General features: G+C 66.4%; 38 protein-coding genes and 1 tRNA gene (2 of these 39 running past the window's edge). 19 read left to right on the forward strand and 20 right to left on the reverse strand.

Annotated features, from left to right (window positions below):
• Both E5A73_RS05410 and E5A73_RS05415 read left to right on the forward strand, forming a co-directional pair.
• On the forward strand, positions 1 to 34 hold the 3' end of the coding sequence (locus E5A73_RS05410) for a RidA family protein (protein WP_135962778.1). Its footprint begins 434 nt before the window's first position; 34 of the gene's 468 nt are visible here — the last part of the coding sequence; its start codon lies beyond the left edge, outside the window; it ends in the stop codon at positions 32 to 34.
• 188 nt (positions 35 to 222) lie between these two features.
• On the forward strand, positions 223 to 981 hold the full coding sequence (locus E5A73_RS05415) for a TorF family putative porin (RefSeq protein WP_135962779.1): 759 nt from the start codon (positions 223 to 225) through the stop codon (positions 979 to 981).
• An 83-nt stretch (positions 982 to 1,064) separates the two neighbouring features.
• Here E5A73_RS05415 and E5A73_RS05420 read toward each other — a convergent pair whose 3' ends face one another.
• The 7 genes from E5A73_RS05420 to E5A73_RS05450 form a co-directional block, all read right to left on the reverse strand.
• Positions 1,065 to 1,481 (reverse strand): DUF3035 domain-containing protein, encoded by a 417-nt coding sequence (locus E5A73_RS05420; protein ID WP_135962780.1) that lies wholly within the window; start codon positions 1,479 to 1,481, stop codon positions 1,065 to 1,067.
• On the reverse strand, positions 1,474 to 1,992 hold the full coding sequence (gene lspA / locus E5A73_RS05425; protein WP_135963139.1) for a signal peptidase II: 519 nt from the start codon (positions 1,990 to 1,992) through the stop codon (positions 1,474 to 1,476). Before lspA ends, E5A73_RS05420 begins: the two co-directional genes overlap by 8 nt.
• Positions 1,992 to 4,964: an isoleucine--tRNA ligase gene (locus tag E5A73_RS05430; RefSeq protein ID WP_135962781.1), complete on the reverse strand. Its 2,973-nt coding sequence runs from the start codon at positions 4,962 to 4,964 to the stop codon at positions 1,992 to 1,994. The genes lspA and E5A73_RS05430 overlap by 1 nt, the downstream gene beginning before the upstream one ends.
• Positions 4,965 to 5,403: 439 nt before the next feature.
• Positions 5,404 to 6,327, reverse strand: coding sequence for a bifunctional riboflavin kinase/FAD synthetase (locus E5A73_RS05435; RefSeq protein ID WP_135962782.1), 924 nt, complete (start codon positions 6,325 to 6,327; stop codon positions 5,404 to 5,406).
• Positions 6,328 to 6,487: 160 nt separating this feature from the next.
• On the reverse strand, positions 6,488 to 7,654 hold the full coding sequence (locus E5A73_RS05440; protein ID WP_135962783.1) for a dipeptidase: 1,167 nt from the start codon (positions 7,652 to 7,654) through the stop codon (positions 6,488 to 6,490).
• On the reverse strand, positions 7,651 to 8,127 hold the full coding sequence (locus tag E5A73_RS05445; protein WP_135962784.1) for a dihydrofolate reductase: 477 nt from the start codon (positions 8,125 to 8,127) through the stop codon (positions 7,651 to 7,653). Before E5A73_RS05445 ends, E5A73_RS05440 begins: the two co-directional genes overlap by 4 nt.
• A 4-nt stretch (positions 8,128 to 8,131) precedes the next feature.
• Positions 8,132 to 9,046 carry a glutaminyl-peptide cyclotransferase gene (locus tag E5A73_RS05450; RefSeq protein ID WP_338112848.1) on the reverse strand — a complete coding sequence of 305 codons (915 nt, stop codon included), beginning with the start codon at positions 9,044 to 9,046 and terminating at the stop codon, positions 8,132 to 8,134.
• 43 nt (positions 9,047 to 9,089) lie between these two features.
• Here E5A73_RS05450 and E5A73_RS05455 point away from each other — a divergent pair, with 43 nt between their 5' ends.
• From E5A73_RS05455 to E5A73_RS05510, 12 genes are all read left to right on the forward strand, one after another.
• Positions 9,090 to 9,572 carry an RNA polymerase sigma factor gene (locus E5A73_RS05455; RefSeq protein WP_168355812.1) on the forward strand — a complete coding sequence of 161 codons (483 nt, stop codon included), beginning with the start codon at positions 9,090 to 9,092 and terminating at the stop codon, positions 9,570 to 9,572.
• The gene (locus E5A73_RS05460; RefSeq protein ID WP_168355813.1) at positions 9,569 to 10,552 is read left to right on the forward strand and encodes a FecR family protein; all 984 of its coding nucleotides are present in this window, start codon (positions 9,569 to 9,571) and stop codon (positions 10,550 to 10,552) included. Before E5A73_RS05455 ends, E5A73_RS05460 begins: the two co-directional genes overlap by 4 nt.
• Before the next feature lie 395 nt (positions 10,553 to 10,947).
• Positions 10,948 to 12,573: a ShlB/FhaC/HecB family hemolysin secretion/activation protein gene (locus E5A73_RS05465; RefSeq protein WP_135962788.1), complete on the forward strand. Its 1,626-nt coding sequence runs from the start codon at positions 10,948 to 10,950 to the stop codon at positions 12,571 to 12,573.
• Positions 12,574 to 12,605: 32 nt separating this feature from the next.
• Positions 12,606 to 14,429: a DUF2341 domain-containing protein gene (locus E5A73_RS05470; protein WP_135962789.1), complete on the forward strand. Its 1,824-nt coding sequence runs from the start codon at positions 12,606 to 12,608 to the stop codon at positions 14,427 to 14,429.
• A gap of 9 nt (positions 14,430 to 14,438) precedes the next feature.
• The gene (locus E5A73_RS05475) at positions 14,439 to 14,852 is read left to right on the forward strand and encodes an ExbD/TolR family protein (protein WP_135962790.1); all 414 of its coding nucleotides are present in this window, start codon (positions 14,439 to 14,441) and stop codon (positions 14,850 to 14,852) included.
• A gap of 3 nt (positions 14,853 to 14,855) precedes the next feature.
• The gene (locus E5A73_RS05480; RefSeq protein WP_135962791.1) at positions 14,856 to 15,557 is read left to right on the forward strand and encodes a hypothetical protein; all 702 of its coding nucleotides are present in this window, start codon (positions 14,856 to 14,858) and stop codon (positions 15,555 to 15,557) included.
• A 29-nt stretch (positions 15,558 to 15,586) separates the two neighbouring features.
• Entirely contained in the window at positions 15,587 to 17,125 is a 1,539-nt protein-coding gene (locus tag E5A73_RS05485) for a putative porin (protein WP_135962792.1), read from the forward strand.
• Positions 17,126 to 17,134: 9 nt separating this feature from the next.
• Complete coding sequence (locus E5A73_RS05490) at positions 17,135 to 17,593, forward strand: hypothetical protein (protein WP_135962793.1); 459 nt, start codon at positions 17,135 to 17,137, stop codon at positions 17,591 to 17,593.
• Between the two features lie 32 nt (positions 17,594 to 17,625).
• Positions 17,626 to 30,039 carry a filamentous haemagglutinin family protein gene (locus tag E5A73_RS05495; RefSeq protein WP_168355814.1) on the forward strand — a complete coding sequence of 4,138 codons (12,414 nt, stop codon included), beginning with the start codon at positions 17,626 to 17,628 and terminating at the stop codon, positions 30,037 to 30,039.
• 69 nt (positions 30,040 to 30,108) lie between these two features.
• On the forward strand, positions 30,109 to 30,885 hold the full coding sequence (locus E5A73_RS05500) for a SapC family protein (RefSeq protein ID WP_168355815.1): 777 nt from the start codon (positions 30,109 to 30,111) through the stop codon (positions 30,883 to 30,885).
• Positions 30,886 to 30,914: 29 nt separating this feature from the next.
• A complete protein-coding gene (locus tag E5A73_RS05505) occupies positions 30,915 to 31,469 on the forward strand; it encodes an OmpH/Skp family outer membrane protein (protein WP_240700044.1) in 555 nt (184 codons plus the stop codon).
• A 464-nt stretch (positions 31,470 to 31,933) separates the two neighbouring features.
• A complete protein-coding gene (locus E5A73_RS05510; protein WP_135962797.1) occupies positions 31,934 to 36,676 on the forward strand; it encodes an autotransporter domain-containing protein in 4,743 nt (1,580 codons plus the stop codon).
• A gap of 148 nt (positions 36,677 to 36,824) precedes the next feature.
• Here E5A73_RS05510 and E5A73_RS05515 read toward each other — a convergent pair.
• Positions 36,825 to 36,900, reverse strand: a tRNA-Lys gene (locus tag E5A73_RS05515).
• 95 nt (positions 36,901 to 36,995) lie between these two features.
• On the opposite strand from E5A73_RS05515, the gene xth reads away from it, so the two are divergent.
• On the forward strand, positions 36,996 to 37,769 hold the full coding sequence (gene xth / locus E5A73_RS05520; protein ID WP_135962798.1) for an exodeoxyribonuclease III: 774 nt from the start codon (positions 36,996 to 36,998) through the stop codon (positions 37,767 to 37,769).
• Between the two features lie 49 nt (positions 37,770 to 37,818).
• On the opposite strand, the gene E5A73_RS05525 is transcribed toward xth, so the two are convergent.
• Genes E5A73_RS05525 through E5A73_RS21215 form a run of 3 tightly spaced genes read right to left on the reverse strand, consistent with a single transcriptional unit; the run spans position 37,819 to position 40,978 of the window.
• Complete coding sequence (locus E5A73_RS05525; protein ID WP_135962799.1) at positions 37,819 to 38,598, reverse strand: SDR family NAD(P)-dependent oxidoreductase; 780 nt, start codon at positions 38,596 to 38,598, stop codon at positions 37,819 to 37,821.
• Positions 38,595 to 39,809 (reverse strand): SGNH/GDSL hydrolase family protein, encoded by a 1,215-nt coding sequence (locus E5A73_RS21210; protein ID WP_168355816.1) that lies wholly within the window; start codon positions 39,807 to 39,809, stop codon positions 38,595 to 38,597. Before E5A73_RS21210 ends, E5A73_RS05525 begins: the two co-directional genes overlap by 4 nt.
• Positions 39,806 to 40,978, reverse strand: a complete 1,173-nt coding sequence (locus E5A73_RS21215; protein WP_168355817.1) for an MFS transporter — start codon at positions 40,976 to 40,978, stop codon at positions 39,806 to 39,808. The genes E5A73_RS21210 and E5A73_RS21215 overlap by 4 nt, the downstream gene beginning before the upstream one ends.
• 78 nt (positions 40,979 to 41,056) lie before the next feature.
• On the opposite strand from E5A73_RS21215, the gene E5A73_RS05535 reads away from it, so the two are divergent.
• Positions 41,057 to 41,962 (forward strand): LysR family transcriptional regulator, encoded by a 906-nt coding sequence (locus E5A73_RS05535; RefSeq protein WP_135962800.1) that lies wholly within the window; start codon positions 41,057 to 41,059, stop codon positions 41,960 to 41,962.
• 54 nt (positions 41,963 to 42,016) lie between these two features.
• Complete coding sequence (locus tag E5A73_RS05540; RefSeq protein ID WP_135962801.1) at positions 42,017 to 42,376, forward strand: hypothetical protein; 360 nt, start codon at positions 42,017 to 42,019, stop codon at positions 42,374 to 42,376.
• A gap of 66 nt (positions 42,377 to 42,442) precedes the next feature.
• Here the strand turns inward: E5A73_RS05540 and E5A73_RS05545 are convergent, their stop codons facing one another.
• The 6 genes from E5A73_RS05545 to E5A73_RS05570 all read right to left on the reverse strand — a co-directional run bounded on the left by E5A73_RS05545 (position 42,443) and on the right by E5A73_RS05570 (position 53,126).
• On the reverse strand, positions 42,443 to 42,862 hold the full coding sequence (locus E5A73_RS05545; RefSeq protein WP_240700045.1) for a hypothetical protein: 420 nt from the start codon (positions 42,860 to 42,862) through the stop codon (positions 42,443 to 42,445).
• 126 nt (positions 42,863 to 42,988) lie between these two features.
• A complete protein-coding gene (locus tag E5A73_RS05550; protein WP_240700046.1) occupies positions 42,989 to 44,608 on the reverse strand; it encodes a DUF5597 domain-containing protein in 1,620 nt (539 codons plus the stop codon).
• 26 nt (positions 44,609 to 44,634) lie between these two features.
• Complete coding sequence (locus E5A73_RS05555) at positions 44,635 to 46,959, reverse strand: glycoside hydrolase family 31 protein (RefSeq protein WP_135962803.1); 2,325 nt, start codon at positions 46,957 to 46,959, stop codon at positions 44,635 to 44,637.
• Positions 46,960 to 46,999: 40 nt separating this feature from the next.
• Positions 47,000 to 48,538: a tryptophan halogenase family protein gene (locus tag E5A73_RS05560; protein WP_206366391.1), complete on the reverse strand. Its 1,539-nt coding sequence runs from the start codon at positions 48,536 to 48,538 to the stop codon at positions 47,000 to 47,002.
• Entirely contained in the window at positions 48,535 to 50,097 is a 1,563-nt protein-coding gene (locus tag E5A73_RS05565) for a tryptophan halogenase family protein (RefSeq protein WP_135962804.1), read from the reverse strand. The genes E5A73_RS05560 and E5A73_RS05565 overlap by 4 nt, the downstream gene beginning before the upstream one ends.
• A gap of 59 nt (positions 50,098 to 50,156) precedes the next feature.
• Positions 50,157 to 53,126: a TonB-dependent receptor gene (locus E5A73_RS05570; RefSeq protein WP_168355818.1), complete on the reverse strand. Its 2,970-nt coding sequence runs from the start codon at positions 53,124 to 53,126 to the stop codon at positions 50,157 to 50,159.
• Positions 53,127 to 53,586: 460 nt separating this feature from the next.
• Here E5A73_RS05570 and E5A73_RS05575 point away from each other — a divergent pair, with 460 nt between their 5' ends.
• Positions 53,587 to 54,651 carry a sensor histidine kinase gene (locus E5A73_RS05575; RefSeq protein ID WP_168355819.1) on the forward strand — a complete coding sequence of 355 codons (1,065 nt, stop codon included), beginning with the start codon at positions 53,587 to 53,589 and terminating at the stop codon, positions 54,649 to 54,651.
• Positions 54,635 to 55,435, forward strand: a complete 801-nt coding sequence (locus E5A73_RS05580) for a LytR/AlgR family response regulator transcription factor (RefSeq protein ID WP_206366392.1) — start codon at positions 54,635 to 54,637, stop codon at positions 55,433 to 55,435. The genes E5A73_RS05575 and E5A73_RS05580 overlap by 17 nt, the downstream gene beginning before the upstream one ends.
• 9 nt (positions 55,436 to 55,444) lie before the next feature.
• Here E5A73_RS05580 and trmB read toward each other — a convergent pair whose 3' ends face one another.
• From trmB to E5A73_RS05595, 3 genes are all read right to left on the reverse strand, one after another.
• The gene (trmB, locus tag E5A73_RS05585) at positions 55,445 to 56,125 is read right to left on the reverse strand and encodes a tRNA (guanine(46)-N(7))-methyltransferase TrmB (RefSeq protein ID WP_135962808.1); all 681 of its coding nucleotides are present in this window, start codon (positions 56,123 to 56,125) and stop codon (positions 55,445 to 55,447) included.
• A 34-nt stretch (positions 56,126 to 56,159) separates the two neighbouring features.
• Positions 56,160 to 57,011, reverse strand: a complete 852-nt coding sequence (locus tag E5A73_RS05590; RefSeq protein ID WP_168355820.1) for an EAL domain-containing protein — start codon at positions 57,009 to 57,011, stop codon at positions 56,160 to 56,162.
• A gap of 221 nt (positions 57,012 to 57,232) precedes the next feature.
• Positions 57,233 to 57,671, reverse strand: the 3' portion of a protein-coding gene (locus tag E5A73_RS05595; RefSeq protein ID WP_168355821.1) for an EAL domain-containing protein. The gene runs 281 nt beyond the window's last position; the window shows 439 of its 720 coding nt (coding positions 282-720); its start codon lies off the right edge, out of view — the gene reads right to left on this strand; its stop codon occupies positions 57,233 to 57,235.

Genomic DNA, 57,671 nt, shown 5'->3' on the forward strand with positions numbered 1-57,671 from the left:
CGAAGTCGACGCAGTGGTGGCGATCCGCAGCTGATCGCTGTTGCGGCTCAGCCACAGTTCGTCACGAACGAGCAACAATTCAGCAAATAATGTTGTGCAGCGCAGCGCGTTGCGGCACTAATCTTGTGCCGAAGTAAGCACGCGCATGGCTTTTTGAGCTGGAGACGCAGGCGACGCCGGCAGCAGGCGGGGACCCTTTGACGTGGATAAGAAAGGGATTCCATGCGCTATTCTATGATCAGCCTCGGCGCGCTCATGCTCGCCACCACCGCGCCAGCCATGGCGCAGGACGCGAGCGAGACCGAACCGGCGAGCCCCATCACCGTCACCAGCGCGGTGACGCTGACCTCGGACTATCGCTTCCGCGGGCTCAGCCAGTCGAACAAGAAAGTGGCGGTGCAGAGCACAGTCAACGTCAACCACGAATCGGGCCTCTATGTCGGCACTTGGGTGTCGACGATCGACGACGAGGTTTCGCTGCCGGGTTACGGCGATGTCGAAGTCGATCTTTACGGCGGCTATACCAAGACGCTCGGCAACGGCGTCGGCTTCGATGTCGGCGCGCTTTATTATTACTATCCGGACGGCGCCAAGGGCCTCAAGACCGATTTCTTCGAGCCCTATGCCTCGGTGATGTACACGGTTGGGCCGGTGACTGCCAAGGTCGGCGCCAATTACGCGTGGAGCGGACAATCGGGCCTGGCCGACAATGACAGCCTGTACCTCCGCGGCGATCTGACCGTCGCCGTTCCGAACACGCCGGTCAGCGTCATCGGCCATATCGGACGCACCGACGGCCAGTTGGGCGTGCTCGCGGTGGACAGCAAATATACCGACTGGTCGCTCGGTGCCGAAATCGCGCAGAAGTTCGTCAAGCTCGGCGTGCAATATGTCGATACCGACATCACCAACGACTCGGGCTATGCCGATTCGATCGGTGCCGATCCGCGGGCGGTCTTCTACATGACGCTCAGCTTCTAACAGGTCGCCTTCCGGACGGCACGAAAAGGCCGGCCCGCTCACCGAGAGCGGGCCGGCCTTTTTCGTAGCGCGCGTAACCGCGCTTACTTGGGCGTCGTGCTCGCGCGCGCGGTCTGGCCGTCGCCTTCGGGCGCGGCGATGATGTCGCGGGTGGTGCTGCCCTTGTCGACGACATTGGTGGTCGGGCTGCCGGCAGTGCTGCGCGCGCCGGGCTCGGCAAGGGTGCGGCCGGCGGCGTCGAGCGTGGCATTCTCCGAAGCGCTGCGCGCCTGCGAGCCGCCGTACAAGGCATCGAGCGCCTGCGCCGAAGGCGAAGTGTCCTGCGGGCGCGGCGCGCCGGGCCGCGGCGGGACCAGCGCGAAATCGGGCGGGATCACCAGGGGGGCCGCGCGGGCGACGGCGAATTCGTCGGGACGCGCGCGATCGTACCCGTTCTTGCCGCAGGCGGAGAGCGAGCCGACGAGCGCGATGCCCGTAGCGATCAGAACCAACTTACGCATTGACTTCATTCTCCACAGGAGCAGGCGTCCCGGCCTGCGTATCGCGCACGAACAAGGCGCGGATCAACAGGATCAGCACGCCGATGGTAATCGCCGCATCGGCTACATTGAAGACCAAAAAAGGGCGCCACGTGCCGAAATGCAAATCGGCGAAGTCGACGACATAGCCCAATCGGGTACGATCGAGGATATTGCCCAGCGCGCCGCCGAGCACCAGCCCCAATGCGATCACGTCGGGCCGCTTCTTCTCGCGCAGCATCCACCAGAGCACGCCCGCGGCGATCGCGCCGGTGAGCAGCACCAGCAGCCAGCGCATCGTCGCGCCGCTCGCGGGCAACAGCCCCAGCGACACGCCGACATTCTTGACGAAGCGCAGGTCGAAGATCGGCAGGACGGTCAGCGACATGTCCTGGACGTTGAGCCCGAGCGGGCCGGTCACATAATATTTCATGCCCTGATCGACCAGGAACACCGCGGCCGCGACGAGCAGCCCGAGCAAACGCAGATTCATCACTTCACCACCCCGGCGCAGCGGTCGCACAGCGCGCCGTCCTCGACAATCTCGGGAAGATGCCGCCAGCATCGGCCGCATTTGAGGCGTTCGGTGGGCGTAACCGTGACGTCCGCGCCCTGTTCGACCTTCGAGACGATGAACAGCTCGGCCAGATCGGCGCCCGAAGCGGGCAGATCGGGCACGGTCACTTCGGCCTCTAGGCTCGAACGCACCTTCTTCTCGCGGCGATAGGGCTCGATCGCCTCGGTCACCGTCTGGCGCAGCGCGCGGATCGCGCTCCAGTCGGCGGTCGTCGCGGCACCCTCGGGGAGTACCGGCCAGTCGAGCAGGTGCACCGAACCGTCCTCGCTCGGGAAGCGCGCCTGCCACACTTCCTCGGCAGTGAAGCTGAGGATCGGCGCGGCGTAGCGCACCAATGCGTGGAACAGCGTGTCGAGCATCGTGCGATAAGCGCGCCGCTTCGGGTCTGACGGGGCGTCGCAATAGAGCGAGTCCTTGCGGATATCGAAGAAGAAGGCCGAGAGGTCTTCGTTGGCGAAATCGGTGAGCGCGCGCGAATAGCGGTTGAACTCGAAATCGTTCGCCGCCGCCTTGAGCTCGGCATCGAGCTCGGCGAGCTTGGCGAGGATGTAGCGTTCGAGCTCGGGCATCTCGGCCACGGCGACCCTCTCGCTCTCCTCAAAGCCTTCGAGCGCGCCGAGCAGATAGCGGAAGGTGTTGCGCAGCTTGCGATAGGTGTCGCCGGTGCCGGCGAGGACTTCCTTGCCGATGCGGACGTCCTCGAAATAATCGGTCTGCGCGACCCACAGGCGGAGGATGTCGGCGCCGCTCTCGCCGATGATCTTGAGCGGATCGACGACGTTGCCGAGGCTCTTGCTCATCTTGCGGCCATTGCCGTCGAGCGCGAAGCCGTGGGTGAGCACTGCCTTGTACGGCGCCTGGCCGCGGGTGCCGCAGCTTTCGAGCAGCGACGACTGGAACCAGCCGCGATGCTGGTCCGAGCCTTCGAGATACAAATCGGCGCGGGCGTCCTGGCCGTAGCGCGCTTCCATGACGAAGGCGTGCGTCGAGCCGCTGTCGAACCACACGTCGAGGATGTCGGTGATCACTTCGTAATCGGCGAGGGTGTATTTCTCACCGAGCAATGCCTGATGATCGGCCTGGAACCAGGCGTCGGCGCCGCCGGTGGTGAAGGCCTGGAGGATGCGGGCGTTTACCTCGGGGTCGCGGAGATAGTCGCCGGTTGCGCGGTTGACGTAGAGCGCGATCGGCACGCCCCAGGCGCGCTGGCGGCTGATCACCCAATCGGGACGGCCCTCGACCATCGAGCGGATGCGGTTGCGCGAACGCTCGGGGACCCAGCGGGTGGTTTCGATCGCGTCGAGGGCGATGGCGCGGAGGGTGGCGCCGTTATTCCCCTCTCCCGTCGGGAGAGGGGCAAGCTGCGCAGCAGCGCGGGGTGAGGGCAGGCGCGATTCGCTGCCCTCACCTTCCCACTCGGCTTCGCCGAGCGGGCCCCTTCCTCTCCCGATGGGAGAGGAGAGTGGCGGCGCGCTTTGCGCGCCGATCTCGACAGTGCGATCCGCCCCCGGCAGATCGCCGGTCGCGCTCCGATCCATCGGGATGAACCATTGCGGGGTGGCGCGGAAGATGATCTTGGCCTTGCTCCGCCAGCTGTGCGGATAGCTGTGCGCGAAGTCGTCCGAGGCGGCGAGCAATGCGCCGGCTTCGCGCAGATCGGTGCAGATCGGGCCGTCCGAGGCGACGAACTTCTTGTTGATCACCGAACCCTGGCCGCCGAGCCACAGCCAGTCGGGCCGGTACATCCCCGCGCCGTCGACTGCGAATACCGGATCGATGCCGTGCGCCTTGCAGAGCAGGAAATCGTCCTCGCCATGGTCGGGCGCCATATGGACGAGGCCGGTACCGGCGTCGGTGGTGACGAAGTCGCCGGCGAGGAACGGGCGTGGCTTCGCGAAGAAGCCGCCGAGATGGTGCATGGGGTGGCGGGCGATTGCGCCGGAGAGATCGGAGCCTTTTACCTCCCCTTCCGGGATCAGACTGCTTCCGATTCTGGCTGCGACTGATTCCCAAAGCTCGGTTGCGACAAGGATACGCTGATCGCGCAGAGGCGAGCTGTCCCGGCCATCGCGCGGTTCTCCAACGCGGCAGACTCGATATGAAACCTCCGGCCCATAGGCGAGCGCCTGGTTCACCGGGATCGTCCAAGGCGTGGTCGTCCAGATCACCGCATGCGCGCCGACCAGCTCGGGCGCGTTGGGCGCCTCCGTGATCTCGAACGCCACGTCGATCTGCGTCGATACGACGTCCTCATATTCGACTTCGGCCTCGGCCAACGCGGTCTTCTCTACGGGCGACCACATCACCGGCTTGGCGCCGCGATAGACCTGGCCGCTCTCGGCGAACTTGAGCAGCTCGCCGACGATGATCGCCTCGCTCTGATAGTTCATCGTCAGATACGGCGTGTCCCAGTCGCCCATGATGCCGAGCCGCTCGAACTGGCCGCGCTGCACGCCGACCCATTTCTCGGCATAGGCCCGGCATTCGGCGCGGAAGGCGACGGGGTCGACTTCGTCCTTGTTGAGCTTCTTGGCGCGGTACGCTTCCTCGACCTTCCACTCGATCGGCAGGCCGTGGCAGTCCCAGCCGGGGACGTAGGGCGCGTCCTTGCCGAGCAGGGTCTGGCTGCGCACGACGATGTCCTTGAGGATCTTGTTCATCGCATGGCCCATGTGAATGTCGCCATTCGCATAGGGTGGGCCGTCGTGGAGCAGGAAGCGCTCGCGCCCGGCGCGGGCCTCGCGCAGCTTGCCGTAGAGCCCGATCTTCGCCCAGCGCTCGAGGATCGCCGGTTCCTTGGCGGCAAGCCCGGCTTTCATCGGGAAATCGGTCTTCGGCAGGAAGACGGTGTCGCGCCAGTCGCGCGGGGAGTCGGGGGTGTCGGTCATTTGGCGGCGGGGATTAGCTGGTGTGGAGCGATCGGGGAAGCGGCTTTGCTTGTCCGTGCCGCTGTGCGGTTGACTCGGTTGACTCGAAAATGGGTTTTTTGCGGGCTGCCCCTCCGCGATGGCATGGGTTCGCGCCTGCGACGCGGCAGGTTCGCGGCACGGACGCGGCACCCACGCGCCGGCGACGCGCGGCAGCGGTGCGTTGACGGAGAGCGGCGGAGAGAGTCGGTTGCATCGACCAGAATAGATCAGACGAAATCCTACATTGGAAGGGGGGCCGCGGCCAACGCCGTCCCGCCTCGCACCGCGCTTCTTCGTCATCCCCGCGAAAGCGGGGATCCGTCTCCACCACGCGCCGCGAATACCACGGTGGTCGTCATGGCAAGTCCAGGATGGATCCCCGCTTTCGCGGGGATGACGGTTGGGGAGAGGGGGCGCGTCAGCGCAGCAGTGTGCGCGCCTTCGCGGCATCCGCGTCCATCTGGACCTTGAGCGCGTCCATCGAATCGAACTTCGCCTCGGGGCGGAGATAGTCGATCAGCGAGACTTCGATGACTTGATCGTAGAGGTCGCCCTGGAAATCGAAGAAATAGCTTTCGAGCAATTCCTCGGGCGGGTCGATGCTCGGGCGGATGCCGAGATTGGCGACGCCGTCGAGCACCCGCCCGTCGGGGAGGCGTCCGCGCACGGCGTAGATCCCGTAGGCCGGGCGGATATAGTGCGCGAGGTCCATGTTGGCAGTGGGGTAGCCGAGCTGGCGGCCGAGCTTGGCGCCGTGCTGCACCGGGCCCTGAATCGCGAACGGCCGGGTGAGCAGCCGCGCCGCGCCGCGCGGGTCACCGTCGCGGAGATAGTCGCGGATGCGGCTCGAGGAGACGATGTCGCCGTCGATCGTCACCGGCGCGACGATCTCGGCTGAGTAACCGATCTCGCTGCCCAGCGCCGCCAGCGTCTCGACATCGCCTTCGCGGCCCTTGCCGAAGGTGAAGTCGCCACCGGTCACCACCCCGGCCGCGCCGATGATCCCGACCAATTGGCGCTCGGCGAATTGGCGCGCGCCGAGCCCGGCGAGCGCCGCATCGAAGCGGAACACCAGCATCGCGTCGGCACCTGCCGCCGCGAACAGGCGTTCGCGCTGGTCGAGCGTGGTCAGCCGGAAATGCCCGGTCTGCGGCTGGAAGAAGCGCTGGGGGTGCGGATCGAAGGTGGCGACGATCGCCGGCCGCCCCTCGGCGCGCGCGCGATCGACTGCGCGGCCGACCACGGCCTGATGACCGAGGTGAAACCCGTCGAAATTGCCGAGCGCGACGATCCCGCCGCGAAGATGCGCCGGCACCGGCGAGCCGTTGTCGAGACGCTCCATGGAGGGGGCTATAGGGAGAGGGTGCGAGTTCTAAAAGCCCTCTCCCTTTGGGAGAGGGTTGGGTGAGGGCAGGGTGGGAACAGGTGCCGATTCGATCCTCACCCTTCCCACTCGGCTTCGACGAGCGGGCCCCTTCCCTCTCCCAAAAGGGAGAGGGAGTTTAGTTTGCCGCAATCCCCGCGCGAATCACGCGCAGGACGTTGCCGCCCATCACCTTGCGTATCTCGTCGTGCGAGAAGCCGCGGTCGACCAGCGCCTGGGTCACCGCCACCAATTGCGACGAATCGAACCCGGTGGTCACCGCGCCGTCGAAATCCGAGCCGAGCCCGACATGGTCGACTCCGACCAGATCGCGGACATGCTGGATCGCGCGGGCGATCTCGGCCGGGGCAGTCGAGCAGATCGCCGCGTCCCAATAGCCGATGCCGACCACCCCGCCGGTCTTCGCCACGCCGCGAATCTCGGCGTCGGTGAGGTTGCGGTTGACCTTGCACGTCGCCTGCACCCCGCCATGGCTGGAGACCACCGGGCGGCGCGCCATCCGCAGCACCTCGGCGACCGCCTGGTGGCTCGAATGGGCCACGTCGACGATCATGCCGAGCGTCTCCATCCGGCGCACGACCTGAACGCCGAGCGGCGTGAGCCCGCCTTTGCGCACCCCGTGCATCGATCCGGCGACGTCGTTGTCGAAGAAATGCGCGAGCCCGGCCATGCGGAAGCCGGCCGCGTAGAGCCGGTCGAGATTGCCGAGCCGGCCCTCGAGGTCCTGCAGCCCCTCGATCGACAGCATCCCGCCGACGACCCTGGTGCCCGCCGCACGATCGGCGAGCAGGCGATCGAGCTCGGCTGGGGTGCGGATCACGCGCAGCCCGCCCTCGGACCCGTCCGCGGCGCGCGCGAGCTTCTCGGCATGCCATAATGAGCGCTGGAGCAAGGAGCTCCAGGTCCGCGGCGGCTGGAGCTGCGCGACGGTGAGCGGAGTCAGCGCGTCGGTATCGGCGCCGTTCGAATCGTAATTCTGGCCCTTGGGGGTCTTGGTCACCGACGAGAAGATCTGCAGCGCGACATTGCCTTCGCTCAGCCGCGGCACATCGATCTGGCCGCGCGACGCGCGGTCGAGCAGGCTGCGTCGCCAGAGCAGGGTGTCGCCGTGCATGTCGGCGATCTGAAGCGATGCGTGGAGCTGGCGGGTCTGCGCCGTCACCCTGGGCAGGGCCGCGGGCACGACCTTGTTCATCCCCGATTCGACGATCGCCGGGAGGATTGCGAAGAAGCCGATCGCGGCGAGCAGGAGGAGCGCGGCCAGGCCCCACAGGATCTTCTTCATCGCGCCCGCTCCAGCGTGACGAAGCTGTAGGCCGGGCGCCCCGCTTCGCTGGCATGTTCCTCGCGCGCCACTTCGCGCCAGCCGGTGAAAGCGGGGACGGTCGCGTCGCCTTCGGCCGGGATATGGACTTCGGTCAGCTCCACGCGGTCGGCGCGGTCGAGGAACAAGGCGAAGACCGCGGCACCGCCGATCACCGCCACGTCGCCGCCGGCGAGCGCCAGCGCCTCCTCCGGCGAGTGCGCGACTTCGGCGCCTGCGGCCGCCCAGCCGGCATCGCGGGTCAGCACGATATGGCGGCGGCCGGGCAGCGGCGACGGGAAGCTCTCGAAGGTCTTGCGCCCCATCACCATCGGCTTGCCCATCGTCTGCGCCTTGAAGCGCTTGAGGTCGGCGGGCAGGTGCCAGGGCAATTTGCCGTCGCGGCCGATCACGCCGTTGTCGGCGCGGGCGAGGTGGAAGGTGATGCGGGGCATCGGCTCAGCTCGGCTGGCAGCGCATCAGCGCGGCGGCCTGGTCCTGCGCCGCGCCGTTGGCGGCGCCGTCGCTGACGCGGACTTCGTAGAGCTGGGGCCACATCTTGCCGGTGACGAAGATGCGTTTGGCGGCCGAATCATACGCGATGCCGTTGGGCACTTCGTCGTCGCTCGGGGTGGGCGGGCCGAGCGCGGAGACGTCGACGAAGCTTTTGACCTTGCCGGTGGCAGGGTCGATCCGCGCGATCAGGTCGGTGCGCCAGATATTCGCCCAGATCTCCCCCTGGATCCATTCGAGTTCGTTGAGGTCCTTGACGGGGCAGCCATTGGCCGTGACCGTCAGGGTCGATTGCTGCGCCATCGTCTCGGGATCGAGCAAGCGCAAAGTCGCGCTGCCGTCGCTCATGATCACCGACTTGCCGTTGTGGGTGAGGCCCCAGCCTTCGCCCTTATAGGCGAACTCGCCGAGCGGCTTGAAGTCGGCGCGATTGTAGATGAAGCCTTTCTGGTCCTTCCAGGTCAGCTGGTAGATCCGGTCCTTCCAGCCGATGATCCCCTCGCCGAAATAAGGCGCGGACAAGGGTGCCTGCGCAGTGACTTCACCGGTGTCGAGGTTGACCTTGCGGATCCCCGAAGTGCCTTCCTCGCCGGTGCTCTCGAACAAAGTGCCGCCGTCGAGGAACAGCCCTTCGGTGAAGGCCTGCGAATCGTGGGGATAGGACTTTACCACGGTGACGGTCTCGACCTTGGGCATTTCGTCCTGCGCGCCGCAGCCAGCGAGGGCGAGCAGCAATGCGATCGGCGTGCTCCGCATCAGGCCGAGCGCCTGGTGGGTACGAAGGCGGCTGTCATTTGGCTTTTCCTCGGCAATGTGCCCGCCATATTGCGCAGGCCGCGGCTGCGCGGCAAGCACCGGCACGCTTCACGAGATTGTAGCAATCGGAGCCGAGGGGGATTCCGACATGGAATCCTCCATCGCGCAGACGATCAAGCGGCTTCAGCGTGCCTTGCAGCGGCGAGGCGTGTCGCGCGAGGATTCGGAGGATCTGATCCAGGAAGCCTATCAGCGCCTCGAAATCTACCGCCGCGACAAGGCCGTGGACCATGCCGAGGGCTTTCTGGTGCGCACCGCGATCAACCTGTCGATCGACGCGGTGCGCAAGCGGCGGCGCGCCAATCACGCCGACGAGCCGATCGAATCGCACATCATTGTCGATGAATCGCCTTTGCCTGATGAGGTTTATGCCTCGCGCAGACGTCTAGACAGGTTGAACGAAGGGTTCGCGGCGCTCGATCCGATCACGCGGCAGATGATCCGGGCGCAGCGCATGGAGGGGTTGAGCGTGGCGGCGATCGCTGCGCAACATCGCTTGAGCCTGAGCGCCGTCGAGAAGCGGCTGGCCAAGGGGATATTGTTTCTAGTGAACTGGATGGAGGGATGGTGAGCCCGGCAGACGCGGCCGAGACGCAGCACGACGACCGGCGCCAGCAGGCGCGGGCCGAAGCTGCCTTGTGGGTTGCGCGCGGGTCCGCCTCCGATGTCGCCGCATCCCCCGGTCTCGACGCGTGGCTGGGCAGCGATCCGCTGCGCGCCGAAGCGCTCGGCCGGACGCTGGGGGTGTGGGACGAACTCGGCCAGGTGCTGCCCGACTGGAAGCGCGACGGGCCCGTGGTCGCGCCGCCCGCGCCGGCGCGGCGCCGGGTGATGGCGATGGCCGGCCTGGCCTGCGCGCTGCTGGTCTGCGTGCTCGGCCTCAATCATTATTGGTCGCCGACGATCTATCGCACCGGCATCGGCGAACAGCGCGCATTGGTGCTGGCCGACGGCAGCCACGTCACGCTCAATACCGGCTCCGAACTGCAAGTGTACCGCCAGGGAAGCGAACGGCGCTCGAAGCTGGTCAGCGGCGAAGCGATGTTCGACGTGGCGCACGATCCCGAACATCCGTTCATCGTCGAGGCGGCGGGGCGCTATGTCCGTGCGCTCGGCACTTCGTTCATCGTCCGCAGCGACGCGCAGCGGCTCGACGTCACCTTGCTGACCGGCTCGGTCGATATCGGCAGCATCGCCGATGCCGCGACGACCCGGCCGGTGCGGCTGACCCCCGGCGAACGCTATCGTCGCTCCGGCACCGGGGCACCGTCGCTCGACCGACCCAAGCTCGACATGGTCACTGCCTGGCGCAACGGCGAGCTGGTGCTCGACGAGACGCCGCTGCCCGAGGCCGTGGCCGAGATGAACCGCTACAGCAGTCGCCCGATCGTGCTGCAGGGCGCCGAACTCGCGCGGCTGCGGCTGAGCGGGGTCTTCCAGACCAGCGACAGCGTCAGCTTCGCCACCACCGTCGGCGCGATCTATGGCGTGCGCGTCGTCGACGGGCCCCGCGACCTGCGCATCGTCGCCAAAGGCGCGCAACCGCGCTGACCCGCGCCGGCAATTTGCCGGCGCGCGGGCCGTCCGAAAAAAATTGTCGATTCCTGGTACGGTTCCGTGCCGGCCAAGCGTCCTTGGGATATCGAGGGATCGGATGATCTCCACAGAACGATACTCCACGGCTTCGCGCCGTGTGGAGTTATTTTCTGTATAGATGCGGAATGCAAGTCATCCGCAAATATAGACTCGCGCTAAATCGCGACTAGCCAACAGTATTGAATCCGAATGGATCTGATAAAGATTCACATCACTTCGAAAAAGTTTGGAACTTTTTCGGTTTTTCACTGAAGAGTCACAATAGGCAACTAGCGGAACCTCAACGAGTGAGGGCTGAGGCGCGGCGGGGAGCATTCTCCGTGAGGGCGCCCGGCGACGGGGGATTTTGAATGACGTTCGCGCTAGCGCGGTCGGCGGGGGCGTTTGCCCTTTGCTGCTGCACGACCAGTCACGCTTATGCACAACAGGCCGAGGCGGCGCCCGCCGAAGCCGTCGCCGATGCCGGCACCGATGGCCGCGTCGTCGACATCTATAATTTCCGTATCGAGGGAAACACCGTCCTGCCGCGCATGGCGGTCGAGAAGGCAGTGATGCCGTTTCTCGGCCCCAAGCGGCCGATCGGCGATGTCGAGGCCGCGCGCGCCGCGCTGGAAAAGGCGTATCGCGGCGAAGGCTATGAGACCGTCTCGGTCGAGCTTCCCGAGCAGGAAGTGAAAGGCGGAGTGTTCCGCTTCAACGTCGTCGAGACCAAGATCGGGCGCGTCCGCGTCACCGACGCGCGCTATTTCTCGCCCGAGGACATCAAGAAGTCGCTGCCCGCGCTCGCCGAGGGCTCGGTGCCCAATTACAAGGCGGTGTCGCGCGAGATCGCGGCGGCGAACAAATCGGGCGACCGGCTGATCATGCCGACGTTGCGCGCCGGCGATCTGCCGGGCGAAGTCGATATCGATCTCGCGGTCGAGGATCACGCGCCTTATCACGGCTCGTTCGAAGTCAACGATCGCAGCAGCAGCCGCACCGAGCGGCTGCGCGCCTCGGCCTCGGTGCGCTACACCAATCTGTTCCAGCTCGGCCATTCGCTGTCGCTGCAGGGGCAGATGACTCCGACCAAGCCCGACCAATCCTATGTGCTGTCGGGCTCCTATGTCGCGCCGATCGGCGGCGAGGGCTTCTCGCTGCTCGGCTATGTCGTGCGCTCGAACAGCGACGTCGCGGCGATCGGCGGAATCGGCGTGCTGGGTACCGGCACGATCGTCGGGCTGCGCGGGCTGTACAGCTTCACCAGCGGCGAGGGCGCGAGCCAACTGGTGCACCAGTTCACCGCCGGGATCGACTACAAGAATTTCGAGGAAAATCTGATCCTCGGCGCCGATACCGCGTCGACGCCGATCGATTATTACCCGATCACCGCGCAATATTCGCTGGCGCGCCGCACCGACAGAGACGAGCTCGATCTCTCGCTGGGCGTCAATGCCGGGCTGCGCGGGCTGGGCGCCGGCGATCGCGGCTTCGGGCTCAAGCGCTTCAACGCCAGCGCCAATTGGGTCACGCTGCGCTCGGACCTTTCCTATCTCTACAAATATCCGGGCGACTGGCGCGCCGGGATCAAATTGTCGGCCCAGATCGCCGGCGGGCCTTTGATCTCGAACGAGCAATTCTCGGCGGGCGGGCTCGACAGCGTGCGCGGCTATTACGAGAGCCAGGAACTCGGCGACGACGGCGCCACCATGCAGTTCCAGGTCGACAGCCCGTCTTTCTCTGACGGGGTGAAATGGATGAACGAGATGCGCGTGTTCGGCTTTGTCGACGCCGGCATCCTCCACGTCCGCGACGCGCTGCAATCGCAGCAGAGCGTGACCAACCTGCTCAGCGTGGGTGCCGGGCTGCGCTTCCGCGCCTTCAAATATTTCAACGCATCGACGCTGCTCGCGGCGCCGCTGCGCAACGAAGCCGGCCTGCCGATGGACGTGGGCGACCGCCTGCGCGCGCAGGTCCGCTTCTGGGCCGAATTCTAAGCTTTTTTCTTACCGGGTGACGGGGAACATCGATGGCTAAAAAGAATCTTCTGACGGCGGCATTCCTGCTTGCTGCGCTGACGCCGAGCACGGCTTCCGCGCAGGATTGGTGGAATTCCGACTGGAGCGAGCGCCGCAAGATCACGCTCAATGCACCCGCGGTGCGCGGGCTGACCGAGGAAGTGAAGCGCGCGCCGGTGCTGGTGCGGCTCCATTCGGGGGTGCTCGATTTCAGCAAGGTCAAGCCCGACGGCAGCGACCTGCGCTTCGTCGCTTCGGACGACAAGACCCCGCTCAATTATCATGTCGAGCGCTTCGATCCTTCGGCCGAGATCGCTCTGGTGTGGGTCGACGTGCCGTCGGTCGCGCCGGGCGCCAGCCAGAACATCTGGCTCTATTATGGCAGCGCCGCGGCCAAGCCCGTCGCCAATCCGGCCGGCACCTATGACGGCGAGCAGTCGCTGGTCCAGCATCTCAGCGACAATGGCGCGCCGACCGACGCCACCGCCAATGCCAACCGCGTCACTGCGTTCAGCGCGAAGCCGACCGTAGAAGGCGTGATCGGCGGCGGCGCGACGCTGACTGCCGCCAGCCAGATCCGCATCGCGCCGAGCGACTCGCTCAGCGTCGCGGCCGAGGGCCGGATGACCTTCTCGAGCTGGATCAAGCCGGCCAATGCCGGGATGCCGGCCGATGCGGTGCTCTACACCAAGCTGGGCGCCGGCGGCGAAGCTGCGCCGCAGCGGCTGACGGTCGGGCTGCGCGGCAGCGTGCCCTATGTCCGCCTGGTCGGTGCCGACGGCGCGCCGGTCGAAGCGCTGTCGGGCGCGCCGCTGCCGGGGGGCAGCTGGGCGCATCTCGCGGTCACCGCCGGCGACGGCAAGGTCACGCTCTACGTCAATGGCGGTCCGGTCGCGACGCTCGACGCCAAGCTGCCGGCACTGGCCGGCGAGGACGTGATCGGCGCAGTCGGCGGCCAGGCCGGCTTTGTCGGCGATGTCGACGAGATCGGCCGCGCCAACACGGTGCGCTCGGCATCGGCGATCGCGCTTGCCGCCGGTTCGCAGGATCGCTCGGCGAGCTTCGCCAGCGTCGCCGCCGAAGGCGAGGGCGCCAGCGCCGGCGGGCATAATTACTTCGGCATCCTGGTCAGCGCGCTGACTCCCGATGCCTGGGCAGTGATCCTGCTGCTCGGCGTGATGGCGCTGATCTCGTGGTTCATCATGATCCTCAAGGGCCGGCTGCTGCTCAAGACCGCGGGCGCCAATCGCCGCTTCCTGACCAGCTACGGCCACGCCACGCGCGGACAGGGCGCGCATTCGGGGCTCAACTCCTCGGAGCTGGCGACGGCCCAGCCGGACTCGTCGCTGGCGCGTCTGTTCGAGATCGGCCAGCAGGAACTCAAGCCCCGGCTCGCCGAGGCGGCCGCCGCGCGCGGCACCGACCGCCACGCCATCGCGCCGCAATCGATCGCGGCGATCCGCTCGGCGCTCGATGCCGGCCAGGCGCGCGAGGAGCAAAGGCTCAACAAATGGATGGTGCTGCTAACCATCGCGATCTCGGGCGGGCCGTTCATGGGGCTGCTCGGCACCGTGGTCGGGGTGATGATCACCTTTGCCGGCGTGGCTGCCGCCGGGGACGTCAACATCAACGCGATCGCCCCGGGCATCGCCGCGGCGTTGCTCGCCACCGTCGCCGGCCTGGCGGTCGCGATCCCGGCCTTGTTCGGCTATAATTATCTCCAGAGCCGCCTCGACGAAATCTCGACCGACAACCAGATCTTCGTCGACGAGCTCGAGAAGCGCATCGCCGAGACCTATCGCCCCGGCGCGCCTGTCGCGCTGGCCGCCGAATAGGGGGCGGCGATGCAGGTCAAGGGCAAGGGCAAGAAGAAGCTCTACGACGATATCAACATCACGCCGATGCTCGATCTCGCGTATGTGCTGCTCGTCATCTTCATCATCATGACCACTGCTTCGGTGCAGGGCATCAAGGTCAACGTTCCCAAGGCCAGCAGCTCGGTGAGCCTGGCCAAGCCGACCACCAAGGCGATCACCGTCGACAGCGACGGGCAGGTCTATCTCGACACCTTCCCGGTGACGATCGACGAGCTCGAAAGCCAGCTGCGCTCGTTCAAGGCAGTGACTCCGGACTTTCCGGTGGTGATCAAGGGCGACCGCGTCGCGCAGTTCGGCCGGATCACCGAAGTCCTCGACGCCTGCTCGCGGGTCGGCATCTCCCAGCTCGGTATCGTCACCGAGCGCGTGAAGCCGAGCTGAGCGATGGCCGACGCCCTCATCCAACGGCGCCCGGACCGGATCCTGCCGATCGTCACCGGCGTCGGCCTGATCCTGATCGCGGCGCTGGCCGTCTACTTGCTCTGGCCGACGGCGAACCCCGCCGCCCAGCGCGAGCGGGTGATCCAGGAAATCACCGTGCTGCAACCGCCACCGCCGCCTCCGCCTCCCGAGCCGGAGGAGAAGATCATGGAGGAAGAGCCCGAGATCGTCGAACCGACCGACGATCCCAAGGTCCAGGAGGATGTCGACACCCCGGTCGAGACGCCGACCGATGCGCCGCCTTCGCCGACGCCGTCTTCGGAAGCGGCCGGGCTCGATCGCGCCGCGGATGCCGGGTCGGACAGCTTCCGCCTGGCCGCGGGCAAGGGCGGCGGGCTGTTCGGGCGCGGCGGCGGCGGGGGCGGCGGGGGTGGCTGGGGGGCGTTCGTCGAGACGCATGTCCGCCGCGCGCTGCAACGCGATCCGCGCACCCGCAGCGCCAACGGCTTCGTCCGCGTCGCCTTGAGCATCGATCCCAACGGGCGCTTCGTCGGCGCCGCGCTGCGCTCGACCACCGGGGACAACAAGCTCGATGCCGCGATCCGCGACGTGCTGTCCGGATTGCCGCCGCTGGGCCGCGGCCGGCCACCCAAGGTGGAAGGCCTGACCAACGCCACGATCAACATGAAACGCACCGACGGCTGAGCCGGACGGCAACAAGAACGGAAATTCCCATGTCCCTTCGCACCCATTTGCTTGCCGGCGCGGCGCTGCTGGCCGCGCTCGGTTCTCCGGTCCAGGCCCATGCCCAGACCACCGACGATATCGGCATCGAACTGCTCCAGCTGCTCGTCGACGAAGGCGTGCTGCCGCGCGAGAAGGCCGATCAGTTGCTCGCCAAGGCCCGCGACGCCGCGGCCTTGCGTGCCCAGCGCGAGGCGCCACGCACCGCCGCGACGATCGACGTGCCCTATGTGCCCGAAACGGTGCGCGCGCAGATCCGCGACGAAGTGAAGCAGGAAGTGGTGGCGCAGGCGCGCAGCGAAGGCTGGATCGCGCCCAACACGCTGCCCGAATGGACCCAGCGGATCAGCATCAACGGCGATTTCCGGATCCGCTCGGAGCTGCAGAATTTCTCGAAGGACAATTTCCCGTTCTTCCCCGATGTCGGCGCGATCAACCGCGCGCGGGGCGTCACCAATTCGGGCGGCTTCCCGCTGCTCAATTCGCTGATCGACCGGCGCCGGCTCAATTATCGCGCGCGGATCAACGTCGACGCCAACATCACCAAGGAGGTCCAGGTCGGCTTCCGGCTTGCCTCGGGCAACGAGCCCGGCGCGGTTTCGACCAACGCCACGCTCGGCAATTTCTTCCAGAAGGACGAGTTCTGGCTCGACCGCGCTTATATCGCCGTCACGCCGCTCAAGGGCCTGACCTTCACCGGCGGGCGCATCGCCAATCCGTTCCTCGCCACCGACATGGTGTGGGATGCCGATATCAACCCCGAAGGCGTCGCGGCGACGGCGCGGCATGGCTTTTTCGACGACAAGGTCGCGGTGTTCGGCACGGCGGCCTATTTCCCGCTCGAGGAACGGCTGCTCTACAGCGACAGCTTCATGGCGGGCGGCCAGCTGGGCGTCGAGGCGAAGCCTGCGGACAATCTGACCTTCACCGTCGCCGGTTCCTATTATAACTTCCAGGGCATCCAGAGCCGCAAGAACGCGCCCGACGGGTCGCGGCTCAATGACTACACCGCGCCGCTTTTCCTCGAAAAGGGCAATTCGGTGTTCAACGTCCGCACCGACGGACTGACCACGCTGGCCGGCCTGGCATCCGATTTCGATCTCGCCATCGGCCATGCCAATCTGGCGTACGATCACGGCGACCTGCGCTTCGGGCTGACCGGCGAAGTCGTCAAGAACCTCGCGCTCGATCGCGCCGAGATCGCGCGGCTGCGCGGCGAGCCCGGCGTTCCGGCGGGCGATCTCGGCTGGCAGGTCCGCTTCGACGCCGGCTATCCGATCATCCGCAAGCTCGGCGACTGGCATATCTCCGCCGCCTACAAAAGGATCGAGACCGACGCGGTGGTCGACATCTTCGCCGACAGCGACTTCGGCCTCGGCGGCACCGACGTGAAGGGCTACGCGATCGAAGGCGCGGTCGGCATCTACGACAATACCTCGATCGGGGTGAACTGGCTCAGCACCGACGCGATCAACCGGCCGCCTTTCTCGGTCGACGTGCTCCAGATCAACCTCGTCTCGCGGTTCTGAGGGGCAGTGATGCGCAACATCCTCATCGCCGCCGCCTTGCTCTGCTGCGCGGGCGCCCCGGCGCTCGCCCAGCAGGCAACCCCTACCGCCAAGCCGCAATCGGCGGCCGAGCGCATCGCCGAACTCGAAGGCCAGCTGATCCGCCAGGAGCGCATCGCCGACAATGCCCGCCAGTCGATGGAGGCGATGCGCGCCGAGATGAAGCTCAAGGACGAACTGCTGGTGCTCGGCCGCGAACGCAATGCCGAACTCTATACGATCGCGATGGAGATCGCGCAGAAGTATGTCCGGCGGAAGGACTGGGAGCCCTTCACCCAGCATTCGCGCGTGCGGATGGAAAATCTGAAGCAGTCCTATGAGGACCGGCTTCGCGCCGCGCGGATCACCGCCGAGACGCTGCCGCCCAGCGTCCAGCAGCGCATGGATGCCGAACTCGGCGCCGGCGCCGCGGCCAAGCCCGCCCAATAACGAACTAAATGACTCAGCGCAGGATGCCCGCCATGACCCGCCTACTTCGTCGCCCCACGCTCACCGTGCGCGCTTCCACTTTGCTCGGCGGGGGCAGCCTCGCCGCGCTCGCGCTGGCGGCGAGCTTCGCGCCGGCACCGGCGCGCGCGCAGGATTTCGGCAGCATGGTGGGCATGCAGGCCGGCCGGATCACCGGCCCCAACGGCCAGGTCTCGGTATGGAGCGGCGCCAACCGCCCGGTGATCGGCAGCGCCGCGGACGGCCGCCCGCTGATGACGATCAAGCAGACCCAGGAAAAGGCTTTGCTCGACTGGGAGGATTTCCGCCTCAAGACCAACGAGGTGCTCGAATTCCAGCAGCAATCGGCCAATTGGATCGCGGTCAATCGCGTCCATGGCAACCAGGCGGCGGAAGTGAATGGCGAGATCCGCGCGCTCGGCAAGGTCTATATCTTCAACGACAATGGCGTGTTGATCGGCAAGGACGCCAAGATCAACACCCGCGCTTTGGTCACCGGCCGCGGCTTCTCCGACGTCAACGTCGCCGGCAACACCACGACGATCGTGCAGTCGTCGGAAAAGGCGTTGCTCGATTGGAGCAACATGAGCCTGCAGGCGGGTGAAGTGCTCAAGTTCCAGCAGGAAAAGGCGAGCTGGATCGCGCTCAACCGCTCGTACAGCAAGGACGTGACCAAGATCGCCGGCGACGTCCAGGCGACCGGCAACATCTACCTCGTCGCGCCGTCGGGCCTGTCGGTCGAAGGCAAGATCGACGCGCAGCAGGTGGTGCTGTCGTCGCTGTTCATGCGCGACGACCAATTGTTCGGAGTCTATGAGCCCTTCTCGAAGACCTATATCGGCGGCGGCCTGACGTCGTTCCCGCGCGATTCCAACCAGCGGACCGACCCGACCTTCTCGAACAGCTGGTCCTATCCCGCCGGCCAGAGCGGGTACAACCCGCTTGGTCAGACCGTCTGGGCCAATTCCCCCAACTATTACGATCTGATGGGCGACGGCCCGACCGTCGTCGACCCCAATGATCCGCTGCGCTACAACGTCACGGTCGGCCGCAACAGCGTGATCAACGCCGGCAAGTTCGGCAAGGTGATCCTGGCGGGACCGCGGGTCACCAACAAGGGCACGATCAACGTCCGCGACGAAGGCCAGGTGATCCTGGCAGCGGGCGACAACATCTATCTCACCGCCACGACCGGCGGGATGCTCGATGCCTTTGCCGGTGCGTATAACGGCCTTGCCTTCATGCGCGCCAACATCCCGTACAGCTGGCCGACCCAGACCGTCACCGACGAGAAATGGCGCGATTTCTATTCGATGCTGCTCGGCAAGGAACTCGCGGTCGGCGATGTGCTGAGCGGGCAGGACTATAACAAACTCGTCCAGAATTCGTTCGAGAACGGTCAATATGTCGAAGGCGGCCTGATCGGCGCCTATCTCAACGCCCGCCAGGCCGAGCGCGCCCGCGCAATCGGCTTCACCGCGCGCAACGAAGGCATCATCACCGCCAAGCGCGGCGGCAGCATCGATTTCCGCGGTCTCAGCCTCGAGCAGGCGGGCGCGATCGACATGACGTCGACTGCTTTGTTCCGCGGTAAGATCAGCTTCGCTGCGACGATCTATGACTGGCGCGAATATGCCAATGGCGACACGCTGGGCTTCGGCTATGCGGCGCCCGGCAACGGCACCGTCACCTTCGGCAAGGGCAGCCTGACCCAGATCACGCCCGATCTCGACTCCACCGACATGATCCCGGTTTCGGGCGGCGCGCAGAGCGTCGGCTCGATCAAGATCAACGCCAACAGCGTCTACATGCTCCAGGATTCGATCATCTACATGCCCAGCGGCAAGATGAACGTCCTGCTCGATGCCGGCCAGTTCATGTACGACAACAACCGCGGCAACGGCGCCAATGCCGGCAACGAGGACGGCACGCGCTTCCTGATGGAATCGGGCGCGACGATCGACCTGTCGGGCTGGAAGACGACGCTGGCGATGGGCTATCATCAGGTCACCGGCAAATTGTTCGCGGCGCAGCTGTCGGACTCGCCGATCCAGAAGGACGGCCCGCTCTATCGCCGCGAGATTTCGATCGATCGCCGCTCGGGCACCAATCTCGCCAATTGGGGCAGCTTCGACAATCTGTCGCAAGGCACGCTGGCGCAGTTCCTCACCGACGGCGGTTCGCTAGTGATGGACATCGGCGACGATTTCATCATGAAATCGGGCTCGGTGATCAACGTTTCGGGCGGCGTTACCACCTATCAGGATGGCTTCGTCTATACCACGTTGCTGCGTCGGCTCGACGGCACGATCATCGATATCCGCGAGGCCGATCCCGACGAGCTCTATATGGGCCTCGCCAACGAATGGGTCGATTACGACACCAAATGGGGCAAGCAGACCGCTTATTACATTCCGCTGATGTCGTCGGTGCAGGGCAAGTACGAGACCAGCTATCAGCAGGGCGGCAAGGGCGGCAAGATCACGATCCTCGCGCCCGACACCGTGCTCCAGGGCACGCTGCGCGGCGAGACCGTCGCCGGACGCTATCAGCGCGGCAACATCCCCGCCGGCGGCGCCTTCCTCCTCAATAATGCGGGGGAGAGCGAAGGCGAATATGTCAGCAACAACATCCTGATCACCGCGCAGGAAAAGGCGCTGAGCGCGCAGTTCGGCTTCGCCGACAAGCTCAGCAACGAATATGGCGAGCTGTTCGGCGACGAATATGATCTCGAAGAGGACGGCTATAGCCGCGACGCGCCGCGCCGTTACGACAACACCACACTGACCTCGGCCGATTTCTTCAACCGCTCGACGATGGGCAGCTATTCGTTGAACCAGGGCGGTCGAGTCGGCGACGAGCTGGTCAACAACACCTTCGTCCCGCTCGACGGCGCCGCGGTCATCGTCGAGGCCGGAGTCAATCTCAACCTCGCCAATGGCGCATCGTTCGAGCTCGGCGCCGACCAGCGGCTCGAGTTCCTCGGCAGCATCCGCACCGAGGGCGGCGACGTCTCGCTCGCGGGCATGGGCCTCAAGCTCGGCGCGACCACCAAGATCGACACGCGCGGTTCGTGGTACAGCGACTATGAGATCGACGAGCCGATCGCGCTGACCAGCGTGCCCCGCATCAACGGCGGCGACATCACGCTCGTCGCCAGCGGCAGCGCGGCGCAGGCCGACGATGTCGGCATGATCCTGCCCGCGACCGCATTGCTCGATTCGAGCGGCGGCGCCTGGGTCAACCGCAACGGCATCCTGACCGGCGGCAAGGGCGGCAATCTCAACATCACCGTGTTCAGCATGGACAAGAAGGACGCGCTCGACATCGGCGCGCTCGACCATGCCCGCGCATACGGCCTGGCCGGCAACGGCGCCTTCTCGCTGACCGTGTCCAAGCCGCTGGTGATCGGCAATGCGCTTCCCGCGATCGATCCCGAGGCCGACGAGAACGCGCTCGAGAACATGCTGATCCGCCCGGAATTCTTCCAGCGCAGCGGCTTCTCGGCGATCTCGCTGATGGCGCCGACGATCACGCTGCTGGACGGCGTGTCGGTGTCGGCGTCGAGCGCGACGCTGCAGCTCAAGGACCAGACGCTGTACAACGGCCTGCCGCCGTCGTTCTGGACGGTGTCGGGCACCGACATCTACGACGTCGCCGATATCGGCTATCTGCCGCAGGACGTGCGCCCCGCCTCGCTGCGTCGCGGCATGGATATCGCCTTGATCGGCACCGTCGATCTCCGCGAGGGCAGTCTGCTCGCCACCGAAATCGGCGGCAAGATCTCGGTGACGGGCAACGCGGTGATCGCCGGTACCCTTCTCGCGCCCGGCGGCGCGATCTCGATCCTCGCCGGCAACAACACCAACGAAGCGACCTTCCTCCATCTCACCAAGACCGGCAAGCTGCTCGCCCCCGGCGCCTCGTTGATCACCAACCGCACGATCGACGCGCTCGGCAAGGAACTGGTCGACGGCGTCATCTACAATGGCGGCAGCGTCTCGCTCGAAGCCTATGACCTCAAGATCGACGGCGGCTCGCTGATCGACGTCTCGGGCACCAGCGCGGTGTTCGACCTGCAGGTCGACGACGGTCGCGGCGGCGTGCTGCGCCGGCCGACCACTTTGGCCTCGAACGGCGGCTCGATTGCGATCAACGGCACGGTGCTGGCGATCAACGACGCGACCTATCGCGCCCAGGCCGGCGGCATCGGCGCACGCGGCGGCGCCTTCTCGCTCACCTGGCAGGCGCAGCTCGCCGCTGGCGGCGGCGGGCGCGGTTCCACGGCGCAGGAAGCGATCGATCAGCTCGAACAATATGCCGGCTGGGGCTTCTTCGTCGATTTCCAGGGCAACCCGATATCCTCGCTGGTCGGAGTCGATCTGAGCACGATCGATTGGTCCTACGCCTTTGGCACGCCGCTCGATTTCGCGCCGGGAACGACTCTCTCGCCCGAAACCGTGGCGTTGCTCGGCCAATATGAAGCCGCGGCGAAGGGCGTGCCGCCGATGCTGGTGATCGGCGATGCATCGGGCCTCGATCTCACTGCGCCGCCGATCCCGGACGTTCAGGAGGCATTGCTCACGGCGTTGGGCTTCGTCGGCTATCAGCCGCCGACTCCGCCGGAAGGCCCGCCGAGCATCACCCTGCTGTCGCCGACCAAGATCGGCGAGGGCGGCTTCTCGTCGCTGTCGGTCGACGCGACCCCGGGAATGATCTTCGCCGGCAATGTCTCGCTCGGCGGACGCAAGGCCGACGGCTCCTACGTGTTCGACACGATCAAGCTGGCCGGCCCGCAATTCCTCGCGATGGAAGGCGCCAAGGTCAGCCTCGAAGCCGGCGTGGTCCAGCTGGACGGCCTGGATGCCGGCGTAACCGGCGAGAGCGGCTATCTCACCAGCCTCGGCGCGTTCGGGGTCAACCGCGACAATGAAGACACCAGGATCGAGCTCAAGGCCGGGACGTTGCTCCAGGTTTCGAGCGGCCGCTTTTATGGTTTCTCGGATACCAAGTTGACCTCGGGCGGGGATATCCGCTTCTCGGGCTACACGCTCGATCCGCTGGCTGCGCCGCGCGGCACGCTGAGCAGCACCGGCAAGCTCACCCTCAAGGCCGACCAGGTCTATGCCGGCACCGGCCGGACCTTCAACGTTCTTTCGGATGTCGGGATCGAGATCCAGGCGCAGGATGATGGCGGCCCGATCAATGCGAGCCCCTATGAAGCCGGCGCCAAGCTGACCTTGCGCGCGCCGACCATCCTCCAGGGCGGCACGCTGCGCTCGCCGCTCGGCACGCTCAATCTCGAAGTCTATGACAACGGCACCGAAGGCGCGGGCAAATTGGTCCTAGCGGCGGGCAGCCTCACCTCGGTTTCGGCCGAGGGCAAGGTCATCCCGTACGGCTATACGTCGAACGGCGATACCTGGCTGGATCCGTTCACCGGGCTCGAACTGACGACGCTGCCGACCAAGACGATCAACCTCACCGGCGACAGCGTAGACATCGCATCGGGCGCGGTGCTCGACGTCAGCGGCGGCGGCGATCTGTTCGCGCGCGAATTCGTCCCCGGCGTCGGCGGCACGGTCGATTGGCTGACGGGATATCGCGATGCCGACTTCAACTGGGTCGCGTCGCCCGGCCAGATCTATGCCGTGCTCCCCGATTATGCCGGCAACATCGCCCCGATGGGCTTCGGCGCGTCGCAGGTCGGGATCGGCGACAAGGTCTATCTGTCGGGCGGCAGCGGGCTCAAGGCCGGCTATTACACGCTGCTTCCGGCCGAATATGCGCTGCTGCCCGGCGCATTCCGCGTCACCGCCAACCATCGCTACGGCAATTTCACCGACGCGCCGATCGGCAAGGTCGCCAACCTCACCGACGGCTCCACCGTGCAGAGCGGCTACCGCGTCGACGGCGCCTCGGGGGCGCGCGACCAGCGCGATATCGGCTTCCACGTGATGCCCGGCACCGCGCTGCGGATGCGCTCGACTTATATCGAGACCACCGCCAACAAGTTCTTCACGTCGGACGCCTTCCTGCGCAAGGCGCTGCGGGTCAATCGCCCGGTCTCGGAGATTCCGCGCATCCCGCTCGACGGCGGCTCGGTGGTGTTCAAGGTCGGCGAGGAACTCAACCTCAACGGCACGCTCAAATCGGCGGCGGCCAAGGGCGGCCGCGGCGGCTTCGCCGACATTGCCGGCGGCAAGATCCTCGTCGCGGGCAGCGACACCGATCTGACTCGCTATGACGGCTATCTGGTCCTCAAGAGCGACCAGCTCAACGCGTTCGGCGCCGAGAGCCTGCTGATCGGCGGCGTCCGCAGCCAGGGCGCGACCAACATGGAACTGACCGTGTCGAGCAGCGACGTGGTCGTCGATAACGCCGGATCGGTGCTCTACGGGCCCGAATTGCTGTTCGCCTCGCAGGGCGATATCCATGTGCTGGCCGGCGCGAAGATCGAGAATCGCGGAACGATCAGCGGCAGCTCGGGCGATCTGCGCATCCTTGCCACCACCCCGGCCTTCATCCACGACAACGACACCAGCTGGACCCCTGCCGACGATTACCAGGTGCACGGCGCGCTCGATCAGGGCGCGGTGTTGCGGGTGTCGAGCGGCAAGCAGGTCGATATCCTGCGCAACACCGCCGCGGTGACCGCGATGAACGCGCTGCGCGCCGATCCGCAGGCGCTTGCGGCGATCAATGCCGCGCGCGCCGGCAAGGGGCTTGCCCCGATCCAGGTCGGCGGCGGCGTGCTCGACATCGCCGACGGCGCCTCGATCGTGAGCAGCCAGTCGGTCGCGCTCGACGCCACCGACGATACCTTGCTCGCCACCGGCGCGACGCTCCAGGCCAAGCAGCTCAGCGCCTCGGCATCGCAGATCAGCATCGGCGCGGTGCCGACCGGCACCGGCGGGCTGGTGTTCGCCGGCGGGGCGCTCGGCCTGCTCGGCAACGCCACCGATCTGACGCTCAAGAGCTATGGCTCGATCGATCTCTATGGCGGGGTGACGCTGGCGGCGGGCGGCGGGCTGCGGCTCGACACCAGCCGGATCAACGTCATCGGCGGCGGCGAGGCGAAGATCGGCGCGACGACGCTGACGCTCGCCAATTCGAGCGGTGGCACCGCCCAGGCGGTGGCCGGCGATGCGACGCTGCGGCTCGACGCCACCAATCTCTACATCGAAGGCGACGACAAGTGGCTGTCGGGCATCGCCAAGCTCGACGTGCACGCCACCGAGCGGGTGATCGGACGCGACGACACCACGTTGTTCGTCCCCGGCCAGATCGCGATCTCGTCCGGCGGGCTGACCACCGAGAGCAGCGCGCGGCTGTTCCTCGACGCCACCGGCGCGATCGACGTCGCGTTCAACGGCAACACCAAGCTGCCGGTGTTCCAGTCGTTCGGAGGCACGCTCGGGCTGGTCGGGTCCTCGGTCAATTATTCGGGCCAGACCCGGATCACCGGCGGCACGATCAGCCTGCAGGCACGCAGCGGCGATGTCGTGCTGGCGCAGGATTCGATCCTCGACGTCACCTCGAACGTCAGCCGTTTCTACGACAAGAGCGTCGGGGTCAGCGCCGGCACGGTCAATCTCATCGCCGATGCCGGCGACGTGGTCGCGCAAAAGGGCTCGCTGATCGACGTCTCGGGCACGGCGGCGGGCGGCAATGCCGGCACGCTGTCGATCCGCACCGGCCAGGGCGAAGCGCGCCTGGGCGGTACGGTGCGCGGCACTGCCGAGGCGGGCTATGCCAGCGGGTCGTTCAACCTGCTGACCCAGAGCCTCGGCGACTTTGCGGGGTTCAACAACCTGCTCGACGCAGCGGGCTTCCGCCAGAGCCGCCGCTTCGAGATCAACAGCGGCGACGTCACCGTGGGCGGCACCGTCGACGTCCAGAACTTCGCGGTCATCGCCAATGACGGCGCGGTCAACGTCACTGGCACGATCCGCACCACCGGCCACAATGGCGGAACCATCCAGCTCTCCGCCGCGGAAGATGTCGTGCTGGCATCGACCGCCAGGCTGCTCGCCAGCGGATCGGCCGGCGGCGCAGGCGGCACGGTGCTGCTCGAGACCACGGGCCGTAACGGCGGCACCATCTCGACCGCGGCAGGATCGCTGATCGATGTCGGCGGCAGCGGCGAGGGCGGCCGCCTGGTCCGCTTCCGCGCCCCGCAGCTGGGCAGCGACATCGCCATCGGCCAGCTCGGCGGGACGATTTCGGGCGCGCGTTCGGTGATCGCCGAAGGCTATCGCGTCTATGACGGCATTTCGGTGGTCGACCAGAATGTCATCGATCTGGTCCAGGGCGATGCGGTCGCGTTCATGGCGGCCAATGCCGCTGCGATCCGCAACCGCCTCGGCACCGGCGTCACGCTGACCGCCGGCATCGAATTGCGCAGCGACGGCGACCTGACGCTCGCCACCGACTGGGACCTGTCGGGCGTACGCTTCGACGGCGCCGCGGGCGTGCTGACATTGCGCGCCGCGGGCGATCTCAAGATCGACGCCGATTTGACCGATGGCTTTGTCGGCAACACGCTGATGAACGGCGACAGCTGGGCATTCAATCTGACGGCGGGCGCCAATATCGAGAGCCCGGATTCGATGGCGGTGCTGTCGCAGGGGATGCTGAACGGCGCCGGTTCGCTGATCGTCGGGGGCACGCCGGACACGATCGAATATTATTACGATCCCGCATTCGGCAACGAGAACCGGCTGTACCTGATCGACGCATTCGGCCGCTTCGTCCGCAACCAGGACCAGAACGCCCAGGTCGGCTATTTCGAGCTTACTCGGGACGCCAACGGCCAGTATCTCGATCCGCTGACCGGCGTGCCGATCGCCAAGGATCCGCTGACCGGCGACTATGTCGATACCAGCTCTTATGCGCGGCGGCCGCTGCCCTGGCTGGTGCTCGAGAATAGCGGCTATCCGTCGATGCGGGCAGATGGCAGCCTCGGCTCGGTCAATGTCGACGGCAACGGCAATATCGACAGCGATCTGCGCGACTTCATCCAGTGGAACAATTCCACCGGGCATGCCGTGCGCACCGGCACTGGCGCGATCAACCTTGCCGCCGGACGTGACCTCACGCTCCAGGAGCGTGCCTCGGTGATCTACACCGCCGGGCAGAAGGCGGCCGACCTGGCTGGCTTCACCGTTCCGACCGATGCTCAATATGGCCAGAGCGGCGGCGATCTGCGCATCCAGGTCACCGGCGACATCAATGCGAGCCGGCTCACGCCGCAAATGCCGAGCGGCTATCAGAAGCGCGCCGGCAGGATCGATGACGTCACCGGGCTGTTCGTCGAGGACGGCCAGGGCGGATTCCAGCAGAGCAGCTGGTGGATCGATTATGGCGCGTTCCAGGGCGGCATCGGCGCGCTGGGCGGCGGCAATGTCGATATCGTCGCGGGCGGCGATGTCGACAATCTGGGCGTCGCCATCCCGAATAGCGGCCGCGTCACCGGCAACACGGCCAAGCTCGACAACGGGCTCAATGCGCCGATGGCGCTGACGCTCACCGGGGGCGGCAACCTCGCGCTGCGTGCGGGCGGCAACCTGTATGGCGGCGCCTATTATGTCGCCTCGGGCACCGGCGATCTCAATGTCGGCGGCAGCATCCTGGCGGGCTCGACGGTCTATGCCACCCCCAGCCTGCAGTGCACCGGCGGCTGCGACCTCCAGGCGGACTACCGCCTGACCGCCGCGCACTACGATCTCTACACGATGTTCTTCACCTCATCGGGCCAGCTCGACATCAAGAGCGGTGGCGATCTCAACGTCGACAGCGTGATGGATCCGCTGATCAACTATGCGGGCGACTGGGCGGACAATCGCTTCGTCAGCTATACGAAGGAAGCCAGCGTGCGGCTGTTCTCGGCGGGCGGCGACGTCACCTTGTGGAACAACGGGCTCAACATCAGCCTGGCCTATTTCGCCTCGGGACCGACCCGGGTGTATAACCGCCCCGAGCCGGTGCTGTTCTACGGCAATACCAGCCGTCCGGTAACCGGGCGCGATTCGGTGGGCTGGGACCTCTATCCCTCGACCGTCGCGGCGATCGCAGCGACCGGCGATGTCCGCGTGCTCGGCGGCATGACCCTGCTGCCCTCGGCGACCGGGCAGCTCGATCTGCTCGCCGGCGGCAACGTCTATATCGGCTATGGCACCCAGGCGGTGGATCCGTTCCTGCCCAACCTCACCTTGGGCGAGGAAGCGCAGAATTATCGCGGCGCCTATCAGGGCATCTTCATGAGCCAGGCCAAGATGGCGCTGATCCGCACCCCGACCAACCAGGGGGCCAATCTGGCTCCGACGATCAGTCGTTCGATGTTCCTCGCCGCGGGTTCGGGCAGCGCCTATCCGGGGGTGACCTATTTCACGATCGACAACGTCCCCGATCTGCATGTCGGCGATACTCAGCCGGTGCGCATCTATGCCGCGGGCGGCGATATCGTCACGTCGAACCAGGCATTGCTCGAAATTCCCAAGCAGACCTGGCTGCAGGCCGAGGGCAATATCTATTTCCCGTCCTATGACCTCCAGCACAACAACTTGAACGACGTCAGCATCGTCCGCGCCGGCGGCGGCATCTATTTCGATCGTAACTTCCAGGCACCGACCGACGCGCCGACCGCCAACAGCTTCGGTCACATCACGCTGAGTGGTCCTGGTCGCCTGGAGATCGAAGCCGGCACCGATATCTGGCTGCCGAGCAACGGGCTGGGCATCACAACCCAGCGGATCAAGGTGTTCACCTTCCCGGGCAGCGCCAACCAATGGCCGTCGGGGCCGCAGGATTGGCATGCCGACGAAAAGGCCGCCGACATCGCGATCAGCACCGGCTTCAACCAGGCGCCATCCTACCAGGCGTTCGAGGATGCCTATCTCAATCCCGGCAAGGCCGCCGGAATGGCCGACTATCTGCTCGAGGACGGGCTGTCGCTCTATCTGTTCGACCGCGAATATGCGCGCGCCCAGGGCGCCACCGGCGAATTCGCCACCCCCGAGCCGCGCGAAGGCCTAGTCAATTATGTCCGCCGCCTGCAGGGGCTCGATCCGCTCGGGACCAAGGCCGAGCAGCGCGCCTATCTCGATACCGCGTGGAGCTATTGGAACGGACTGTCGAGCGACTTCAAGACGCCGTATTATCGCAGCGTGCTGTTCCTCGAACTGCGCACCACCGGCCGCGAAGCCAATGATCCCGACAGCGATCGCTTCGACACCAGCTTCCGCGGCTACAAGGCGATCGAGACCTTGTTCCCGGGCGCGCAGAAGGACGGCAAGACCGCGCTTGCCGCCGGCGAATCGCGCTGGGCCGGCAATTTCGAGACCTATGCCAGCCGAGTGCTTTCGAACGGGGGCGGCAAGGTCGAGTTCGTCATCCCCGGCGGCGCGATGACGCTCGCCAACGTCGCGGCCAGCGCCGCCGAGACCGGCCAGCCGGCTTTTGAAGGCGATCGCGGCAATGCGCTGCGCGCCGGAATCGTCACCAACGACGGGGGCGAGATCAATATCCTGTCGCATAATAGCGTCGCGGTGAACCAGTCGCGCATCCTCACCAGCAAGGGCGGCAACGTCCTGATCTGGTCGTCCTGGGGCGACATCGCCGCGGGGCAGGGGGCCAAGACCTCGATCAGTCCACAATTCTACAACTACGCCCTCGACAATTGGGCCCGCATGGTGCGCGAGCCCGCCGGCCTGCCGACCGGCGCCGGCATCGGCACGCTGGCGACGCAGCCGGGCACCCCGCCCGCCGACGTCGACCTGATCGCGCCGGCAGGTATCGTCGACGCCGGCGATGCGGGCATCCGCGTCTCGGGCAATTTCAACGTCTATGCGATCGAAGTTCTCGGTACCGACAATATCGACGTCGCCGGCGTCCAGACCGGCCTGCCGGTGCCGCCGGCAGCGCCGCCGACCTCGCTCGATACCGGCGAAGTCGGCGCCAAATCGGCCGCGGTCGACAAGGCACTCGACGAAGCGGTGTCGCAGGTCCGCAAGAATGCGGCGATCGTCTCGCCCTCGCTGATTGAGGTGCACGTCACCGGCTATGGCAATTGCGGCGGTCCCGAAGATCCCTGCGCGGGCGATCGCGACACCAGTTCGCAAACGACGGTGCCGGCCCTGCCCGAGGGCCGACCGGCACCGACCCAGGTGGCGATGCGCGGCGATGTCGTGGCGCAGGTCGCCTTCGACATCGGCGAGCAGCCGCTCGACGATGCGATCCGCGCGGTCGGCCGGGCGTCGGGGCTCAACATCCTCTACGACGCCGCCAAAACCAGGACGCGCACGACGCCGGCATTGCGCGGCAACATGACGCCGGAGGAAGCGCTGCGCCGCTTGCTTTCGACCGAGGGACTGGTGCCGGTGCGAATCGGACCGCGCACCATCATGCTTCGCCGTCAGACGATCTGACGGCGAGCGGGCGGAGTTTACTCCCTTTCTCTCCGCCCGCGAACCTTCCTGACATCCGAGGAAATCATCGTGTCCGAATCGCCGCCACTGCCGCTTTTCTATCGCGCGCCCGAAGCGCTTTCGTCGCAACGGCACCAGGATTGGCGCCTCAAGGAGGGCGATTACGGCTTCGCCGCGGCAACGACCTATGTGCCCGTGGTGGTCGGCGAGTTCGTCGCCGCGGCGCGCCATTATCCGATCCTGTTCGCCGATGCGGCGGTGCCCTCGCCGGTCGTTCTGCTCGGGCTGGCCGACGACAATCTGTTCGTAACCGACGGGGCCTGGGCCGAGGGGCTGCACATCCCCGCTTATGTCCGCCGCTACCCGTTCGGCTTCGTCGCCACCGACGATGCCGAGCAATTCGCGCTGATCGCCGATGTCGGTTCGGATCGTTTCGCCCCGTCGGGGGACGAGGGGGTCGCGTTGTTCGAAGACGGCGCGCCGACCGCGCTGACTCGCCAGGCGCTCGAATTCTGCGAAGCCTATCGCCGCGACGCTGCCGCGACCGGCGCGTTCTGCGCGGCGCTGAAGGCGAGCGGCCTGCTGGTCCCGCGCCGCGCCGACGTTACTTTGCCCGATGGCCGCAAGCTCGCCGTCGACGGATTCCTGGTGGTCGATGCCGGGGCATTCGCCGCGCTCGACGACGCGACGATCCTCGAATGGTACCGGAATGGCTGGCTGGCGCTGGTCCAATATCACCTCGCCTCGCTCGACCATTTCAATGCATTGCTGGCCCGCCAGGGTGCGCGTGCCGCTGCCGCTGCCGCTGCGCCGTCACATAGCGACGCTATTTCGAACCCCGCCTGATCTTTGCCTTTTGCATGAGAGTTGTTGCCATGATCCTTCGTACCGCGCTGTGCGCCACCACTTTGCTCCTGATCGGCGCGCCCGCCTTCGCCCAGACCGCGCCGGCGGCCGCCTCGCTGGGCGGCCCGATCGTCCCCGGCGTCTGCCTGCTGTCGCGCGAGGCGATCTTCGCCAACGCCGCGATCGGCAAGGCGGCGGCCGCGCGCCTCAAGAAGATGTCGGACGACGCCCAGGCCGAGATCGCCGCCGAGCGCGCGCCGATCGAGACCGACCTCAAGGCCTTCCAGGCCGAGGCCGCCAAGCTCACCCCCGAACAGCGCCGTACTCGCGACCAGGCGCTGTCGGCCCGGCTCCAGCCGCTCCAGGCCAAGGCACAGCAGCGATCGAGCGCGATCGAGGCGGCGCGCGCCAAGGAAATGCAGCAGATCGCCGACGCCGCCCAGCCGGTGATCGCGGCGGCCTATCAGCAGAAGAAGTGCGGCCTGTTGTTCGATCGCAATTCGGCGCTTGGCGGCAATTTCGCCAACGATTTGACCGCCGACGTGGTCCGGGGCCTCGACGCAAAGGCTGCGCCGGGCGGATAGTCGCGCGACGGCACCGATGCGCGCCCGAACGACGATCGCTTGCGCGCTCGGGCGCGCTCATGCCGATGCCGAACCGTTACTGAAGCGGCAGGATGGCGCTTGGCGTCTCCTGCTACGCGAGCCTGGGCGGCATGACGCGCCCCTGGCGATCTAGAATGCACGTTCCCAAAGGTCGTACGGACGTGTCGAAATCGACATAATTGATTGACCGTTAAGTGTTTGTAATCAATCGGCTGCGTCTTAGGCCTGAGAAGCAGCACGGGGTCTTGATCAATGTCGAACGTATCGGGCCTGCACAGGCGTGTTTCGCGCCGGGCGCGTGGGGAACCTTTGCTGAAAACATGAAAGGCAGATCACAGCCGGCGCGGTGCGTCGGCACGTGGAACTCTGCGTAACGGGCGGCTTACTTTGCCAGCCGCTCGCTGGTCCTGCCGTGCGCGGCGAAAATCTAGGAAATCAAGACGATGAACGCGACGACGACTCACGCCCACGCCCGACCAACCCGCGCGCTGATGCTCGCCGGCAGCGCTTTCGGCGCCTTGCTCGTGCCGTTTGCGGCGCAGGCGCAGAATGTCAGCGCCAACACCAACGCCGATTACGCACTGACCGAGACCGGCACGCGATCGGGCGGCCCGCGCACCGTCGACGTCACCACCAGCGGCGGCAACATCGCGCTGAGCCTCGGCACGATCCAGAACGCCAATAGCAGCGTCAACAACGGCGCGGCGATCGCGGCGACCAACACCGGCAGCGGGGACATCACGATCTCCGCAAACGCGATCAGCGCCACCGGGACGGCATTGTCCTACGGCGTCGACGCACGTGCGCAGGCCGGCGACGTCCACATCACCACCGGCACGATCGATTCGAGCAGCAATCCGAACAGCCGCGGCATTTCCGCGATCAGCGCGGGGGGTGCGATCACGATCAACGCCGACGTCACCAATGGCGGCCTGCGCGGAATCTTCACCGGCTCGAACGGCGGCGTCTTCCCGACCTCGACGACGATCACTAGCAATGTCGCCACTGCCAACGGCACGAACCAGGTCAACGCGATCATCGCCCAGGGCGATTCGGTCAACCTCACCAGCGGCATCGCCCGCCTGACCAACGCCAATGCGGCCGGCGGCACCGGACTCTACATCAATTCGGGCGATGCGACGGTGCGCGCCGGCACCACCGAGGCGCTGGGCAACAACCAGGCCGGAATCTGGGCCTATGCCGACCGCACCCTCAACATCACCAGCGACGTCGTCAACATCACCCAGACCTCGTACGGCTTCCACATCTTCCACGCCGGCGACCTGGTCATCGACAGCGGCACGGTGACTTCGACCGGCGGCTACGGCGCGACCGGGATATACGTCGCCACGATCACCAACAGCGCCAAGATCACCAGCGACACGATCAGCACCCTCGGCCGCGAGTCGTTCGGCATCTGGTTCGATCGCAGCGGCGGCGATCTCACCATCGACAGCGGCACGATCACCACCGGCGGCAACAATTCGCACGGCATCAACATCGTCGGCGCAACCGGCACCACCAAGATCACCAGCGATACGATCACTACGGCGGGCAGCGCATCCTCCGGCATCTCGGTCGCCTCGACCGGCGCGATCGCAATCGACAATACGGGCAGCATAGCGACGCAGGGCGCGAACGCGTTCGGCATCGATGCGCGCTCGACCATCGGCGCGATCACCATCAACAGCGACACCGTCCGCACCGTGGGCCTGGGCGCGCAGGGCATCTGGGCGCAGACCACCGATGGCGACATCGCGATCAACGCCGGCACCACGATCACCACTGCAGCAGGCTCGAACACCGCTACCGGCGCCACCCAGGATGCCGTGTTCGGCTATGCGTCGGGCGCAGGCGCGGTCACCGTGGTCAGCGACCATGCCGAGACCGCGGGCGACTATGCAACTGCAGTCGGCGCAGTCGGCGGCGGCAAGGTGACGATCACCAGCAACGTCGCCAAGAGCGCGGGCTTCCAGCTCGCGACGGTCTATGGCTCGAGCCGCAATAGCGACGTCACGATCAACGCCACCGACTCGGCTGCCGACGGCGTCAATGCCTATGCTGTCGAAGGCCACGCCGCCAACGGCGCGCTGACCATCACCAGCGGCGCCGCCACCGCCGCGCACGGCAATGCGATCTACGGCACCGCCGGCGGGCTGGTGACGATCAACGCCACCACCGCGGTCGCGCATGGCGATGGCGGCACGGGCGTTGCTGCGACCGGTGGTAGCGTGGCGCTGAACATCGGCTCGGCTTCGTCGGACGGCGGGATCTCGGTCAACCAGTCGACCGGAATGGTCTATCGCGGCGACGCAGTGTTCGCCGAGGCGACCAGCGGTACGATCGACGCGACGATCGGCAATGCGACTGCGACTGGCGCCGGTTCGGATGCGGTGCACTTGCTCGCGAACGGCGCGAACGGCGCGGTCACCGTCCGGATCACCGGGGCGGCCAGCGCCGCCAACGGCACCGGGTTGTGGATCGATCCGCCGGGCAATGTGAACGTAGCGGTCGCGGCCGGCGCGAGCGTCTCGGGTCTCACTGCGATCGACGTGACCGCGGGCGGCACCAACACTATCATCAACGCGGGCACCATCTCGGGCAGCTTCGGACCGGCAATCCTCGCCAGCGGCAAGACCGTGCTCGACAATAGCGGAACCCTCGCCGGTGGCCCGAACTCGGTCGTGGTCGAGCTCGGCGCGAGCGACGATCAGGTGATCCTGCGCACCGGCTCGATCGTCAACGGCACGATCTACGGCGGCGGCGGCACCGACGGCGCGGTGCTGATCGGTACCGGCAATGCGGCAGCCGCCAACCAGACCGTCGCGGCTTTCAGCGGCTTCGACAGCCTGGCCGTGCAGAGCGGCTATTGGACCGCCGGCGCGACCAGCGGCGCGTTCAGCCGCGCGACGATCGGCACCGACGCCTCGCTGGAGCTCGTCAATGGCGGTGCCGGCATCGCCGGCATCACCACCCCGAGCATCGTCAGCAACGGCACGCTCGTCGTGCGCAGCGGAGCCGATGCGGGTAGCACCACCTTCGGCGATACCATCGTCACCGGCACCGGCGGGGTTCGCTTCACCGGCACCGGCACCGCAACGCTGGACGGCACCAACAGCCTCGCCAATAGCGGCGCCAACACCGTCGATGCCGGCGCCAAGGTCGTGGTCACCGGCAGCCAGAACGGCAGCTTCGTCAACAACGGCATCTTCCAGATCGGCACCGGCGGCACCACCGGCACCTTCATCGGCGATCTGGTCGACAACGGCACGCTGATCGTCAACCGCTCGGATGCATACAGCTTCGTCGGCGTGCTCAGCGGTTCGGGCATTTTCGTCAAGGAAGGCACCGGCACGATCACCTTCGGGACGGGCTATGCCTTCACCGGCACCACCGTGCTCAACGGCGGCGGGATCAAGCTGACGGGCGCAGTCGCCGAGACCACCGAACTGGCGGTCGAGGGCAACGGCACGGTCGACTTCTCGGGTACCGACCAGACGGTCGCCGAGCTCGCCGGCACCAGCAAGACCGCGGGCGTCAACATCGCCGGCGGCTCGCTGACGGTGAACCAGGACACCAACAGCAGCTTCGCCGGGTCGATCAGCGGCGATGGCGGCTTCACCAAGACCGGCAGCGGTTCGCTGAACTTCACCGGCAACAGCACCTATACCGGCAGCACCACGGTCGACGAGGGCCGGCTAGCGGTCAACGGCAGCATCGTCTCGCCGCTGACCGTGAACACCGGCGGCACGCTGGGCGGCACCGGCTCGCTCGGCAACACCGTGATCGGATCGGGCGGCACCTGGGCGCCGGGCAATTCGATCGGCACCCAGACCGTGATCGGCAATCTCGCCTTCGCCAAGGGTTCGGTATTCGCCGTCGAAGTCGATGCGGCGGGCAATGCCGACCGCGTCAACGCCACCGGCAGCGCTGCCATCCAGGGCGGCACGGTGCAGGTACTGGCCGGCGCGGGCACCTATGCCCAACTCACCAATTACACCATCCTTTCCGCAGCAGGCGGATTGACCGGCAAGTTCGACACGGTGACGTCGAACTTCGCCTTCCTCACGCCGTTCCTCAATTACGCCACCGACCGCGTCACGCTCAGCCTGGTCCGCAACGACATCAGCTTCACTTCGGCAGCGGTGACTGCGAACCAGGGCGCTGTCGCCCTGGCGGTGAACAGCCGCGGGTTCGGCGATGCGCTCTATAATGCGGCGCTCGTCCAGAGCGGCGCGAGCGCGCGTGCCACGTTCGACGGATTGTCGGGCGAATTGCACGCGTCGCTCGGTTCCGAGCTGATCGACGGTGGTCGTCGTGTCCGTGATGCCGTGCTGGCGCGCGGGTTGGTCCGTGGCGACGGCATCGGCATGTGGGCGCAGGCGCTGCAGGTCTATGCCAATTCGCGCGCGCAGGACGGCCTCGGCGATCTGTCGAGCAATCGCAGCGGCGTGATCGGCGGCGTAGACTTCGCGACGGGCAGCTTCCGCTTCGGGATCAACGGCGGCTATGTCGACTCCGACGTCACTGTCGGGGATCGCGCGAGCAACGCCGAGGTCAAGACGCGGCTGGCCGGTGCCAGTCTCGCCTGGCAGCCCGAAGGCGCGTTCGGCGTGCAGCTCGGCGGCAATTACGCCTGGCACGATATCGACACGCGCCGCGTGCTCGGTACCGTTGGCATCGCCGGCACGATCGTCGGCGAGACCGATGCACATTCGGCGCAGGTCTTCGGCGAAGTCGGCTACGACGTCATCGAAGGTGCCCTCGATCTCGGACTGTTCGCCCGAGTGGCGCACGACTGGACCGATGTGGACGCGTTCGCCGAAACCGGCGGCGCGGCGGCACTGACCGTCGACAGCGACTCGCGCCAGACCAGCAGCGCATCGGCGGGCTTCCGCTTCGGCGGTTCGGCACCTGTATCCGCGGGGCTCAGCCTCGCGCCGCGCGTGTCGCTCGCCTATCAGCATGCCTGGGGTGACCTGTCGGGCAGCCGCAACGTGCGCTTCGCGACCGGATCGGGCTTCGGCGTCAGCGGCGCGAGCCTCGGCAAGGATGCGCTCGATGTGGATCTCGGCCTCGATCTTGTCACCGATGCCGGCCTGCGTTTCGGCATTGGCGGCTTCGCCAACGCCTCGCGCGAGTGGAGCGACTATGGCGGCAAGGCGAGCATCAGCTTGCGCTTCTGATCTGAAACGCGCGGCCGCGTGCTTTGCGCGGCGCACAATTCTGTGATCGTCCAGCGGGCATCGGCTTCGGCCGGTGCCCGTCTTGCACTGCGCCTCCGCTGACGCAGACGGCAACGGTTGCGGCGGCCGCCGCTGCGAGAGCTTCGAGTGGTGGGTCCGATGGGATTCGAACCCATGACCTCTCGATTAAAAGTCGCTTGCTCTACCAACTGAGCTACGGACCCACGCTGCCGCCCCTAAGCGCGGGTTCCGGGCGGGTCAACCGGGGGATGGGAACCCTTTGGGCTCCACGCGCCTTGTCGCGCGCAAGGAGAACGGCGTGCGGATAGCGACCTATAATGTGAACGGCGTCAACGGCCGTCTGCCGGTGCTGCTGCGCTGGCTCGAGGAGAGCGCACCCGATGTGGTGTGCCTGCAGGAGCTCAAGGCCCCCGACGAGAAGTTTCCGGAGCAGGCGATCCGCGATGCCGGCTATGGCGCGATCTGGCATGGGCAGAAGAGCTGGAACGGCGTGGCGATCCTCGCGCGCGGCTGCGATCCGGTCGAGACTCGCCGCGGGCTGCCCGGCGATCCCGAGGATGGCCAAAGCCGGTACCTCGAAGCGGCGGTGAACGGCGTGCTGGTCGGCGGGTTGTATCTGCCCAACGGCAATCCCCGGCCGGGGCCCAAATTCGACTATAAGCTAGCATGGTTCGATCGGCTGATCGCGCATGCCGCGACGCTGATCGGCATGGACGTGCCGGTGGTGATCGCAGGCGATTACAATGTGATGCCGACGGACCGCGACGTCTACAAGCCCGAGCGCTGGCTCGACGACGCCTTGTTCGCGCCCGAAGTAAGGGCCGCTTATTTCCGGATGCTCGACCAGGGCTGGACCGACGCGCTGCGCACGCGGCACCCCGACGAGACGATCTACACCTTCTGGGACTATTTCCGGAACGCCTATGCGCGCAACGCGGGATTGCGGATCGACCATCTCCTGCTCAATGCGCCGGCGGCCAGGATGCTCGAAGCGGCGGAGGTGGATGCACATGTCCGCGGCTGGGAGAAGAGCAGCGATCATGCGCCGGTGTGGATCGAACTCGGCACGTGAGGACGGTGCCGAACCCGCACGCCACCGCTCGCGGGAGCGGCTTTCCGGATCACATCAGCGTATCGATGACGCCGCCATCGACGCGCAAGGCGGCACCGGTGGTGGCCGAGGCGAATGGCGAGGCAAGGTAGACGACCATGTTCGCCACTTCCTCGACGCGCGCGGCACGCTGGATGATCGAGCCCGAACGGTGCTCCTGGACGAAGGCAGTGGCGACTTCCTCGATCGGCTTGCCCGATTTGACGCGTTCGGCTTCCAGCATCGCCTCGACGCCTTCGGATAAAGTCGGGCCGGGCAGCACCGAGTTCACCGTCACTCCCGTTCCCGCCATCCGCTTGGCGAGCCCGCGGGCGAGCGCGACATCGGCAGTCTTGCTGACGCCATAGTGGATCATCTCGACCGGGATGTTGAACGCCGACTCGGATGCGAGCAGCAGGAAGCGTCCCCAGCCCTTCGCCTCCATGCCGGGCAGATAGGTGCGGGCGAGGCGCACGCCGGCCATCACGTTGACTTGCCAGTGGCGATCCCAGGTCGCATCGTCGGTGTCGAAGAAGTCGGCGGGCTGGAAGATGCCGAGATTGCTGACGACGATATCGGCCTGCGGCACCGCGGCGACGAGCGCGGCATGACCCTCTGCACTACCGAGATCGGTCGCGACGCCGCGCGCGTTGCCGCCGATCCGCGCGACGGCGGCGTCGACATTCGCCTGGGTTCGACCGTTGACGATGGCGGTCGCGCCCGCCCGGGCTAGGCCCTGTGCGATGGCGAAGCCGATGCCTTCGGTCGAGCCGGTGACGAGCGCGATCTTGCCGCTGAGGTCGATGTTCATGAGGTCGGTCCTTCGATCAGAATGGAGAGGGGGACTGCATCGGCCATCGCCCGGTTGCCGGCGTCGCCGGGGTGGAGATGGTCGCCGCTGTCATAAGCCGGTGCGAGATGGTGTGGCCGTGCGGGGTCTTGAAGGACCCTGTCGAAATCGACGACGGCGTCGAACGCGCCAGAATCGCGGATCCAGGCATTGATCCGGCGCCGCAGCGCTTCCTTGGCGGGGCTGTGATAGGTGGCGTGGAGCGGCGAGCCGGGCAGCGCGTCGGCAAAGGGCGCCAGAGTCGTGCCGACGACCCGAATCCCGGCACCATGTGCGCGGGCGACCAGCGCGCGATAGCCGCTCGCCAATGTGTCGAATTCCATTGCGGCTGCCCCCGGGTCGAACGGGGTGCCGGGCCAAGCGATGTCGTTGATTCCGAGCGCGAGCACCAAAGTGGCGATCCCCGGCTGGGTCAGAACGTCGCGGTCGAACCGGGCGAGCGCGCCAACCCCCATGCCGTCGCGGAGCAGGCGGGCGCCGGAAATTCCGGCGTTGACTACGGCGATGCCCTGCGGCGCGGCGCGCGCGGCGAGATAATCGGGCCAGCGCGCCTCCGCGTCCAAGGTTGCGCCCGCGCCATCGGTGATCGAATCGCCGAGCACCACGATCGTACCCCTGGCGGCAGGAGCGTCGACCAGCACGCCGGCGAGGAGCAGTCGCGCCGTTGTAGTCGTCTCCACCGCGGGATCGGACGTGGCGATGCGGTCGCCCGCGATGACGTAGCCGGTGCGCCTGCCGTCCCAGTGGAAGCTGCCGATCTCGGGCGCCGCGGCGAAGCGGATCGAGATGGCGAGGTCGTGTCCGGCCGCGACGGTGATCGGCAAGGGATCGCTGGTAACCGTCGCACCGGGCGCGATGGTCACGCCGTCTTCGCCGCCGAAGTGAACGATCCGATCCGCGGTGGAGTCGATGCGGCTGCCACCGCGCGAGGGGGCGGCATGCACGCCGACCAATGTGACCGGCTGCGCGCCATAGGTATTGGCGAAGACGATACGGACGTTCGTGCCGCCGATGCCGAGACGGACGATCTGGCGCAGCGTGCGTCCGCCGAGCTGCGGGATATTGGTCGGGAACAGGAAGTCGGCGCCCCATACGGGTTGCTGGCTGGCGGTCCAGGCCGGCACGACCTGCGGGGAGGAAGACAGGAGCGCGGCGGCGAGCAACAGGTTCATGCCAGGGCCGCATGCGATGGGCGGCGCACCGCGACGAGCGCCACGGCGATGGCGGCGAGCGGGAAGACCGCGGCGGTCCAGGACACCGCGCCGAGGCCGATGCGGGACAGCGCGACGCCACCCGCTAAGGCGCCGATCGCGTTGCCGAGGTTGAACGCGGCGATGTTGACGCTGGACGCGAGGCTTTCACCGGCGCCGCGCGCGTTCGACATCACCCAGAGCTGGAGCGGCGCAACCGTGGCGAAGGCGGCGAAGCCGAGCGCGGCGACTCCGATCAGCGCCCCCGTCCTGGTGGTAAGCAACGGCGCCATCAGCACGAGCACCCCGAGGAGCCCGGTCAGGCTCGCGAACACCGCCGGTACCAGCGCGCGATCCGCGAACCGGCCGCCGGCAAGGTTGCCGAGCACCAGCCCGCCGCCGAACAGCAGCAGGATCGGCGAGATCGCGGCGGCAGCGAAGCCGGCGCGTTCGACCAGCAATGGAGCGATATAGGTGAACACCGCGAACACCCCGGCATAGCCGAACACCGTGGTCGCAAGGCCGAGCAGGACCGGGCGCCGGCCGAGGACGCGCAGGTCGCGCCGCCAATCGGCATGCTCGGGCGTGTCGCGATCCGCCGGGACCGCGGCGGCGATCACCGCGAGCGCGACCACGCCCACGACCGCTACTGCCCAGAAGGTCGCGCGCCAGCCCGCCTGCTGGCCTAGCCACGTGCCCATCGGCACGCCGAGGATGTTGGCGACGGTGAGGCCGGTGAACATGATCGCGATGGCGGATGCCTTGCGCTCGGGCGGCACCAGCCGCGTTGCGACGACCGAGCCGACGCCGAAGAAAGTGCCATGTGCCAGCGCCGCGACGACGCGCGCCGCCATCAGCAGGCCGTAGCTTGGCGCCAGCGCGCAGGCGGCGTTGCCGATTACGAAGATCGCCATCAGCGCGAGCAGGACCTGCTTGCGCGGCCAGCGCGCAGTGGCGACCGTCAGGATCGGCGCGCCGACGACCACGCCGAGCGCATAGCCCGAGATCAGCAAGCCGGCGGCGCTGGTCGACACGCCGAGATCGGCGCCGACTTCGCGCAGCAGCCCCATGATGACGAATTCGGTGACGCCGATGCCGAAGGCACCGGCAGTGAGCGCAAGCAGCGCGAGCGGGGGGCGGGAGCGTGTCATGCCGATCATTATGGCGCCGGCTGCATCGATGAATTAGACCGAGAATAGGAACATCATTTGTGAACGCTGGGAACAGGCATGGCGAAGGAGCCCAATCGGGCGGCCGAAATGGCGGTGTTCGTCCGGGTGGTCGAGACGGGCGACTTCTCCGGCGCGGCGCGTGCGCTGGGGCTTAGTCCGTCGGCAGTGAGCAAGCTGGTTGCGCGGCTGGAGGCGCGGCTGGGCACGCGGCTGCTGCGCCGCTCGACGCGGCGGCTGGCGCTGACCGCGGAGGGCGAGGCGTTTCACGCCCGCGCCGCCGCGATCCTCGCCGATATCGACGCCGCCGAGCGCGAGGCCGGCGGCGCGCGCCTGCCGGCGGGGCGCGTGCGGGTCGCGAGCAGCGCCTCTTATGTCGCACATGTGCTCGCGCCATTGCTTCCGGATTTCCTGGCGCGGTATCCGGATATCGGCGTCGACATTCTCCAGAGCGACGCGATCAGCGATCTGGTCGCCGACCGTACCGATCTGGCGATCCGCGCCGGGCCGTTGCGCGACTCCAGTCTGATCGCCCGATCGCTGGGCGAGACGCCGCTGATCGTCGCTGCCGCGCCGTCATGGATCGCCCGCCACGGCATGCCCGCGACGCCGGAGGATCTCGCCGCACATGACCGGTTGGGCTTTTCCTATCCGCGCGCGGCGGGCGACTGGTTGCGGCCGGGGCGCAACGAGGTCGATCGGGTGCGCGTGAACGACGGCGAAGGCATTCGGCAATTGGCGCTCGCCGGGGTTGCGCCGGCGCGGCTGGCGGGCTTCACGATTCACGACGATCTGGCGGCGGGCCGGCTGGTGGCGCTGCTGCCGGATCGCCTACCGCCCGCAAGCGAAGTGTTCCACGCCATCTATGTCGGGCGATCCGAGAACCTGCCGCAGCGGGTGCAGGTGTTGCTGGACGAGCTGACGTTGCGCGGGAGCGTGGGCTACCGCAACCAAAGCCTCCCATAGCCGCTGTCCTTACCGCATGGATTGGGGCAGGGCGGATTCCGTCTGGAGAGAGCAATGACGAATCCGCCTGGGGCATGGGATGGCGAACGGGTCCGCAAATGGCTGGAGCGCCGCTTCGAGGCTTCGCGGCTGGATCAGGCGGCGGCGGACAGGCGCGGCTACGCGGCGCAGGACGATTACGACAAGGCCGCTGCAGAGGAATGGATGTGCCGCGCGCTAAGGGCCGCGGATTGCACCAACGATCAGGAAGCATTCGCCAAGCGCGTCAAGGAACTGACCCGCCAGGACGAATATCAGGCTACGGGCATCTACGACAATGTGCGGTTCGAACGGCATGTTCGCGGCCATCTCCGCAATTTGGCCAAGATGACCAAGGCGAACGAGGGGTTCGAGAGGACGCTGCGCTACCAGTGAACCTAGCGAGAGGCGCCGCCCGCGCAGCCAGGACGGTGCCGGAGAACTAGGTCCCCCGGCCACGCATCACTGGTCGAGATCATTCTCGCTCACGACGATGATTTCGCGATCCGAATCGCGCGACAAGGCAGCCAGGCTCGCGTCCTTGACGGCATCGATCATCTGATTGAACTTGATCTCGGCATCGCCGTCGGGCGCTTCGCCGGTCAGCGCTTCGAGGACGCTGTACTGCACGGCGAATTGATAGTCGTCGCCATCCACCTCGGCTTCGAATTCAACCTGCCGCGCATCGATATTGTCGAAGACGCTGCGCGTATCGATTTCCAGTTGGTCGGCGGTCATTTGCGAACATCCCATATTGGCTGACGCAACGCGCGCAGCCCGCATTAAGCGCCGGCCCCCCGATGATGTTCCCGCCGGCTGGTGGATGTGTCGGCGGGGAGCATGCTCGACGCAGCCATGGTCTGGGTGGCGAATCATCTCCATTATCGTCATCCCCGCGAAAGCGGGGACCCATCTCCCGCGGTGTCCGCGAACGCACCGGTGCATCTGCCGCGCACGCAGGAGATGGGCCCCCGCTTTCGCGGGGGTGACGATTTTGAGATCATCAACCTAGCGATATACGCCCATCGTCACCTTGAGCATCACCGGCTCCCCGGTGAAGTTGAGACCGTAATCGGTCTGGTCGCCATTCCATCGCCGGCGCGTCGTCCATTTGCCCGCTACGAACGTGCCTTCCTCGGCGGCGAGGATCTGCGCCTGCTCGTTCGGCGCGGGGCGGGCCTGCGCCAGCCGGACCCGGACATGGCTTCCGCTGATCAGGAACGTGTCGGGTTCCAGCTGTGCGACGACCATGCCCCCGACCGGCGCCTCGGCCAGCGGGTGCGGATCGACCTTGGTCCAGCTCGACCAGTCTGGCTCGCCCATCTGCCATTGGCCATATTCGGCGGCGATCCGCCAGCGGCCGAAAACCACGGCTTGGGTCTTGGCGCCCTTGGCCGTACCCCAGACGGGCTTTTCGAAGGCGATGCGCGCCCAGTCGCGCGCCATCGGGGCGAGCAGGGCGTAGGGGCCTGAGAATGCCGCCATCGTCGCGGGGTCGAGCGCCTTGGCGCCGAGCGGATAGTTGAGGAAGCCGGTGGCATCCATCCCGAAAGGCGCAAAGCCGATCGCGCCGCGGCCGAGCGCCGGCCACAGGAAGCGCGCATAGTCCAGCGCGTTGCCGATTTCGGGCACCATCAATGCGTTGTCGGGCCGCGCATATTTGTCGAGGAAGCTCTCCACCGCCGGCGCATTGCGCGTGTAGATGTCGGGCGCGAGCAGATCGATGTGCGGCGCCGCCGCCTTCCATAGCGGGATCACGTTCCAGTTCGGCCCGCCCGAGGGACCGACATTGCCGCCCTCGTCGGTGAAGGCGTCGCCCAGTGCCGCGTTGACATACATCGGCAGCGGCTTCGCGGCCTTACCCGCGGCCGCGACCGCGTCGATGAAGCGGGCGAGGTGCCAGGTCTGGAAATATTGCTCGGCCCGCTTGCCGAAGACGGCGGTCCAGGTCCCCGGTTCGAGCTCGAGCGCGCGGACGAGCTCGGCAGGGACCGCAGCGTTGAACAGACGGTCGGCCTCGGGTGCGTGGTCGCGCGCGAGGCGATAGCTGCCCGCCTCGTTCTCGGGCTGCACCATGATGACGACATGGCCGGGATCGATCCTGGCGAGATGCCGCAGCATCGCGACAAAGGCGCGCTTGTCGGCTTCGAGCGTGTTCCGCCCATGCGGGCTCAGCGCATAATGCGCCGTGCCGTCGGGCTTCTTCATCCGCGGGAAGCGCGCGGGGTCGCGTTTCACCCATTCGGGCGCGTAGCTGGCGCCGGTATTCTTCCACGTCGCGAACCACAGCAATACCAGCCGCAGCCTCCGCGCGCGCGCCTGCTCGACCAGCGTATCGAGGAAGGAGAAGTCGAATTGTCCCTCGACCGGCTCGATTTGCTCCCAGGCGATCGGCATCTCGAGCGTGTTGGCGTGCATCGCCTCGATCACCGGCCAGACCTGGGGCAGCATCGCGGGATAGTTGCTCGAATTATTGGCCTGCGCCGCGAGCATCAGAAACGGCGCGCCGTCGACGAACAGCGCATGGCGACCGTCGCGCGTAACCAGGCGGGGCGCCTCTTGCGCGCCCGCAGGCACAATCGCGAATGTCGCGAACGCCAGCGCAAGGGCCGCCAAAAGTCGCGCCATTCGCGCCGTTCCTTTTCCCGCATTGCTCATGGCGCGGGAGCGCTCATGATCTGCACGAGTGGCCTGACCTCCTGCCCAAGCGGCAGCCTGGTCGCGCTGGAAAGCTTCCGACTGCGCTCGTCCCAGACGAGTTCGGTCTTGGTTCCGCCGCCCCGGCGATAGGCATTGGTGGTGCCGTCATCGTCATACAGGATGAACCGCGCGTCGCGGCCTGGATAGACGCGGATCGCCTGCAGCTTTTGCTTTTCCGCGGTGCTCGATACCGCCGCACCCATCGGCACGATCGACCCGGCGCGGACATAGACCGGAATACGGTCGATCGGCGCCGCCGCGTCGATGGTCTGGCCGCCGGTATAGCGACGGTTGGTCCAGTAATCGTACCAGTCGCTTCCCTTGGGGAGATAGACGCGGCGGCTGGTGCGCCCCTGATCGGTCACCGGCGCCACCAGGAAGGCGGGCCCGAGCATATATTGGTCGCCGATATTCACGACGGCCGGATCATCGGGAAAGTCCATGAACAGCGCGCGCATGAACGGGGCGCCGGTCTCATAGGTCTGCCGGCCGAGCGAGTAGAGATAGGGGATGAACGCGTAGCGAAGCCGCAGATAATCGGCGAGGATCGGTTCGGCGGCGGCGCCATATTCCCAGATCGCGGTTGCCGGGCGCTGTCCATGGATGCGCAATGTCGGCGTGAAGCTGTTGTACTGGAACCAGCGCACGAACAGCTCGGGATAATCTTTATAATCCTGCCCCATCGCCGTCGCCCCGTCGGGATCGATCAGTACCGGGCGCTCGGCCTTGGGACCGTGCGGCCATTGCCAGCCGCCGGTATCGCTGCTCCAATAAGCATGGCCGCTGGCGGCGAAGTTGAGGCCCGTCGGCACCTGCCGGCGCAGCGCCTCCCAGCTGCCCTCGGTGTCCGACGACCAGAAAATCGCGCCGCTGCGCTGCGTGCCGAGATAGGCGGCGCGCGCGAGGATCAGATTGCGCTTGTTGGGGCGATCACGCGCCGACCCGTCGGCCACCCCCATCGTGTGCACCAGCGGATAGAGATTGTAATAGCGATCCCCCGAACCGATCGAATAGAAATGGCCGGCTGGCACCAGATCGGGCTCGGTCTCGTCTAGCCAGAACCAGTCGAAGCCTTCGCTGGCGATATTGTCGCGGATCTTGCCCCAGAACCATTCACGCGCCTCGGGATTGGTGCTGTCGAGCAACGCCCCGGCGCGATCCGAGCGGATCGGCAGCCCGTCGGCGGTCTGCCCATCGGCATCCTTGAGCAGCCAGCCCTTGGCCGAAAGCATGTTGAAATAGCGCGATTCGCGCTCGTAGCGTGGCCACACGCTGATCATCGAATGCATCCCCCAATCGTGGAGTTGTCGATTCATGCCCGCGGGATCTGGGAAGGCGTTCCGGTCGATGTCCATCTGGCCCATCCGGGTCCAGTGGAACCAGTCGAGCACCATCACGTCGAGCGGATAGTTGCGGCTGCGATAGCCCTGCGCGATCCGCATAAGCTCGTCGCGGCTCTCGTAGCGCGCCTTGCTCTGGATCAGGCCGAACGCGGCCTTGGGGGGCAGCGGCGTCGCGCCGGTGAGCCTGGCATAGCCGGCATAGATCTCGTCGGTGGTCCGGCCGGTGATCACGAAGAAGGACACCCGTTCGCCGACCTGCGACTGGAAGCGCGTCGCGCTGTGCAGCCCCGGCGATACGGTCGTCGCCGCGGGATTGTCCCAGACGATGCCATAACCCTTGTTGGTGACGAGGAACGGCACGCACACGGTTTCGCCCGCCGGCGCATCGTAATTGTGGCGGCAGTCGATCGTGCGGCCGCGGAGATCGAGAATCCCCTCCTGATTCTGGCCGAGGCCGTAATAATGCGTGTCCGGCGTGTCGGCGAAGCTCGCGCCGACGCGGAAGGTCTTCTCGCCGTTCACGGTCTGCGGCGCGAGCTCCCATCCGTTCATCCGCGTGATGTCGCGTCCGTTGGCACCCGCGACCGAGATCGAGACCGGCGGGAGCGACGGCACGAAATAGCGCTCCATCTGAGTCGGCGGCTTGGGCCAGGGCTTGGCATCGACGGTCACGCGCAGCGCCGAAGAGGTAAAGACGTCGCCGGTCGCGTCGCTGCGGTGCGTCCAGCCCACCGGATCGGGTGGGGCGTCAATGCCGTAGCCCGGTCCCCGATCGATCTCCTTGGGGTCGAGTGCAATCGTCACATGGACGATGTTCGGGCCATAGGCCTCGACCGACACCAGGCCGCCGTTGCGATCCATGGTCGCGAGCGACTGGGCGGCCGCCGGTGTCGCCACCAGCGCCGAACCGGCGAGCAGAAGACGGCGTAGGATCATGGCTTTTCCCTTGTTGTTTCGGAACGCGCGCGCATTGCGCTCACGATGTGGTCCCCGCCGCTGCGCAATGACGGGCGATATACTCCTCGTGCCGCGGCATTGCCTCGGCGGTCTGCGCGATGATGTTCCGCATATGCGTCAGGAACCGCGTGGTTTCGTCGACCGGGAGCATGGCGACCAGCGGATCCGAATCCGCGGGCATGACCCCCTGACCCAACAGCACCGCGGTCCAGCTTTCCTCAGTGAAAAGCGCATTGAAGCCGCGGAAGACGCGTCCCTTGCCGCGCCAGAGATCGAGCCTGGCGGCGAGGCTGTCGGGGATGTCCATCGCCCGGCAGTCATTCCAGAAGTCGGAATCGCTGCGGGTGCTCGCATGATAATGCAGCACGATGAAGTCGCGGACATTCTCATATTCGTCGATGAGCCAGCGATTATATTCCGCGATTTCCACGGCCGCGAAATTGCGGTCGGGAAACGATGCCATCAGCCGGACGATGCCCGACTGGATCAAGTGGATGCTGGTGGATTCGAGCGGTTCGATGAACCCCGCCGATAGCCCGATCGCGATGCAGTTCTTCTCCCATAATTTCTCGCGGCGTCCGGCGGTGAAGCGCAGGGTACGCGGCTCGGCCAGCGGCGCGCCGTCGAGCCTGTCGAGCAGCGCCCGCGCCGCCGCTTCGTCTTCGAGATGCGCGCTCGAATAGACATGGCCGTTGCCGACGCGGTGCTGCAGCGGGATGCGCCAGCGCCACCCCGCCTTGTCCGCGGTCGAGCGCGTATAGGGCACCGGCGGCGCGACTGCCGCGCTCGGCACCGCGACGGCGCGGTCGCATGGCAACCAATGCCGCCAGCTGCGATACGGGACTCCGAGCGTTTCGCCGATCAGCAGCGCGCGAAAACCGCTGCAGTCGATGAACAGATCGCCCTCGATCCGCCGGCCGCCCTCGAGCACCACGGCGCTCAGGAAGCCAGTGTCGCTCGATTGCTCTACTCGTACCACCTTGCCTTCGACTCGTCGCACGCCCTGTGCCTCCGCACGCATGCGCAGGAACTCTGCATAGAGCCCGGCATCGAAATGATAGGCATAAGCGAGACCTTGCAGCACTCCCTCGGGGTCGCCGGCGGGCTTCGTGAAGCGGCCGCGCGCCGCGGCTGCGATCGAGATCGCGTAGAGATCGAACGGTCCCGGATCGGTCTCGGCGACGCCGAGAAGGCGCTGCCGGAGCCAGATCTGGTGGAAATTGATGCCCTGGGTCTGCCGGCCATAGTTGCCGAAGGGATGGACGTAGCGATTGCCCGGATGGCCCCAGTCCCGGAACTCGATGCCCAGCTTGAAGGTGCCCTGGGTCGCCGCGACGAACGCATTCTCGTCGATGCCAAGAGCCGCGTTGAAATCGACCAGTGGAGGAATGGTCGCCTCGCCTACTCCGATCGTGCCGATCTCGTCGGATTCGACGAGCGTGATCGCCAGGCCGGCCGCGACCAGCCGCGCGAGCGCCGCCGCGGTCATCCAGCCGGCGGATCCACCGCCGACGATCACGATGCGCGACAGCGGCGCCTCCGGGATGGGGCCGGTCACGCGGCGTGCGCGCCCTTGCCGAAGCCCGAGCCCTGGGCGAAGCGGACCAGCTCGCGGTTGGAGGGAAGCTGGCGGATGGCAAAATCGCCCTGGCGCCGGATTTCGGCGAACGCGGCACGCGCCTCGTTGGCGAACCGATAGACGCCCGCCTTTGCCGACAAATCGGTCTTCCAGCCCATCCCGTACAGCACATATTGCCAGCTCGACTCAGTGAAGATGTCGACGTTGCGGTCGATGTCGATTTCGTTGGGCGGCCGGAACCGCCAGCGATCGAGCAGTTCCTTGAGGCTGTCGGGCGCCGAGGATGGATCCGTATTGTCGGTCCAGAAAGCGCTGTCGCGCCGCGCGCTGAGGAAATAATGCAGCTTGATGAAGTCGAGCGCGCGCGCGTAGCGGCGGCGCATGTTGGCATTGAACTGGCGCGCCGAGGTCTCGAAATCGCCGGCCCAGGGGAATAGATTTGCGATCATGCCGGCGGCGACTTCGGAGAAGACGATCCCGGTCGCCTCGAGCGGTTCGAAAAATCCGCTGGAGAGGCCGACCGCGACGCAATTCTTGACCCAATTCACTTCGCGATAGCCGGCATCGAAACGGAAGCGGCGCGTTTCCAGTGCGGCGCCTGCGGGACCGACATAGTCGCGTAGCGCCTTTTCCGCCGCTTCCGCATCGCAATGTGCGGACGAATAGACATGGCCGATGCCGCGCCGGGTCGCGAGCCCGATGTCCCAGATCCATCCCGCCTGCTGCGCGGTGGAGATGGTGTAGGACGCAATCGGATCGTCCGGCTGGGCGTAAGGAACCTGGATCGCCACTGCACCGTCGCAGAACAGCGTGTCGCGGCAGGACTTCCACGGCTGGCCGAGCGCCTTGCCGATCAGTTCGGCGCGAAAGCCGGTGCAGTCGATATAGAGGTCCGCGGTCAACACGCCGCTCTCGGCGCCGCGGACGCCGGCAATCGCCCCGTCCTCGCCGAGCAGCACTTCCTGCACCGTATCGACCAGATGCGTCACGCCGTTGGCGACGCCCTGCTCGCGCAGCAGCACGGCGAGCGACACCGCATCGAAATGAAAGGCGTAGTTGAGCGGGCCGAGAAAATCGGCGTGGCTCGGCAATTTGGGCGCGCGGTGCGCGTCGGCCGCGCGCTTCTGCGGCGTGTTCACGTCGTCCCAATTCGCATCGCCGGCCAGGCCGAGCAGCCAATAAGGCAGCAGCTCGGGCCCGGCGTGGTCGTCGGTTTCCTGAAAGGCGTGAAGATAGTGATCGGGTCCCGGCGTGCCGGGCGCGTGCCGCCAATGAACGAACTTGGCGCCCTGCTTGAACGTGGCGCCGCAGCGGCGGACCAGCGCGGCTTCGTCGATACCGATCCGTGAAAGCGTCTTGCGGATCGTCGGAAACGTCCCCTCGCCGACGCCGAGAATGCCGATATCGTGCGATTCGACCAAAGTGATCGCAACCCCGCCGGGGCGGTCGGCGCCGAGCATGCGGGCGAGATATCCGGCGGTCAGCCAGCCTGCGGTCCCGCCTCCCACGATCAGGATTCGCCGGCGATCGGAAACCATCAATGCACTCCGAGCAAAAGGTGGTGGCGGGCTGGACGCGCCCGCCACCAGGGAGGGTGTCAGAATGCCAGATTGATCCCGGTGCTGATACGCCTGTCGGTCTGGAACCAGCTGCGCCCGAGCAGCTTGCCGCCGGGATATCCTCCCATCAGCGTGCGCTGCATCGAATTGAGAAGGTTGGTCCCCTGGATCCCGAAGGAGAAATTCTCGGTGATCTTGAAGCGCACCCCGGCTTCGAGCTGACCATAATTCCCGCCATAGACCGGCAATGCGATCTGGACGCCGCCATTGTTGACGTTGGCGGCGGTGTAGAAAGTGTAGGTCGGGTTGGTGCCGTTGCTGTTGGTCGACTGCAAATAGCGCGAGCGCCACGAATAGGCGATCCGCGCCGACACCGTCTTGCGCTCGTACAGCAGGGTCGCGTTGAAATTGTGCTTCGACAGACCCACGAGCGGCGCGTCGTTGCGTATCACGCCGTTGATATCGCGATACAGATCGCCCGGATTCTTGCTGTCGATGAAGGTATAATTGCCCTCGAACCCAAGGCCGCCGAGAAGGCCCGGCAGCATGTCGAAGAAGATGCGGCCGCCGACCTCGACGCCCTTCACCGTCGCCGCCTCTGTCGAGTTCAGATAGTCCGATGCCGTGGCGGTGACGTTTTCGCTGGTCCCGTTGGTGAAGACCACGGTCACGTCGCGCGTCGTCAGCGAATAGATCGGCAGGTTGGTGAGTCGCTTGTAGAAGGGCGCCAGATGGAAGGTGGTGCCCGATCCCGGATACCATTCGAACGACAGGTCGAAATTGTTCGACAGCGTCGGCTTGAGCAGCGGGTTACCGGTGTCCGCAGTGAAGTTGGTGAACAGCGCCGGTGCGTTGCCTCCGGCGGGGTTGGCGGTCGTCGCCACGCCGATCGAGCCCGACGCGCGCAGTGCCTGGAAGGTCGGCAGGTCGAGCGTGATATTGTAGCCCGCACGGATCTTGGTGTCCGCGCTCGGCGCGAACTCCAGATTGATCGAGGGCAGGGCATAGGTGAAATTCACCTTGCCGCCGCGCGGGATCGCCTGCGCGCCCAGTGCCTGGGTCTGGCCGTTGCGCACGAAGGTCGCGGCGTTCTGCTGGATATAGCCGCTCCCCTCGTTGCGGATATTGACGACACGGACGCCGACATTGCCCGAAATGCCGCCCCGCTCGGTCGAACCGAAGCGGGCGAGCACATAGCCGGCCGCGGTCCGCGTCTTGTTGTCGACCTGGTCGCCGGGGAGGACGAAGCCGACCGGCCGGATGCCGGCGCCGCCATAGGTCGAGTTCTGCAGCGGGCCCGCGGCCGAACAATCGAACTCAATGCCGGTGCAGAATCCGGTGGGCGGCGGCGAGTGGAGCAGGTTCCGGTCGAACTGGCGGACCAGATCGTCGGTGGCGAACATCAGATTGGCGGGGAGCGCCGCTTGCCCGTGGAAGAAGTTCTTGAAGACGTGCAACTCGACATCGCCGGGCGCGGCATTGGCATAGGTCAGCTGCGGATCGCCGTTCCAGCCACGGCCCAGCGCCGACCAATTATAGCCGTTGGCGAGGTCGCGTTCGGTCCGCTCGGCATAGCGCCCGCCGGCCTTGATCGAGCGGAAGAAGCTGTTGTCGAACTTGTATTCGAGATCGAGGCTGGCTGAATCGAGGCGGCCCTGATTGTCCTCGTCGTGCGGCATCGTCGCCGTCCAGAAGTAATTGGCCGGATTGAGGAACGCCGCCTGCGTGCCCGCGGGCACGCTGACTTTGGGCAGGTCTCCGCTCAGGTCGAGTCCGAAGCCCGACGGAAACGCCACGTCGCGAAACACGTCGAGGCGCGTGAATATCTGCGACGATTCGACGCGCTGGAGCGCGCCCCTGACCGACAACGGGCTGTCCGCCGGCGACCAGTTGAAGCTCAGCGAATAGTCGCGCGTGCGCGTATTGCTGGCATAGGCGCCCTTGTTGCCACCGGTGGTGATCGACCCTCCCGGCAGGAAGGTGGCGGGATCGCGATTGAAGAGCGACGGCGACGAAATCAGGATGTTGTCGGCGTCGAAGCTGCTGTTCGCCGGATCGACCGCCAGATTTTGCGACGCGACGAACGAGCCCCAGTCGCCCGACCGGTTCTTGTACCGCGACTGGAAGAAGGTACCGGTGAAGGTCAGGTCGGGCGAGGGCGCCCATTGCACCGCGCCGTAGATGCCGATCCGCGTCCGCTGGAACTGCTCTTCGCCGAAGGTGTAGCCGCCGGGAACGTAATAGTCCGTGCCGCTGATCCGCGTCCTGAAATACGGCTCGACGCGAAAGAAGTGCGAGTTCGAGCTGAGCCGGCTATAGGCATAGTCGCCCAATATGCCGATCTCGCCGATCGGCGTGGACCAGCGCGCGGTCGCGAGGATCGAGCCGGAGAAATCGGCTTCGCGCGCAAGGTCGCCCATGCTGAGATCGCCGGTGGCGGCAACGTGGAATCCCTTCGAATAATCGAATGGAACCTTGGTGCGCAGGTCGATCTGGCCGCCGGTGCCGCCTTCGATCAGATCGGCCGTCGACGCCTTGTACACGTCCACCGCCGCCATCAGCTCGGGCGTGACATCGGCGAACTGGAGCGCGCGGCCGTTATTGGCGCTGAAGATCTCGCGGCCATTGAGCCGCGATGCCACTCCGGTGAGGCCGCGGACCTGGATGCCCGCGCCTTCGACCGAATAGTGATCCGGATCGTTGAGAGCGGCGAAACGGACGATGGTGACGCCGGACACGCGCTGCAGCACTTCGGTGATCGAATTGTCGGGAAGCTTGCCCGCGTCGTCGGCGACCACCGAGTCGATGATCGTCTCGGCATTGCGTTTGCGGTCGTCGGCGGACTGCAACGCAGCGCGCCGGCCGGTGACGACGATGGCGCCGCTCTGGTCTTCGCTCACCGCCGCGGCGTCTTGCGCGAATGCCGGGGCCGCGCCGATCAGCGCGAGAAGCGACACGCCGCCCTTTGCAGTCACGCGCCAACCGAGTCGTGAATTCTTCCCCATCATACACCCCTCCTGTGCGCCGCCCATTTTGGCGGTCGCGGTTTCTCGCCCGTAGGCACAGAGGCCGGGCAGGCGGGTCCGCTCACACGTCAGGACAAAGGCCACAAACTCCCACCCAAGTCTATGGATGTTAGCGCGAACAACAGGGATAATAGTATGATTTTTAAGGGTAATTACAATGCTGTGATCCGGCTCGCAAACTTTGGGGCCGTTCTGCCAATTACGGGGCCGCTTCATAACATTTCCAGAGATGTCTGCTGCCGGATGGCTCGCACGGCCTGTGCCGACCGGCGATGATAACCTTGTGCCAAGCCCCTTCTACCCGCTGCCGGATTGATCGATAATGCCGTTTATGAATCGCGCCTCTCAGAAGCTCGCGTCCGGTCCCGTCGTCCCGCATCCGTTGGAAATTCTCTCCGTGCCCGATGGGATCTCCGCGATCAAAAGCTGGCGAGAGAAGCTGATGCCGGCGCTTCTGATCTTCCTGTTGTGGACGGCAGTGGGCGTCTTCATCGCAGTGCCGGACATGGTGGATGGCTTCCAATGGAACGAGACCATCGGCAAATTCGTCGAAGCCTGGAGCTGGGCGCTACTCACCCCTGCAATATTGCTGGTCGATCGCAAACTGACGGCGCGCTATCAAAGCGTCGTTCGGGTAGCAGCTGCACATCTGGTATTGAGTATACCGTTCAGCCTTGTGCACACCTATCTCGCCGGGCTCATATTGTATCCGATACCATCGGTATCCTGGAGTCCGATCAGGAGCACCGAATTTGCGGTCTACTTCTATCTGGGGGGCTGGGGTACCTATTGTGCCATCATCGGCGTCCTTCAGACTTTCAAATATTATAATCGCTACATGAGCAGCCAGGTCGAATTGGCGCGGGTCGAGAAGCGGTTCGTCGAGTCGCACCTGAATGCGCTGCGTCTGCAGCTCGAACCCCATTTTCTGTTCAATACGCTGAACGCCATATCGTCCGAGCTCGGGGCGGATCCCGAACTCGCGCGGGAGATGATCGAGGATCTCGCCGTGCTGCTCCGGCAATCGCTCGATTGCCAGGGCAGCAAGGAGATAACACTGGCGCAGGAGCTCGCATTGCTCGATCGCTATCTCGCCATCCAGAAGCTCCGCTTCGGCGACAGGATCCAGGTTCAGATCCAGGTGGAGTCCGCGACGCTCTCGGCAATGGTGCCGTCGATGTTTCTGCAGCCGCTTGTCGAAAATGCCATTCGGCATGGGCTCGAGGGACGCCTGAACGGCGGAAGCATCCTCGTATCGGCCGAGCATGTCGACGACCAGCTGCACATCAAGGTCCTCGACGATGGCGTCGGCCTGCCGCCCTTATGGGGGATCGAGACATCGGCCGGTCTCGGCATAAGCGTGACGCGCGAACGCCTGCGCGCGCTCTACGCGGAGCCCGGCGGTCACGCGTTCGCTGTCGCGCGGCGCAAGGGCGGGGGCACCGAGGTGGCGATCCGCATCCCCCTCCACGGCAATGGAGCCGAGGCACGTGGCATCGCAGCCTAAGCCCCTTTGCGCGCTGGTGGTCGACGACGAGGCACCGGCGCGTCGGCGGATCTGCGACTTGCTGGCGCGGGATGACGATGTCGCCAGCGTTTTGCGTGCGGAGAACGGAGTCGCGGCGATCGACATGATCCAGCGCAGCCGGCCCGACATCGTGTTCCTCGACGTGCAGATGCCCGGCGTCGACGGCTTCGGCGTCGTCGAGGCGATTGGCCCCGAGAACATGCCGCTCACGGTGTTCGTCACCGCCTATGATCATTTCGCGATCCGTGCGTTCGAGGTCGAGGCGATCGACTATCTGCTCAAGCCGTTCAGCGGCCGACGCTACGAACAAACGATGGAGCGCGTGAAGGAGCGGTTGGCCGATCCCCGACCGACAGAGGGGGACAGCGCCGGTGGCTTTGGTCCCGAGCTGCTCGAGCTGGTCGCGAAGCGCGCCACGCCCGGTGCGATCTGGGACTGGATCGCCGTGAAATCGCGCGACACGACCCGGCTGTTGATGAGCGAGGATATCGACTGGATCGAGGCGGCCGGAGTCTATGTGACGGTGCATTCGAAGGGCGATGCATTTCTCTATCGCGCGGGCCTCGCCGCAGTCGCAAATCGCCTCGACCCATTTCGCTTCGTCCGCATCCATCGGTCGCACATCGTCAACGTCAGGTCGATCGCATCGCTCGAGCGCCGCTCGCACGGGGAGTTCGAAGTGATGCTCAAGACCGGAACCCGGCTGATGATGAGCCGGACGTATCGCGGCGAAGTCGAAGCGATATTGGGGCAGCCTCTTTGAGGCGCTGCGCTAGGCGCGCCGAAAAACGAAGTACCAGACCTCGTGGCCCTGCCGCCGCGCCTTGCGCTCGTAGCGCGTCTCGGGCCAGTCGGCCGGGCGGGTCAGGAAGTCAGCGGCGCTTTGTGCCTGCCAGGCGAAGTCGCGGCGGCGGTTCATCACCATCATCGCCCAGCGGCAATAGGTCGGATCGTCGGTGCCGAGGCGGAATTCGCAGCCGGTCTTGAGCTTGGCGGCGATCATGTCGAGCGGACCGTCATTGACCATCCGGCGCTTGGCATGGCGCGCCTTGCGCCAGGGATCGGGGTGGAGCAGATAGACGCGGCTCAGGCTGGCGTCGGGTAGCCTCTCGAGCGCATCGAGCGCGTCGCCCATGTGGAGGCGGACATTGGCGAGGCCGTCGTCGCGGATATGGTTGAGCGCGCCGACCACGCCATTTAGGAAGGGCTCGCAGCCGATAAAGCCATGATCGGGGCGCATCGCGGCCTGGCCGGCAAGATGCTCGCCCGCGCCGAAGCCGATCTCGAATTCGAGCGGGCGATCGTCGCCGAACAGCGAAGCGGCATCGAGCCGGCCGGTTTCGGGCACGCTCATGCGCGGGAGCATTTCCTCGACAAGGGCCGCCTGGCCCTGGCGCAATTTATGTCCCTTGGCGCGGCCATAGAGGCGGCGGATGGTGATCGGATCAGGCATGCCGCCTGTTAGCGCCGCTGGGGCGCGGCGCAACCTAGACCGCGCGCGCCATCTCGGCGGGACGTGCCGTGCGTAGCGGGAAGGCGGCGCGGCCATGATGCGCGAGACGGCGATGCGTCGGCGCGCTAATCGGGTTTCGCGGTTCGCGACGCACCCGGTCGGCCTGGGGGATCGCTGCGGTGCCGATCTGGAAATGACGCACACCCATCGCATGGAGCACATCGTGTTCGCCGCGATTCTCGACTCCGCGCGCGATGACGGTGACTCCCATGTTGCGTGCGAGCCGCATCACGCCTTCGGCGATCAGCCGGCGCGAGACGCTGCCGCCGATGCCGCGAACCAGCGAAGGGTCGAGCTTGACGAAATGGGGGGTGAATCGAGCGAGCAGCTTGAGCGCGACCGGCCCGGCGGCGAAGCCATCGAGCGTGACTGCGATGCCGCGGCGGCCGCAGGCTTCGGCAAGCGCCGCGGCCTGATCGAAGTCGCCGCGCTCGTCGGCATTGATCTCGACCACCAGCCGGTCGGTCCCCACGCCGTTGGCCAATGCGGCGCGGAATAAATGGGAAAGGAGCGGTTCGGCGAGCCCGGCCGCGGCGCCGAGCGGCAGCGCGATCAGCGCGCCGCCGCGATGCAAATTGAGCGCGGCGGTGCGTTCCAGCGCCAGGGTGATGCGGCGCGCCTCCAGTGCCGAGCGCTGCTCGGGGAGCAGCGACGCGGAAATCGCCGCAAAGCTGCGTCCGTCCCTGCCGCTCGCCACGGCCTGCCACGCAAAGGGTCGATCGGCGCCCTTGGCGATCATCGCGCAGAAGCCGATGGTGAGATCGAGGCGGGGATCGGCGCGGTTGATCGTGGCGATGGACAGGGTGGCAGGCTGGATGGCGGTCATGCGGGCTCCTCGTTCAAGCACCGAAATATTGGTTAATCCGCCTCTCGCCCACTCCGTGCGTCGCCGCGTTGGGTTCGCACGCATAGGGATTCTCCCGGGTACCGCGCAGCACCGTCCGGAGTCTCCGATTCATACCCCTCGGCAACCGGCGAGTCGTCGCGCTATGACGGGAATAGGAGCTGCGCGTTCCAGGCTCGGAGAACGGCCGCGCGGCCTGAAGGTCAGGCCGCAGCGCGGCGCAGCGTCGGCGTGGGAAGGCTGCGCAAGGCGGGGCTGGCAATCTCTTCGCCCTGGACCAGCGTGATGCCGAAGCCGCGCAGCCGCTGGAGCACGGCTTCGCTGTCAACTCCGGTGGCGATTACCTTGAGGCCGAGCTGGCGGATGCGCGGAGTCAGATCCTCGAGCACGAGACGCCGTGACCAGCTGCTCGCGATCGCGCTGACGAGTTCCGATTCGAGCGTCACCAGATCGGGGAGGTAGCGGCCGCACAGCGCGAGGCCGGCGTGGCCCGGGCCGAGGCCGACGAACGCCGTGAGCGGGCCTGCCTTGCGATGGACGTCGATGATCTCGGCGAGGTCGCGTCCCGCCACCTGGCGATAGCCTTCGAGGCCGAAGATCAGGCGCTCCGCGATCAGGCCGGCATGGCGCGAGACGCGCAGG

Source organism: Sphingomonas gei, assembly GCF_004792685.1.
Lineage (GTDB): Bacteria > Pseudomonadota > Alphaproteobacteria > Sphingomonadales > Sphingomonadaceae > Sphingomonas > Sphingomonas gei.

What these genes read in the sequence shown, in the direction of transcription:
- E5A73_RS05415 (WP_135962779.1), top strand. Translation starts at nt 223, where the DNA reads ATGCGCTATTCTATGATCAGCCTCGGCGCGCTCATGCTCGCCACCACC.
- E5A73_RS05420 (WP_135962780.1), bottom strand. Translation starts at nt 1,481, where the DNA reads ATGCGTAAGTTGGTTCTGATCGCTACGGGCATCGCGCTCGTCGGCTCG.
- lspA (WP_135963139.1), bottom strand. Translation starts at nt 1,992, where the DNA reads ATGAATCTGCGTTTGCTCGGGCTGCTCGTCGCGGCCGCGGTGTTCCTG.
- E5A73_RS05430 (WP_135962781.1), bottom strand. Translation starts at nt 4,964, where the DNA reads ATGACCGACACCCCCGACTCCCCGCGCGACTGGCGCGACACCGTCTTC.
- E5A73_RS05435 (WP_135962782.1), bottom strand. Translation starts at nt 6,327, where the DNA reads ATGGAGCGTCTCGACAACGGCTCGCCGGTGCCGGCGCATCTTCGCGGC.
- E5A73_RS05440 (WP_135962783.1), bottom strand. Translation starts at nt 7,654, where the DNA reads ATGAAGAAGATCCTGTGGGGCCTGGCCGCGCTCCTCCTGCTCGCCGCG.
- E5A73_RS05445 (WP_135962784.1), bottom strand. Translation starts at nt 8,127, where the DNA reads ATGCCCCGCATCACCTTCCACCTCGCCCGCGCCGACAACGGCGTGATC.
- E5A73_RS05455 (WP_168355812.1), top strand. Translation starts at nt 9,090, where the DNA reads ATGGAATCCTCCATCGCGCAGACGATCAAGCGGCTTCAGCGTGCCTTG.
- E5A73_RS05465 (WP_135962788.1), top strand. Translation starts at nt 10,948, where the DNA reads ATGACGTTCGCGCTAGCGCGGTCGGCGGGGGCGTTTGCCCTTTGCTGC.
- E5A73_RS05470 (WP_135962789.1), top strand. Translation starts at nt 12,606, where the DNA reads ATGGCTAAAAAGAATCTTCTGACGGCGGCATTCCTGCTTGCTGCGCTG.
- E5A73_RS05475 (WP_135962790.1), top strand. Translation starts at nt 14,439, where the DNA reads ATGCAGGTCAAGGGCAAGGGCAAGAAGAAGCTCTACGACGATATCAAC.
- E5A73_RS05480 (WP_135962791.1), top strand. Translation starts at nt 14,856, where the DNA reads ATGGCCGACGCCCTCATCCAACGGCGCCCGGACCGGATCCTGCCGATC.
- E5A73_RS05485 (WP_135962792.1), top strand. Translation starts at nt 15,587, where the DNA reads ATGTCCCTTCGCACCCATTTGCTTGCCGGCGCGGCGCTGCTGGCCGCG.
- E5A73_RS05490 (WP_135962793.1), top strand. Translation starts at nt 17,135, where the DNA reads ATGCGCAACATCCTCATCGCCGCCGCCTTGCTCTGCTGCGCGGGCGCC.
- E5A73_RS05495 (WP_168355814.1), top strand. Translation starts at nt 17,626, where the DNA reads ATGACCCGCCTACTTCGTCGCCCCACGCTCACCGTGCGCGCTTCCACT.
- E5A73_RS05505 (WP_240700044.1), top strand. Translation starts at nt 30,915, where the DNA reads ATGATCCTTCGTACCGCGCTGTGCGCCACCACTTTGCTCCTGATCGGC.
- E5A73_RS05510 (WP_135962797.1), top strand. Translation starts at nt 31,934, where the DNA reads ATGAACGCGACGACGACTCACGCCCACGCCCGACCAACCCGCGCGCTG.
- E5A73_RS05525 (WP_135962799.1), bottom strand. Translation starts at nt 38,598, where the DNA reads ATGAACATCGACCTCAGCGGCAAGATCGCGCTCGTCACCGGCTCGACC.
- E5A73_RS21210 (WP_168355816.1), bottom strand. Translation starts at nt 39,809, where the DNA reads ATGAACCTGTTGCTCGCCGCCGCGCTCCTGTCTTCCTCCCCGCAGGTC.
- E5A73_RS21215 (WP_168355817.1), bottom strand. Translation starts at nt 40,978, where the DNA reads ATGACACGCTCCCGCCCCCCGCTCGCGCTGCTTGCGCTCACTGCCGGT.
- E5A73_RS05535 (WP_135962800.1), top strand. Translation starts at nt 41,057, where the DNA reads ATGGCGAAGGAGCCCAATCGGGCGGCCGAAATGGCGGTGTTCGTCCGG.
- E5A73_RS05540 (WP_135962801.1), top strand. Translation starts at nt 42,017, where the DNA reads ATGACGAATCCGCCTGGGGCATGGGATGGCGAACGGGTCCGCAAATGG.
- E5A73_RS05545 (WP_240700045.1), bottom strand. Translation starts at nt 42,862, where the DNA reads ATGGAGATGATTCGCCACCCAGACCATGGCTGCGTCGAGCATGCTCCC.
- E5A73_RS05550 (WP_240700046.1), bottom strand. Translation starts at nt 44,608, where the DNA reads ATGGCGCGACTTTTGGCGGCCCTTGCGCTGGCGTTCGCGACATTCGCG.
- E5A73_RS05555 (WP_135962803.1), bottom strand. Translation starts at nt 46,959, where the DNA reads ATGATCCTACGCCGTCTTCTGCTCGCCGGTTCGGCGCTGGTGGCGACA.
- E5A73_RS05565 (WP_135962804.1), bottom strand. Translation starts at nt 50,097, where the DNA reads ATGGTTTCCGATCGCCGGCGAATCCTGATCGTGGGAGGCGGGACCGCA.
- E5A73_RS05570 (WP_168355818.1), bottom strand. Translation starts at nt 53,126, where the DNA reads ATGATGGGGAAGAATTCACGACTCGGTTGGCGCGTGACTGCAAAGGGC.
- E5A73_RS05575 (WP_168355819.1), top strand. Translation starts at nt 53,587, where the DNA reads ATGCCGGCGCTTCTGATCTTCCTGTTGTGGACGGCAGTGGGCGTCTTC.
- trmB (WP_135962808.1), bottom strand. Translation starts at nt 56,125, where the DNA reads ATGCCTGATCCGATCACCATCCGCCGCCTCTATGGCCGCGCCAAGGGA.
- E5A73_RS05590 (WP_168355820.1), bottom strand. Translation starts at nt 57,011, where the DNA reads ATGACCGCCATCCAGCCTGCCACCCTGTCCATCGCCACGATCAACCGC.